The sequence below is a fragment of the Agrobacterium sp. 5Ca50 genome (assembly GCF_055381905.1).
The window spans coordinates 455865-513270 of the sequence record NZ_AP026440.1 but is presented as its reverse complement, the minus strand read 5'-3'; the positions used below and the strand labels follow the sequence as shown (position 1 = coordinate 513270).

The following is a 57406-nucleotide window of genomic DNA, read 5'->3' as shown; positions in this document are numbered from 1 at the left end:
GCGAACCCTATCGATGTGGATATGTTTGTTGATTTTGCAGTCGGCTAGGACTGCTCAAATGTCTTCGAGAAATCTTTCCAGATAGCCATTAAACTCTTCGCCGTTCTGGAGAAACGGGGCATGCCCGGCCCGCGGAATACGAAAGCACGTACCCTTCCATAGTTTTGAGTAAGGCACGCTATCAACGTAATCCAGGTTAACAATCGAATCGTCGGCGCCATTAACAATGGCTGTGGGAATGGTTGTAGAACTTACAATGGCGCGCTGATTGCTTTTTTCCGTAATTCGCGCAGCGGAGGACAGGATTGTCCGGAAACTCAAATCTGTTCTCATCGCCGCCTGTTCCAGTTCGTACGTTGCTTCATCGCCGAAAACCCTGTTCACGAACTGCATCGCCTCCAGTTCGGTGAACTTTCCCCGAGATGCCAGACCTTCCAGCAGACTGCCGCTGAACCCTTCCGATATATCTGGCCCTACCGGTGACGTACCTGTTAGAAACAGCCCGCGGAGTGGATACGAACGCGCTGCTACTTCGATTGCAACGTGTCCGCCCAAAGACCAGCCAACAAGGACGGGTCTTTTCAAATCCAGCTTTTCAAGAAGTTCAATGCACGCGTCTGCGAGGCCGGGTAACGGATATGTTCTCTCCTTGACCTCAGCGTCATCAGACTGACCGTGCCCGGGCAAATCTATGCAGATCAAACGGTGATCTCGGCCAAGGTGGGAATTTAACTGTCGGTGAAAAACCCTGCGGCAAGAGGAGTTGCCGTGGATCAGCACGACGTCCAAACCCTTGCCAAGTGTCATCTCGGCGACAAGATTGCCATGCGAGGTATCTACGTTCTGAATCACGGTATCAAACATGTCAGCCTGCTCTCATGCGTTGAATTGTTATGCGGGTAATCCGTCTTGGCTTCTTTTTCATTGGAGGAAGTTCTACGAGGACGGCTTGGCTTGGCTGTTTCGGATTCCGAAAATCGGGTTACAACTGAAAGCCATGGATCTCTTGAAATACGATAAGGCTCAGTGTGCTTACACCCGACCTGAAGGATGACATCCACGCGAGTTGACCCAAGGCGCGGACACGCATGTTCGGCACACTTGAGTTGCACTAAACTAAGCCGCCCAGGCACACATGTTGGTTTCACTTCGCATATCACCGCTGCTTTACTTTATCAGGAGGCGCCAACCGCAGCGTGTGAACAGGAACTGCCTCCGCGGGGCCAAATGGTCCCGGCACCCTGTTTTTCACCGGCTTGAGAGATTTCAGATACTCCACAAGCGCGAGAATATCGGGTTCTTGCAGTTGAGCTAAATCAGCCCACGGCATGACCGGCGACAGAAGTCGGCCATCGGGACGCTCCCCTGTTGTAAGGGCCAGTCTAATGTCCTGTGGGGTCCAGGTGCCGATTCCCGTCTCATCATCAGGTGTTATGTTAGGGCCGATCACGGTGCCGAGATTGGGGTCCCAGAAACCAACGTCGGACCCAGACAGTGTTTTGCTTTGATCACGTTTACCTAGAAAATGCCCGGGCGTATGACAGTGCTCGCAATTACCAAGCTGTGAGAGATAGTAACCACGGCTCACCAACTGCTGGTTTGGTTTGTCTGCCGCTTCAGCAATCCCCGAAAAACATGTCGTTAGCACGCACACGCTGGCACAAGAGCTGAAAAAGGTGAAGAAGCTGGGTAATTTCATCGGTTTGATATCTCTTGTAATATGGATCAAAGTGCTGGCTAAAAAACACAGCCAGTGAGGCATTGTGGCTGGCGGGCGCTAGCCGATTGGGATGGATAAAGGGGAAACCCGCCTATTCACGACCTTGGCGCCGCGAAATAGAGGGATTATCGCCAACCCGTTCACCTGCATCTCGCGCAGCGACCGAAATGGGATAAACAAGACAGGCCGCCGGACCAAAAAGGGAAAAGAAACGAAACCACAGCGACGGACGAGACACGTGAGCGGGGTGTAAATGCTGGTCACTATGACCTCCAGCACGCTCGTTAGTATGAAGCGACCCAACCAAGCCCGTCTCGTGGCCGACACCGGAGAAATCGTCTTCTGAAAAAGAGCGTCTCGCTTTATTTTGCCGTTCAACCAGCCAAGGGTGGTCAACACGCCTCATTTTCCCGACATCCTCTAAAGGCAGGCCGAGACAGCTAATTTCCTGACGGCTCATGCCCAGGTCGCGCAGGATATGGTCATCAAGTAACCGCAACTGCTCGATTTGACGGCGAATTTTGCGCTGGAAATTCCACCAAGACAGTGGTGCTGTAAGAGTGTGCGTCAGTCGTTTTGCACAGTGAGACCAAATAGATCTGCGGCCGTATAGTGGTTCGTTGCGAGAGTTCGTATTCATCAACAGGGCGCTCCAAGCGGTTTAGATCGCTTGACATTGCCCGTCTGTGTTTGTTGCAAGATTGCGATATCAGACAACTCGATTACAGACGTAATCGCATGTGCCGCCGAACAATTTGCGCTTGATTTGACGCAAGGCGCCGTCTCTTGAACGTGTAGTCTGGACGTCCTTGAAAACAGGACAGACGCACTTGCAGAAAATGCGCCTGTCTCAAGAGTGTTGATCTTGCTCAACTTTACCGCGATAAGCTTTAAGCGGGGCTGACAATCAATTCGTCAACGTTTCTGATGCCTGCATGTCCACTGACCCGCAACGACGCATCCCCTAAGCGCAACTCCTGCATGCAATCGAGTAAGGCACCCAATGCTTCTTCCAGTTCTATTTGCGCTAAGGCTTGTCCAAGGCAACGATGCTCGCCGTCACCATAAACAGGATGCCATCGTGGGCGATTGCGCTCGAGTGAAAACACATCGGGCTCAGGAAAGACGCAGGGATCACGCAGAGCTGACATGGTGGACAAGATAAGCATGCTTCCACGCGGTATTACATGGCTGGCAATTTCTATATCCTCCACTGCGAGCCGAGGGATCGATCCCACAGCGGGCTCCAATCGCAAGCACTCAGCGACAGCAGGTACAATGAGGCGGCGATCCTCCTTCAATCGCAGCCAAATGTCGGATTGTCCAAGCAACAATCCGGTTTGAATCACGATTGCCGCACGTGTGGTATCTGTTCCACCCAAGATCACGCTAGCGAGTTGCATGACTGCCTCAGAAGGTGAAAGCTCGCCCTCTCTATCCACGTTAGAAACGTATTCGGAAATAAAATCGTCGTTCGGCGACTTGCGCCGTTCCGCGATTAACTCTTCGCAATACGATATGAAAATGGCAGTTGCCGCTTCCATTTCCGGTACGTCCTGGTCAGTCCAAGACGTGGTCAGCACCTTGGACACCTGATAAACCAATGCGGTGAAATGCTGGACGTCCGACGCGGGGATCCCCAGTATCGCAGCAATTGTGATTGCCGGTATTTGAGCCGCGAATTCATCGCGCAATTTCAATCCATCTTCGCGCAGATGTCTGGATAGCAGGTTTCCTGCCAAAGCTCGTACTTTGGGCCGTAGGGCCTCCATCATTCGGAAAGAGAAACACTTGGTCATTGGCTGACGTCGTCGGCGATGTACGTCACCATTCGAAAACAACATGCTTTTCGACAGAAACTCCAGAATCGGTCCGCTGGTTATTCCACGAGCCCTCAAATATTCAGTTTCAATCTGTTTGGTGCGCGGGTCCTTGACGAAACGCTGAACATCTTCCCCGCGTAAAAGGAGATAGGCTCCATCCTCCCGCTTCAGGAACGGCATGTTTGCACGATATTCTGCAAAGATTTGGTGCGGTCGGGAGTTAAGTTCGGCGTAGGTAAGGACTGGCGGAGCTGGCATCATCGAATAATATGTCAAATGTAAATCCTTGGGTGAGAGGGGCCACCCTTCTGATCCGGCATTACTTTCTGATCATTACAAGGACGCCTGAATCTCATTGCATTTGACATGATTTCGTTAGGCTGAACTTGCCCGAGCTCTCAGCTTGCCGGTGGAAGATCACGCATCGTGGAGCGCGTCAGTCTGGAGAATGTTGCATTGGTGTTTTCAAGCGAGTGCATTTTTGCACTCGCTTGATGTTTCTGTTGTCAGTTTGCTTTGTTCTGGATTGTCTTGGCGGCCTCATCGATCGTGTCTGCGACCACCTTTGGCTGCGTCATGAACAGCGCATGGCTGGCTGAGACCTTGGTAATCTTCGCCTTGATCCGCTCAGCCATGTGAATGAGCATCGCCTGATCAAAGGCCTTGTCTTCCGTGGCAATGACAGCCCAGCTGGGCTTGGTGCGCCAGGCAGCATTTTTGAGCTTTGTGCCAAACACCTCCAGATTGATAGGAACCTGCGAGTCTCGCATGAAGGCAGCATCTTCATCACTGACATCATGGGCAAACCCGGCTTTGAATTTCTCGGGGCTGACAAAACCGAAGCCGTCATCAGCCTTGTCGATCACAAATTCGGAGGCTGGGGCAAAACCCTCATATTGCTGGCCGGTCGTTTCACCAGCATCTGGCGACAGGGCCGACACGTACACCAGGCCAGCGACATTGGCGTGAATGCCTGCTTCCGTGATGACGGTACCGCCCCAGGAGTGACCGACAAGAATGGTTGGGCCGTCCTGACGGTCGAGTGCGCGGTTTGTCGCGGCAACATCGTCGTCAAGAGATGTCAGGGGGTTCTGGACAATCGTGACCTTGTAGCCACGCTGGGTGAGCTGATCGTAAACGCCGCGCCACCCCGAACCGTCTGCGAATGCACCGTGGACGAGGACGACATTCTTGACGGGCTGGGCTGCTGATACTGAAGTTGACTGTCCTGCGGCGGCGATAGCGATAGCGGCGGCAGCTGTGAGGAATTTGTTGTCGGTCATCTGCATCACTCCGTGTTATGCGATAACTATTATCGCGATAACTATATAAAACCAGACATCAGCAGGACAGTCAACTCCTTTTTTTCGAGACGGGTTTATTGCCCCAGTTCGCCATCCAACAACCGGGTCCTACAACCTATTGAAGTCAATGACGGTATCGTCGCACATTTTTGAAGGACATCGGCTCTGTGGCCAAAACGATGGACAGTACTCTGAAGGACATCAAACAGGGTGTAACTGAGGCCTGGAACAGCATGTACACGGCCATGGTCTGATCCCACATGCGCGACAATCGGTTTCAATGGAAACGTTAAGGCTGAGTTTTGTAGCCGAAACGCAACGCCGATCCCTCACCCCCGGAATGAGCCTGACGCAGTGTCATGCAGTACTCGAAAGGAAAATCGAATGCATGCGTCGTTCAAAATGGTATCGAAATGCCCTGGCGATGATGGTGAATGGTGGGAGGTGACGCCCGGTGAACGATTTACAATCCGGACTTCTGTCGCGATGACCGGAGGCCTGTACACTATGATCGAAGTTACGGCGGAGTCACGCAACGGTATACCAGTTCATACTCACCCTGACGAGGAGGAGCACATCATTGTGTTAGAAGGCAGTATTCACCTCACAAATGGCGACCAGAACCTTGTATTGTCAGCGGGGAACTCTGCAACTGTAAAGCGTGGCGAACCACACGCGTGGTGCAATCTGTCAGATAATATTGCCAGGATGCTGATCGTTTTTTCGCAGGGACACAAAGACAAGGCATTTGGGCTCATCAGTTCAGCGGACGACAGCTATTTGCCGACCACCACTGAACCAGGAGAAAACGGTGGGTCCACGATTGTCAGCCCACCACCTTTCGACAACGTTTTTTCCGTTATGTCACCTCGTCCAAGCCGATGATCACTACAATAGGTGGAGTGGCTGAGATCGGTCCATTTCCAACGTTGCCTAAAGGGCATCTATTTAACAGGCTCAAAGCACCTGTTAACGCTGATCCGCTTGGCCGCAACTGGCATTCTCATGCACCCTCGCCCCATTTTGGTGGCAGCAGCGCATCGAAGACCGATGCGTTGGCGAAACGACTCTTACAGATAAAACAGGACGGTTACACTTGAAGCTACTAAACGTTTGCTTCAAGCGTCTCGCAAACGTAATTGAGCGCCAGGTGATCTGTATAGACATCCAGTGATCCTGTTCCCCTAGAGGTTATACCTCAAACCTAAGCCTGGGCAGCCAGGCTTTTTTTTCGCCTGGATAAAGCATGCAGGCTCATGGGCGTCTCTTGAAACCGTCACACTTTGGTTGGTCTTCGCCAAGCTTACTTAGGATTTGGCGGGCTCGGGTTACATTTGAAACCCAAAACATAAATTGGTAACATCGGCAAATTTGATAAATATGATACTTTAGGTATTATTCGTGATACCTCAGGATGAATTACATCACACATGGAGATATGATGCTGACCGTAGCGGAACTGAACGCAGACCCTCACAAAGCATTTGCCCGGTGGCGGCCAAATCAGCGCATCGTTGAATATGAAGCTGGCGGCTTCTTTGTGCTGCGCCACGCCGATGTTATTCGGTTGAGCAATGATCCGCGCCTCGTTTCAACAGAGATGGCTATTCCCGACTCCAGAGGGGTGTCTGAGGGAAGTCTGCACGAATTTTTTAGTTACGGTATGTTGACGGCGAATGGTGCACACCATGAAAGACGTCGCTCGCTCATATCGCGTTCATTGTCGATGTTTGTGGCAACGCAATTGCGAGCGCATGTCCGCCACGCGACTGAAAGTTTGATCGACGCAGTATATGAGGACGGACAGGTCGAGTTCGTCAGCCATTTCGCCGACCAAATTCCTATCCTTGCCTTGGCCGGCCTACTGGGAGTGTCTGACCAGGAACGCGGTTCTTTCATGGTCAACATTCGCGAACTCAGTCGTTTTTTCAGCCCTGCATCAAGCGAAGCGGACATCAAAAGATCGTCAGAGGCAATGGATTTCCTACGCGACTTCCTGGTGCAAAAAATCGCAGAACCATATGGGCCCGACGATCAAGCATTCATTGCCGCGTTCAAAGGTGCTTGTTTTGCCGAAGGCGTGCCACCGCTTGAAGCTGCCATCCAGATCATTCAACTGATCATAGGAGGAACGGAGTCTGTTCGAGCGGCAATTGTCGCTCAAACCTCCCTTCTCCTTTTAAATCGAAAGCAGTGGAATTCGGTGTGTGATGATCCAGACCTCATCCCCGCAGCAGTTGATGAAGCTATGCGTTACCAGCCGGGGATCGCCGGACTGGTGCGGCTGACTACGGAGAAAATTGAATTGCAGGGAGAAACACTTCCTGCGCAGGCCCTCGTAATACTCTCAACATTATCTGCATTGAGGGACGAGACAGTTTACCATCGCCCTGACATATTCGACATCAGACGTGGCGATTTCACTCGAGAGCATTTGGCCTTCGGAGCAGGCCCGCATCGATGCGTGGCAGATCATTTAGCACGCATCGAACTCGAAGAATGCCTTCATGTTTTTTCGCAGCGGCTGCCGAAGCTTCGGCTTGACGACATTCCTGTCTTCAATGGGCATGTTTTCATCCGGGTCCCAAGCTGTTTCTGTGTGAGCTGGCCAGTCTGAATGGACAAGGCTCCCTCTTATGAGCGCCGCTATTCCATTCCATGAACTCCCAAGTCCGGCGAGAGCCTCGTCGGACACATATATCGCCGTTCTCCAGCAACACGTCCCGTCGTGCCTAGTCACGAAGTTCTTGCGATTAAGGCATAAGGACTGCGGCCATGGCTGGTTGTACAGTTCCTGTCACTTTGGTCCGCGATTAACTGAGCGACGACACATCTGCTTAAAGAACAGTGCGAAAACGCGTGGGTTACAAGCGTAATCCGTTCAGTTGAATTCTGAAACGGTGCTGTTTTTTTTGAGGAGCAAAATGGTCCTCCCGACAATCTCGGTATTACAAATCATCACCGGAGCCACAATGAAGTTAACTGCTCTAACGGTCGTACTGACTACCATTACTGCTGCACCTACCTCGGCTTTCGAGCCTTTTCCCTTCAGTCTCACCTACCCGACACAGTCACGGGCAACGGCATCAAAACCCTCAGCGAACCAGCCGAAACCGTCATTTAAAACTATCTTCAAATACGACCGTGTGCATAGGGAAAAACCACCGGTCGCAAAAAAACGCCCGTCACAATGCCAGACAGGACGACCGTTGAAGGCAACAGTATCGAGCCTCATATCGAGATCGAACAGGAGCTGCACACTTGTTGCATATGGATGTCACGCCGGATGAGCAGCCGTTGATTTGACCCGGCTGCATGTCATTTAGACAGCTGCGGTGACAACGAGATATTCGGCGACCGGTCACGTCGTTGGTCATTCTCTGTGATCCAGAATTAGTATTCCGTTGAGGTGATCAATCTCGTGTTGAATTCCTCTCCCCAAATCGCCCTCTGCAATGATTTCGCGCTGCTCTCCGGTGAGGAGAGAATATCGGACCCTCACTCTACTCGGTCGCGTAACATTTATTATTACCCCAGGGATGGACAGGCAGGCTTCGCGCACGGTGACCATATCACCAGCGGTCTCAATGATCTCCGGGTTCACGAAGGGCTGAGATTGCCGCAGGCCACCGCCAGCTGGATCGACGATAATTACACGCTTGAGAATTCCGATCTGGACAGCAGACAATCCCGGTTATCCCGCAGCATACATTGTGTCACACATATTTCTGACGAGCCGGTCTATGCTGTCGTCGTCTCCTGACACAGGCAGAGAGACCTGGCGTAGAATGCTATCCAGTGACGATACAATTTTTTTACAGCCAGCTTCTGCTCCATCGCATCAGGACTAACGATAGCCAAGAAGCAGTTTTCTCTCTCCCCATTCCGGCGATGGGATTTTGAAAAACCTGGATATGACTACAGCTGAAACAGGGTGGCGCCACGCTGTCCGCAGTCATCCAGTGCGCATGAGATAAGATTATCCTGCTCCCTGGCCGCAGCGCAGGTGGCGTTACATCGGCTACAGCGTCACCAAAACACTTTTCAAATGCGAGGCTGTCACGGCAGTGTTTTCTTGATCATACAGGTGGCATGGCCCAAGTTCGCAGACCCGGAGTGTGACCTGCATTGTGCGATTTCCATGCTGGTGCCCTTCCTACAAATGCAATCAAATATACAGCTCGTGAAACGAGTGAGCAGAACGCCTCGCCTAAATATTGATCGTCTGGCGCAAATCATTTGTGCATTCAGATTATTTTTAATGCGCGGGAGAGCGTGATGAGATCTCAAAACTCGAAATTATTTTGGCCACTCGGGCAAATCATTGCTGGCGTCGAGCGCAGGTGGAGGTTGCGAAATGCGGCAAACCATCTTGAAGAACTCGATGACCATATGCTTCGCGACATTGGAGTAGGCCGTTGCGATATTGAATATATCGTGCGTCGTGGGCGTGATGGACACTAGTCGTATCTACACCGAACACCCTTTGCCACCACCCTGAGCTATCGCATGTCATGATATTGGAATTCACCTGGGATTATCCCGGATATTGCGATCCGGGATAATCTATTCATGCACCAGCCACGATCTTCGCATCGGCCGTTATGATCAACTCACCTACAAAGCTTGCGCAAATCGGCCTACCTATCCATCTTAGGCAGATCGATTTTGAAGGCAAAAAACTGGCTTTTCTGGCGCTTGGAGAAATTGTTGTCAGCCGCCAGGATCAGAACATCACTCCCATCCATCGCCTTACCAACAGCGATGCCCTCAATATTATCGGGCGTCAAACCGATTGCGCGCAGGTCAAGCACCTGGGATTTGCGAACGGGTACAACTCGCTCGGCGGTATGAGCAAGTGAAGTGATGTTTGACACATCAGTCGCCCCTTCAACATCGATCATGAACACCTTGATATTATTTCCAAAACCTTGAGAGAAATTGCGTTCGACGACCAGAAGATAACGATCATTGAGCGCTATCATGTCTGAGGCACCGTTGTCGTTTGCTCCGTCTGCACTGTCCGGCGCCTGAGGGATAGGCGATACCGGATAGATGTATTGGGCCTTGGGTGTGCCGGTTGAGCCATCGTATCTGATAATCCGCGCAAGGCTGCCCTTTGTCAGGCTTGCCACGTCACCATCCTGAAAAAGGGCAGCCTCAGTTCCAACAAATACATCTCCTGACGGGGCAACTGCCAAATTTTCGAACGAAAGATTTTCCCGCACTCCATGGGCTTTGTCGGCGGTCGGAAAAAACTGCGCAGGAAGCGAAAACTGCCGGATAAATTCCCCACTTCTTGAGGCAACCTGAACGGATGGAGGGTTCATTGGATTGGCACCTCCTTCGCTGGACCAGTAAATTCCATCCGGGCTGATCCGAATTGCCTCGGGATCCACCTCCGCTTTGGAAAAAGCGTTCCCTTCAGCGTTCAAAAACGCAACATGTTTGTTTACACGGACACCTTTCAAACCATCATGGCTGACGTCGATGTCAAGCTCATAGAAACGGGCCGGACCTTTTTCGGAACGATCATCACTTATGGCAATGTAACGGCCACTGGCCGCATCGAACTCAATGCCCGATATTCCCCCAAACTCAATTCCATATTCCATGCTGCCAGTGGGAATGAAGAAGTCGCCGAGATATGTAAATGAGATCGATGCTTGGCACTCACCAAACGGGCAAGGCGTGGAAATAACCGGGAAGTTTTCACCTGCGTGTAATGTTGAAGCGCCCAGCAGCAAGGCAACAAATGTAAAATGGACTAAGCGTTTATGCATGAGAGGTTCCGATCTGTTTCAGTTGATGATCCGCGCCACCAAAAGTTGCCTCCATGATCGAAAGCGGAACAAGCGCGTCCCGTGCTGAACAACACACTGGCTGACGAAACCGGCGTTCAATTCGCTGTAAAGGAACGGTTTGCTTAGCTTGCTGTGGGCGCGCATACGTGGTTGGTGGAACGACACGCCTACAGCGCGTGCCTTCTATGCCGCATACGTTGGCGACGTCGAAGCATCTCCAATCTTCAGACATGGTCGATTTCACAAAAGCCCGAGACGGGCTTCAAATGAAACGCGGCCTTGCATTCTGCGTTGTGCCCCACCTGGATTTAATGCCCGCGCGATGCGCCTTCATACCACATGATTTTATCTCCATGTCGCGGAGCAGCGCGAACGATGCTCGTCATGGAGCCTCAGGGTCGAGCGTTCTTGCCAAGAAAATTACGTCTGAAACCTTGATTGCTCGGCAAGAAATCTGCCTGAAGCAAATAATCATCACAAAGCACTCCTCAACAAAGGAGGTTCGCAATGACTAAGTTTAAACTCGAGTACATCTGGCTCGATGGTTACAAGCCGGTAGCAAACCTGCGTGGCAAAACGCAGGTCAAGGAATTCGACGAATTCCCGACACTCGAGCAGCTTCCGCTTTGGGGCTTTGACGGCTCCTCCACCCAGCAGGCCGAAGGCCACAGCTCGGATTGCGTTCTGAAGCCAGTTGCCATTTATCCTGATCCAGCCCGTACCAACGGCGCGCTCGTCATGTGCGAAGTCATGATGCCAGATGGCGTTACGCCACACGCATCCAACAGCCGCGCGACCATCCTCGACGACGAAGATGCATGGTTCGGCTTCGAGCAGGAATACTTCTTCTACGAAGACGGCCGCCCGCTCGGCTTCCCTGAGCAGGGCTACCCAGCTCCGCAGGGCCCATACTACACAGGCGTTGGCTACAAGAATGTCGGCTCCATCGCCCGCGAAATCGTTGAAGAGCACCTCGACCTCTGCCTCGAAGCAGGCATCAACCACGAAGGCATCAACGCCGAAGTGGCCAAGGGTCAGTGGGAATTCCAGGTCTTCGGCAAGGGCTCCAAGAAGGCCGCTGACCAGATCTGGATCGCTCGTTACCTGCTTCTGCGCCTTTGCGAAAAGTACGGCATCGACGTTGAATTCCATTGCAAGCCGCTCGGCGACACCGACTGGAATGGTTCGGGCATGCACTGCAACTTCTCCACCAAGTTCATGCGCGAAGTTGGCGGCAAGGAATATTTCGAAGCCCTCATGGCTGCGTTCTCCAAGAACTGGCAGGAGCATATCGACGTATACGGCCCAGACAACCACCTGCGTCTGACCGGCAAGCACGAAACAGCGCCATGGAACAAGTTCTCCTACGGTATTGCTGATCGTGGCGCGTCGATCCGCGTTCCACACTCCTTCGTCAACAACGGTTACCGTGGTTACCTGGAAGACCGCCGCCCGAACTCGCAGGGTTGCCCTTACCAGATCGCGTCTGTCGTTTTGAAGACAATCGCCACAGTTCCGGGCTGGACGAAATCCGCAGTGGCTTGAAAACATTGGCGAGGCACGGTCACAACCGGCCCCGCCATTTCTTCTTCCAAACTGGATAAAATGAAGGGATTATTTTTGCGTCTCATTTTGAGAGCGCCTTGTTTTCCCTGACGGGTTTAAACGAAATGGAGCATAGTCTTTTAGCGAATAAATCCGCCCAAAACATACCTATCGTTCCGCTCCAGTTGAAGGCGCTCCCAACCTGCCCGATCGCCTGCTGCTGACAAACAGCCACACACCGACAATAAAAGGAGCGTGGCGGCTGCAGAGGATCTTATGGATTGTGCGAGAGTTCCAGTTGCCCAGACCCACCATTCAGTGCTGCGACAGGTTGTGCAGCGGTGACTCTACCGTGCTGAACGTTGCGGAAACGCGCAACGTTGGAAATCGTCTGAACAACGGGCATCGAAATTCGCTCCAGGGCCGCCAACTCAAGAACGGCGTCGCAAATGCTTGATAATTCGAGACGTTGACCCCGTTCGTAGTCCTGCAACATCGACGTTTTTACATCGCCCATGCTTTTCCCCATCTCAAGTATGGCCTCCGGCTCGACCTCGAGTTTAGCTTCGTACGCGCTGACAACAGGGAGGACTTCATAGAGCATTTTGCGGCTGATGTCTGAAAGATAGGGATCTCCAAAATTTTCTCTTAACGTGGCACCAGTTATCGCGGTAAGTGGGTTGGAAATCAGATTTCTCGTCACTTTGGTCCAGACAGAATCTCGTATTCGCGGCGCGATATTCGTTGTAATTCCAGATTGCCGCAGGATCTCGGCGATAGCTTCCAGCCGCCAACTTCTCCGGTTGTTCAGCTCACCTATCGTCATCTGCAGTGGATTGAATGTGACCGCCGAGCCACGATCACTACGCTGAGCCGTCATGACCGTGGTGGTGCCAATAACTTGATGAGAAGGAATTATCTTCTTTAGGACGTTTTGCGGATCGACCGAAAATATGGTCTTTCCTTCGCGCGCACCATCTATCCCATCGAAATACCACCAGGGTATCCCATTGATGACGGGAACCACCGTCGTATCAGGCCCAATGAGATGAGCAATTGACTGCGCAAGGGCAGGTAGATCATGCGACTTTGAGCAAAGGAAAAGAAGGTCGGTTCTGTGAAAATCTGCCGCGACCCCTATATCTACCTCAAGTTCGTGACGCCCTTCAGTGTCGTCAAGGCGCAAACCATTCTCGCGAATGAAATCAACGCTTTCTTGTTTGGCGATCAGTCCAACTTTATGTCCACCAATTATCAATCTGGCCGCGAGCGTAATGCCAATAGCGCCAGCCCCAGCCACGCAGATGCGGGTTTTGTATCCGATAGATTTCATGAGCCAGTCCTTCCTTATCGTCGAGACTGGATGATCGGCTGCTCACATAGATTGTTTGTTTCGATATACAGGTAATACGCTACAGTCGAAATAGCGCGCCCTCTTGGATGGCGCTGTAGAGCATGGGTGGCAGCGGAACGTTTTTCACAGCTGACTGCAGAAATGGCGGCACTAAAACACCCGGTCGATGTCACCTCGGAAAGCAGGCATTGCCACTTGTACAGGAGGCTGATGCCCACCCTACGATCAGCATTTCGCTCTTAGCGACTGGTCCCTGCGTAAAACCTTGTTGAATAGGAAGGCTGTCAGAACTGTGCAACGGAAGAGTTGCCTAAAGCGTTGCTGGCGGACTGCGACCCGGGCCCAAGACACTGTTTCCGAGTTCCTGTAAAAGGCTGGTATGTGTTGTCCTCAACCCGATAGGAACTATATCGCTCCATACACCACTGGGCATTTGCGTCCAGATCTATTGTATTTTGAACACCTGCTAGGTGCTCAGGTGCCTGCATTTCGGCCGGAGGTACGCAGGTGCGGCGAGGTCCTCCCCCGTATGGCTGGTAGGTATTGCTGCCAGAATCGTAAGAGCGATAGCGCGAACTGCACCATCCTCCGGGATCTACATTCTGCGCTTTGACCGGCGGCGCACTCGATAACTCGCCTTCGTTTGCCAATTCTACAGGTATGGAAAAGCGATTGACAGCTTTTGCGTTGCCAGCAGGTTTTGCGTCGGCGATCATAGCAAAAGAAGAAAGGCGAGCTGGGAGTCGCTCATATGATTGGTCGCTGAGATCAACGCGCCTTACCTGCGATGTCCAAAGCGGTTCATCGTCAAGATTTGTAAAAGCATGCGGTTTCGAAAACTGCATTATATGAGATGACACCTTCATAGCGCCAGCAGTCATTGGAAGAAGGCAGGAGACAAGAAGCAAGCTTGTGAGAAGTTCACGCATGGTATCGACGGCCCGATTATCTTGCAGGCGCAAATGCCTTTGCGGAAAAATTGTTCCCGATTACAAACGCAGTTTGTCACGGCGTTCACTTTTCTTCGGCACAAACCGGAACGCCTACAACTTAGCCAGGGGTCACTCGTCCCTTCAGCGCAGATTCGCTGTGGATACCCCCCGCCAAAGCAATCCATGCGCGCAGCCGCGAATGCCAGACGTCCGACTGGGGTGGCATATTTACTTGTAAAGCACGCCGTCTTCTTATGCGATTGCGCTGACCCAAGCGCGAGTACCGTTGATCAAACTGCAGTTCTGTTGCGTGTCGCGCGAACTTTGGCTTCAAGTTGGCAAACTCTCGAGAGACGTCGTGCAGACGAGGTGCTGGTGCCAGTCGAGAGGTGGTTTGAGTGCGGGCTTGAAACAATTATGCCAAGCCCGCCCAAGTGATCAATTCGACGCTTTGATCGTTGTGACCTCTTCTGCGCTCAACTCTCCGACTGTCGTCACTTCGCCATTGGTGATTTTCCAAAGGCGGAACGGGCCTGTGATATCGCCATACTGGTCGAAGCTGACGGGACCGATAACCCCCTCATACTTTATCGGCTTGCCGTCCTTTATAAGCTGCAGCGCCTTGGCAAATTCCTCCTTGCCGGCATGAATCGGTGTCCCTCCATCGGCCACAACCTCCGCCACCGCAGCCTTGATGGCAGCGGCATCCGACTTTCCTGCCTTGGCAATAGCCAGCGCCACGATCGCCCCGGCATCATAGGAACGATCAGCGGCAGGAGCAGATGGGGATATACCGCCAGAGAAGGCTTCGTAATTGCTGTTGAAATACTCCGTCGATGCCGTAGGGCTTGTGCCAGAAGACGTGCCGTAGGCATTTTCGAGATATTGCGCGCCCACGCTTTCAACGAAGTCCTTGGAATTCATGCCGTCGTTTAAGAGAAAGGTCTGCTTGCCGCCACCGGAAATCCAGGCGCGTGCAATCGTTGCGCCATCAACCGGCGTGCTGACAAGATAAAGCGCATCCGGCTCGCCCGCCATCGCAGCACTGGCTTCAGAAGCATAGCTCGACTGCTTTTCGTTGTAAGGCGTCGTAGAGGTGATGGTGCCGCCGAGTTTCGTGTAGGCAGTGGTGAACTCTTTCACCATGTTGACGCCGAAATCGTTGTTGACGTTGATAATGGCGATCTTCTTCAGACCTTGATCCATCGCATACTTGGCAGCCGCAGTGCCCTGCAGCGCGTCAGAGGTGATTGTGCGGAAAAACACACCATTGGTCTTGCCTTGTCGGCCAAGCTCGGTGAGCGTCGGTGAGGACGAGGCAGGCGAAACCTGCACGACCTTGGCCGGAGCTGTGACCGAGGTCAAAATCGGGATCGACACCGACGAGATGATACCCCCGATGATCACCGGCACCTTCTTGATGTTGACAAGCTGCGTTGCCTGATCAACGGCGACGTTGCCCTGGCTCTGGCTGTCTCGCGTATCGGCCACCACCTTGCAGCCATCGACGCCACCGGCATCGTTGAAGTCACGGAAAGCCATCTCGACAGATTTCGCCCCTGCCTGACCGTATTCGCCAGCAGGCCCCGTCAACTCCATGACGAGGCCAACGGTGATATCGCAATCGGCTGCGAACGCTGGTGCCGTGGACGTCGCCAGTGCTGCAACAATGGCTGAAAGCAGAAATTTCGTTCCCATTTTTATTCCCCTTTATTGAGATTGTATTTCATGATGCTGCCGTGACGGCCCTCCCGGTCCCGCTCCAGCGTATAGACGTCACCCTCGAGCTCCTTGCCTTGACGCAGGATCAACTCGATCTCTGCCAGGTCGGTGTCGGTGAGTTTGACATTTGCGATGGCGAGATTGGACGGCAGGTGGTCGCGGTTGCGCGCACCAACAATCACAGCGGCCACGCCGGGCTTGGTCAGCATGGCTGCACTGGCGATGGTCGCGATATCCACATCATGCCGGTCAGCGATCTTGCGGAGTGTCGACAGCAGCGCCTGAAACAGCTCCCAGCCGCCGAAATCGTCGATAATCAGCTTGTATTTGGTGAGCGAACGGTTTTCGAGCGGATGTTCGGGCTCTGGCTGGCCCAGCCAACGATCACCTAGAAAGCCGCCGGCCACCGTGCCGTAGCAGAACAGCGAAAAGTCCTTATCGGCAGCGAGCTCCACCATTCGCTTTTCCGGGCGAAGATCGAGCAACGAATATTGCAGCTGAAGTGAAGTGAACGACACGCCAGATGCAACGATCGCCTCGATATGATCGGTATCGAAATTGGTAGCACTGACCTTGCCGATCTTGCCGGCCTGCTGCAGTTCCTTCAGCCAGCCAGCTGTCTCCTGCCAGCCTGGAATATCGTACGCCCACCAGTGGAACTGGACGAGATCAAGGCAATCAAGATTGAGGCGCTTGCGCGAAGTATCTATGACGCCCTCGACATATGCCTTTGTGATGGCGGGCAAGACTGCCAGATCAGGAACGAACTTGGTGTGCACCCGTATGCGCGACAGCGCCTCGCTACCGCGCTGGTTACCATAGGCCAGACGAAAGCGGCCAATCAGCTCTTCAACGCCAGTATAGATGTCGGCGCAATCAAAGGTGGTGATGCCTGCATCGGCAAAAGCGATCATGTCATCGATCGCACTTTCGGTGTCAACCGCGCCATGCCCGCCCGCCAACTGCCAGCCGCCACGGATGACGCGGGATATTTCATAACCGGGGGCGATGGTGATGCGTTGCATGTCTACTGGCCTATTCTGCTATCAAGGGAACCGCTGTCGTCGCGGCGTGGCTGAAACGGCGGAGACCCGTACGGGTGATCCTTAACCGGGTGGAACAATTCGGATCGGGGCAAGCGATTTCGGTATCCGTCGTCATCCAGTCGTTGCGATGGGTCGCACGCTGCTTTGCAGCCAGCAAGGGCAAAACGGATGCCAACGAGTAAATGGAGATACCCTGACCGGGCGGCAGGTGCAGCATCTCGCCATGCAGTTCGAAGTGATCACCGGGCTTTGCTCCACAATAGACGGCCCCGCCTTCGGGAAAGACCACATCGATGCGCAGGTCGAAAAGGTCAAAACCATCATCCAACGGATCAGCCATGGTTGTGCCCTTTCTCTACCTCGTCTTCCAGTCGCCCGCGGATCAGATCGAAAGATCGGCTGATGTCGTTGGTGAGCGATTGCGTCGCCCCTTCAACATCGCGTCTTTCCAGGGCATCGATCATGGACCAGTGGTGGTTGGTCGCCGCCAGTCCGCCCTGTTCATCATGGATATGCGCCGCCTTGCGGATGATCGCCCCCGACTGAAGCCAGAGGCTTTCAACGATCGGGATTAGCACCGGCGAGCGTGCGGCCTGATAGATGTGGAAGTGAAAGCGCTGGTTCAGCGCAGAGGTGACGTGGCCGATATCCTTGCCGTGCTGCTCGAAAGCCAGATCGCAGTCGACATTGATCTGCTTAAGGACGGCGAAGTCGTCGTCTGTCAAGTTTGGCAATGCGAGAGCGACCATTTGTCCCTCGATCAGAATGCGTGCCCGGGCAAGGTCATCGAGGCGACTGCGAGTGATAAGCGGTACGCGCACCGACCGGTTTGGCAAAGATTCAAGCGCCTGCTCGGACACGAGCCGACCCAGCGCCTCGCGCACTGGCATGGTGCTGGTCTGCAACCGTTCAGCAAGATCGACAATGCGCAAGATGTCGCCAGCATCGAACATGCCATTGATAAGCGAATTGCGCAGCTGCGTGTAGACGCGATCTTGCAGCGTCTCGCGACCAACCGGCGCAAGTGCATCACCGCGATCAAAGCTGCTGGCCTCAGAAACAATACTCATCTCGATTACCGTCCCATTTGCATCGCCTGAAACAACTTTTTGTGGGTTGATTTTCCTCATGAGGTAAAGTTTGATCAAACATCACCGATCAAATCAAGAGACTTCTTTCGTTCATGCACTCTTCCGCGTCATCAGCCCCCCTGACCAATGCTCCCGATCTGCGGGCCGTGATCGATGCACGCGACCTCGTGAAGCGTTTCGAAGGCCATACGGCCGTCGAGGGCATGTCGCTAAAACTCGCAGCTGGCGAAATGTTGGGACTGATCGGTCCAAATGGAGCCGGTAAGACAACGCTTTTCAATCTGATTGCTGGCAGTCTAAGACCGACATCGGGAGAAATCTGGATTGGCGGCCTCGACGTCTCCCAAGAGAGCCCTGAACAGCGCATCGGCCGCGGTGTCGGGCGCACCTTCCAGATCCCAAAGCCCTTTCTCGAAATGACTGTGATGGAAAACGTTATGACCGGCGCGCAAGCCCAGGATGGCGAGCGGCTTTTCGCGAATTTCCTGCGGTTCGGTCATGTCCGAAACCAGGAGAAGCTAGCGATCGAAAAAGCACGGGGCCTGCTGGAGTTTGTTACGCTGTCAGGGCTTGAGGCCCAACCGGCAAAAGTGCTCTCAGGTGGCCAGCGCAAGCTTTTGGAACTGGCACGCATCCTAATGGCCGACCCGCAAGCCATCCTGCTTGACGAACCTGCAGCGGGCGTCAACCCAGCCCTGCTCGAAACCATCATGGAGCGGGTCATCGATCTCAACAGGCAGGGCAAGTCCATACTGCTGATCGAGCACAACATGGACATGATTTCGCGGCTATGCTCTCGCGTTGTTGCCATGGCGCTCGGCAAACCTCTGGCCGAAGGCACGCCTGCCGAAGTGGCTGCCAATGCCGACGTGATCAATGCCTATCTCGGGATTGCAGCATGACGGCGCCCGCGCTTCGCACCCAAGCGCTCGTCGCAGGGTATGAACCAGACCTGCCGATCGTGCGTGGTGTCGACCTGTCAGTAGCGCCCGGGGAGCTGCTGGTGCTTCTCGGACCCAATGGGGCAGGCAAGTCGACATTCGTCAAGGCGATTGCCGGTGTCGTCCCCGTGCATTCCGGCAGCGTCTTCCTGGGGGAGAGCGACATTACGCGCGTTACTACCCACCGCAAGATCGGCAAGGGCCTCGCCTTCGTACCCCAAACGGAAAACATCTTCGCAACGCTTACCATTCACGAAAACCTCCAGCTTGCCGCCGCCGTCCTGCCAAAGCCCATCCGCGCTGAAAAAATCGCTGCTCTGTACCATCGCTTTCCCGATCTGATGACAAAACCATCGCGGCTGGCGGGAGCGCTTTCCGGCGGACAACGCCAGATGCTTGCGGTAGCCAGAGCGCTGATTGTCGATCCTCCAGTCCTCATTCTCGACGAACCATCGGCCGGTCTTTCGCCGAAGATCGTGGCGGAAGTCTTTGCGATGCTGCAGGAAATCAATTCCGACGGCGTCACCGTCATTCTGGTTGAGCAGAACGTCAAGGCTGCCCTTTCGATTGCCAACCGCGCTGTCATTCTCGTCGAAGGTAAAATCCGCCATGAAGGAGATGCATCAAGCCTACTTGGCGATCCTCTGATCGCCAAGCTCTATCTCGGCACATCGCAGCAACATGAGGTGCCGCAGCCATGAACCCACAATTCCTGATCGATGGGCTGATTGCCGGCGCGATGATTGGCCTGGGCGCCATCGGCGTCACGCTGACTTACTCGATTCTGCGCTTTGCCAATTTTGCCCATGGCGAGCTTCTCTCCTGGGGGGCCTATCTGGCACTCGCAGTGAGCGGTGGCCTGGGCCTGCTCTTCTCCACGCTGACAAAGCCTGTCGGGCCCTTCTCCTTCGGCTGGTCTCTGCCGCTTTCAACCGTGCTCGCAATCATCCTCACAGGTGCTTTGGCACTCGCCGTGGACGCGGTATTGTTCGGCCGCCTGAGGGCGCGCGGCAGCGCTGTTATCATTCTGGTGATGGCAAGTTTTGGCGCCTCGCTTGCCCTGCGCAGCCTGCTTGAGTTCATATTCACCTCGAAACCTGCCTATTACACCAAGGCGCTGCAAATCGCTGTTCCGATCATTGGCAAACTGCGGGCAACGCCCGATCAGCTTCTATCGCTCGGCGTCTCTTTCGTTGCCGTCATCGCCATCCACCTGCTGATGACCCGAACTGATATCGGCCGCTCGATGCGGGCTGTCAGCGAAAACCCGGCACTAGCGGGAATTGCCGGCGTAGATGTGCGCCGGGTAATTCGCTGGGTGTGGTTCGTTGGTGCAGCACTCGCCTGCATCGCGGGCGTCATGACCGGACTGCTGGTTCAGATACGGCCCTATCTGGGTCATGACCTGTTGCTACCATTGTTTGCCGCCGCGATCCTTGGCGGCATCGGTAGCGTGCCCGGCGCCATGATCGCAGGATTGATCGTCGGGCTTTCAGAGGCTGCGGCCGTTCAAATGATCGGCGCAGAATGGCGCGCTGCGGTCTCCTTCGTCATCCTGGTTGCGGTTCTTCTTCTGCGTCCACGCGGATTGTTCGGGAGGGCGACATGAGCCTGGATCTGATTGCCTATGCAGCCTTCTTCCTCACGATGGCACTGACCTATGCCATCATGTGCCTCGGTCTCAATGTGCAGTGGGGCCAGACGGGTTTGTTCAACGTCGGCATCGCCGCCTTTGTGGCCATCGGCGCCTATGTCTCGGCCCTGCTGACGACGCCTGATGCTGCCGGTCGTGTCGGCGGCTTCGACCTGCCAATCCCCATCGGCTGGATCGGAGGCGCGCTTTTCGCAGGCCTAGCCGCCTGGCTGGTCGGAGCGCTTACCATCCGGCTCCGGTCCGACTATCTGGCAATCGCCACTTTCGGTGTGGCCGTCACAGTCCAGCTTTGCGTGCTCAACCTGCAGCCGCTTACAGGCGGCGCTTTCGGTATCGGTTTCATTCCGCGTCCGTTTGGCGATCTGGCCGGCGATCCGCTTGCCTTTGGCCTTTCTAATCTTGCGCTGATGGCAGCCATCGTACTGGCGCTGTACCTTGCGCTCCAGCATCTAGCCAAAAGCCCATGGGGGCGCGTGCTAAGGGCTATCCGAGAGGATGAAGCTGCCGCGCAGGCGCTGGGCAAGCGCCCGATGCGCTTCCGGCTACAGGCCTTTACCATCGGCGGTGCCATCATGGGACTGGCGGGTGCCGCACAAGGGCATTTCATCGGCTTCATCGCACCCGACAACTATCTGCCGATTCTGACCTTCCAGGTCTGGGCAATGCTGATAGTCGGTGGCTCCGGCAACAATCGCGGCGCCATTCTCGGCGCGGTAATCGTTTGGGGCCTCTGGGCGCTGTCGGCCGCAACTGTTTCCGCTTTCGTCCCGCCGGAGCAGCAGGCGCGCGCTGCATCACTGCAGATTGTCATGATCGGGGTAGGTCTTTGCCTAATCCTGCTCCTGCGCCCTCGCGGCATTCTCGGCGCGTCGAACACAATCGCATCTCTCACGCGCAAGCGCGCGGCAAAATCTAAGGAATAGACCCATGGCAAAGCGGCCCGATCGCATCGCGATCACCAAGGACCTCTCAATCAGCCGTCTTGTCTGCGGGCTCTGGCAGGTTGCCGATATCGAAAAGAACGGCACGGTAATCGACCCGGACAAGGGCGCCGATGCACTTCAAGCCTACACGCGCGACGGCTTCGACACATTCGATATGGCAGATCATTATGGCTCGGCCGAAGTGATCACCGGACGTCTTTTGGCGCGTTATGACAGCAACGCCAGACCAGTCGCTTTTACCAAGTGGTGCCCTGAGCCCGGCCCGATGACTGCGGATGTCGTGCGTCGCGGCGTTGAGGAACGGCTGAGCCGACTAGGGGGCGACAGGATCGATCTGCTTCAGTTTCACTGGTGGAGTTTTGAGCACCCCGCATGGCTCGACGCCCTTCACGAAATGCAGCGCCTTCGCGAAGAGGGCCTGATCGGCGCGTTAGGACTGACCAATTTCGACGCCGGACATCTGGCGCTGGCCTTGGCCGATGGTATAGAGATCGCCACCAATCAGGTCTCGTTCTCTCTCGTTGATCGCCGGGCGGCCGGAGCGTTGTCCGATCTCTGCGCCAAAAGCGGTGTCAAGCTGCTGGCCTATGGCACACTGTGCGGCGGTTTTCTCTCCGAAAAATGGCTCGACCGGCCCGAGCCCGTCAACATCCCCGACTGGAGCCGCTCGAAGTATAAGCGCTTCATTGACACCGCCGGCGGGTGGGACGCGTTTCAAGGCATTTTGCGGGCGGCTTCCGGTATCGCGGTCAAGCACAGTGTCTCGATCTCCAATGTCGCCAGCCGGTGGGTCCTCGAACATAATGCTGTCGCCGCTGCTATCGTCGGCGCGCGGATCGGAGAAAACGAGCATCGTGATGATAATCTGAAGGTATTTTCCTTCGCGCTGGATGGTGAGGACCATGCGGCCCTTAACGCAGCTTTTGCAAAAACACATCCCATTCCTGGTGACTGCGGCGATGAATACCGCAAACCGCCGTTCCTGACGGCATCTGGCGATCTCAGTCACCATCTGGACGCCATCCCGTCTATCTATACCGCAGTCCCCGTCCCCGGCCGACCTGGTCGTTCGCGTGTATCGTCGGGCAGCATCTGGGAGCCGATCGCTGGATATAGCCGCGCGGTCCGGATTGGCAATCGCATCCTCGTCTCCGGCACAACAGCGACCCATGGCGCGGACCGATGTGTTGCGCCCAAAAATGCTGGCGCCCAGGCCACCTACATTCTTGATAAGATCGCAGCATCCATCTCAGCGCTGGGCGGCAGCATGGAGGATGTTGTACGAACCCGAATCTATTTGCGCGATGCTAATCAGTGGGAACCAGTTTCCCGGGCTCATGGCCGTGCCTTTTCATTGGTCCTGCCGACCAATACACTGATCGAGGCCGGCAATCTGATCGGGGATTACGAGGTTGAGATCGAGGTGGAAGCGATCTGCGACTGAAGCCGAGAATAATCCCTGTCACGCCTGGCAAAACCGTTGCACCGCGGACACCAGATGGCGCACCCAAGGGTTTTCTGGCTTCACACCCGCTGATGTCCTGGCTTGCCCATGCAGGAGCAAGGTTCAGGATTACAGTGGCTGCAACGAGCTGCAAGCAAGCGCCATCATGCCAGCATTGCCTGTCGTGACGCCTGTACATGTGCTCGTACTCGTCGAAACGGTCGTTACAGAACCATCCATAATGATGGCAACGAAGCCACGCGCGTCACGCTTCGCGACCATTCTGCCCACAGCGTAAAAATACGTAATGTCAGCCTGTTGGCCGGAAGACATCTTCGCACACCTGCTCGCTACCGCGCCTGGCCGATTTTTTGGAGAGCAGACCTTATATGCACGATCCCCACGGAACCGGGACGGGCCAATGCCGAATAGCGAATTATGGTTCGCCAGATAAATGCACCATATGGTCAAACACTGCGGCCGGATCGTCATGATCCGGGTCAAGCATATCGGCAACCCGTTCAAGCGACGCAACAAGTGTCATTTGCTCCCAATCTTTAAGCTGGGAAAAATGTTTCTGGAATTCGGCATGCACCGCATTTGGCGCTTTGGCCAAAATTTTCTGGCCGTGATCTGTGATCGACAAAAGAGCTTGTCTGCGATCTCGCTCGCCGCGGCGGCGATGGATCATTCCGATGGCTTCCAGCTTTTTCAGCAGAGCAGTCGCCGTTGCCTGAGTGATCCCCATGTGAGCAGCAACGTAACCCGCGGTCTGTTCACCCTGCCCGTCCAACACCTGCATGAAGATAAGTTGTGACGGCGTCAGGCCGGTTTCTAGCATAAGCTCTTTTGAATTAAGCTCAGACGCGCGCAAGATTTTTCGAATTGCTGTCAGTGCAAGCTTGGTACGATCTTCCATCGTTTTTCCCTGTCGGTTCACTGCGCTGTAACTCTAGAGGGAACCAAAGACAATAGGAATGCATTTACGTTCCCTCCACATCCTTAGAGATACTAAGTATTGTTGCGCACCTAATCAAAAAATAGAAACGATTTAAAATTATCTACGAGGATAAAAACTTAAATATTCAGGCATTTAGGCGTTATTTTAGAAAGTCGAAGCCTAATTTGCGGCTTTTTTGTGGTTGATATTTAGTTTGTTTAATCTAAATAAATGGCGTGTTATCGAAAGCGGAAATCTGCTTTTTTCAGATTTTACACATTGGAACAGCCTGTCGACTACGGGCACGCGCGCACCGCGCGGGATGGAAATGCGGCGACGAAATCAGCCTTGCCACTTGTCCATCCAGGCATGAAATCAGGAGACGTGTATGACCAAATTTTCACAGCAAGTTTTGACCCTTCTAACATTAGCCGCAACGACAGCATTTGCGGCTAATCCCGGCAACGCCGCCACCCTGGAAGAGATCAAAAAAAGCGGAACCGTGCGTATCGCAGTCGCAAATGAAATTCCTTATGGCTATGTCGACCCGTCAGGTGAAGCAAAAGGCGCCGGTCCAGATGTGGCAAAGGTCATCATGGAAAAGCTGGGCGTCGAAAAGATTGAATGGGTTGCCACCAACTTCTCGTCCCTTATTCCCGGTTTGCAGGCGAACCGGTTTGATATGGTCGCCGCAGAAATGGCAATCTTGCCAGACCGGTGCAACCAGGTCCTTTTTTCCGATCCGAACACGTCTTACGGCGAAGGTCTTTTGGTCGCCAGTGGCAATCCAAAGAACATTCATGCTTTCGAGGACTTTGCCAAAAACGGCGATCTGAAAGTGGCAATTATGGCTGGCGCTGACCAGCTTGAGATGATGCAGAAACTTGGCGTGGACGAAGCCAACCTTGTCACCATCTCGGCCAACGCAGACGCCATATCGACCGTATCCACAGGACGCGCCGACGCATATGCCGCGACAAGTCTTACGGTCGGCAACCTAGCTGAGCAGAATAACGGCGTCGAACTTGCAGAAAACTTTACTGACCCGGTCGTTGACGGAGAGGCCGTGCGCAGCTGGGGCGGGTTTACCTTTGCAAAAGACAACGTGACATTGCGTGATGCCGTCAATCAGGCGCTTGTTGACATCAAGAAGACTGAAGACTGGGCGGAGATCGTCACCTCCTATGGTTTCACTCAATCCGATCTGGATGGCTCACTCAAACGCAGCACACAGGAACTCTGCTCTGTGTCAAATTAATCCTGTTAAAGCGCCTCGGAAGCTCAACTTCCGGGGCCAAAAAATCTTAGTCTAAGGATCATTCGATGCATTGGACCGAATATTTCGGACCGCTTCTCGAGGGAGCCTGGGTTACAATTCAGTTGACAGTTTATTCCACCGTGCTGGGTGCAATCCTCGCATTTCTGGCGGGAATCGGAAAACTGAGCAGGTTTGTGACCGTCAGGGTTTTATCTCTTGCCTATATCGAGATATTTCGCGGCACCTCGCTCTTGGTGCAATTGTTCTGGCTATATTTCGCGCTGCCGCTTGCAGGTATGGCAATCGGAATTGATTTGCGCCTGCCCCCGATACTCGCTGGTGTTCTGGCGCTCGGTTTGAACATAGGCGCCTACGGCGCCGAAGTCGTGCGTGGTGCTATCGTGGCCGTGCACCGGGATCAGCGTGAAGCTGCGCGAGCGCTCAATTTTACGCCGCGCCAGACATTGTTGACAGTCATTATACCCCAGGCGCTGCCGGAAATGATGCCTTCCTTCGGAAATCTCGCAGTGCAAAACCTAAAAGACACAGCACTGGTTTCGCTGATAAGCCTCGGCGACTTGGCTTTTCGCGCCGAACAGATCCGTAATTTCACTCAGGACAGCACGACGATCTACACAATGCTTTTGTTTGCCTATTTCGGGATGGCCCTGGTCCTCACGGCGATCATGCGCAGTGTGGAACTCTATGTGAGCCGCTGGCGCACAGGAAGGAGCTGATCGATGCTCTTCGGTTATGAATGGGACCTGTCCAGTCCCTCTGCGTTTGCGGCTTCGATCCTGCCGATCTTGCTCAATGGCCTTGTGGTCACAATCCAGGCAGCTGTGTTAGGTTTTGTCGTAGCACTGGTGCTTGGTCTGGTGTGGGCAGTTCTCAAGAATGCACCGTCGCGTTTCATCTCGTGGCCCGCCAAGGCGGTTACCGAGTTCATACGCGACACGCCATTGCTCGTGCAGTTGTTCTTTCTCTACTATGTGCTGCCGGAACACGGAATTGTTCTGCCGGCATTCATGACCGGTGCCCTGGCCCTTGGCATTCAGTACAGTGCCTATACGGCCGAGGTCTATCGCGCTGGTCTGGAAGCTGTTGGCAGGGACCAGCGCGAAGCGGCGCGTGCGCTTAATCTGAGTTCCCGACGCACGTTCAGCCACATCGTATTGCCGCAAGCGGTGCCGCGCATCATTCCGGCCATGGGAAACTATCTCGTTTCCATCATGAAGGACGTTCCCGTCCTCTCGGTAGTAACCGTTCTGGAAATGTTGAACGTCGCCAAAATAGTTGGAGATCGCACGTTCGACTACCTTATCCCACTGTCGATGGTCGGCCTCATTTATCTCATCATGACCATCATTGCGTCTGCCGGGGTTCGCCTTGTCGACGCCTCGCTACCCACTCGAGGAATTCCCCTGAAATGACTGATACAATCGTAAAGTTCGACAAGGTGGTAAAACGCTTCGGTGACCTCACCGTCCTCAACAAATTGGACTTTAACGTCCGCAAGGGTGAGAAAGTCTCCATCATCGGCCCTTCGGGCTCGGGCAAATCCACTGTCCTGCGAATTCTCATGACATTGGAAGGTATCAATGAGGGAAGCGTCACCGTGGATGGCGAACCTCTGTGGCACGAACGAAATGCCAGTGGCGAACTGATCACGGCAAGCGAGGCGCACCTTCGCAAAATGCGCAGCAAACTTGGTATGGTGTTTCAGCACTTTAATCTGTTTCCCCACATGACGGTGCTGCGGAACATAACGGAGGCCCCAGTCCAGGTTCTCGGATTATCAAAAGCTGACGCCCGGTTGCGCGCAGAGGAATTGCTGGAACTTGTAGGCCTTTCTGATCAATCCAACAAATACCCCAGCCAGCTTTCGGGAGGACAAAAGCAGCGCGTGGGAATTGCCCGCGCGCTCGCCATGCGGCCCAGCATATTACTGTTTGACGAACCAACGTCAGCGCTCGACCCGGAACTTGTCGGTGAAGTTTTAAATGTAATTGGCAAGCTTGCCGATGAACATGATCTCACAATGCTGCTGGTAACTCACGAAATGCGCTTTGCGCGGGAAATCTCCGACCGCGTGTGTTTTTTCGACCGCGGGAGAATTCGAGAAGAAGGTGCACCTGAAGATATCTTCACCGATCCAACCGAAGAGCGGACAAGAGAGTTTCTCCAGGCTGTGTTGAACTAGGTTCGGCAACCCTGCCCGGCACGACACTCATCTTGTCAGCAGCGGCAGTCATGCTGTCCGGTCCGCGGCCAGCGACAATTCGAACCTTTTTATTTCAGCCCAGACTTCGAAAGCCAGCATGCGTGCATGTAATATCGTTGCCAGTTTCATTCTCTTTCTATCGATGATCCTGCTATCCGCCCCATCATTCGCCCAAAACGGACGCGAAGCCGTTTCAAAGCAGGCCAGCAGTGTCGATGACCTGATCCGTATCCTCGAGAACGAAGAAGCGCGTCACGCACTGTTGAGCCGCCTGAAAAGTGAAGCTGCAGCCCAAGCCTCGACCACATCAGATCCCGGTGAGACCACGATTGCTCGCCAGATTGCAGAACAAACAAAAGCGGCGGCAGAGCATATCGTCGCTGGAGGAGAGGCCGTTTGGGATGGTGTCTCCAGCATAGCGACAATTATCTCCGAACCAGACAGCATGAATTATCGCGCTCTTCAGGCGTTTGTTCTCAACGTCCTTCTGGTCGGGGCAGCGCTGTTTGCGTCTTATCTCGTGTTGCGCATGACAACTCATTTTCTACAGCACCGTTTTGCAAGCCGAGCCGATGGCAGACACTGGTCTTTGCGCGTGCTTTTCACGGCAGTATCAACGCTCATCGACATTATGGCTATCGCTTTGTCTTGGGGTGCAGGCTACATTATTGCCCTTCAGGTGGTTGGCGGCGGCACGGGCCGAATGGACATCAACCAGACACTGCTTCTCAATGCATTTCTCATGGTAGAACTGCTGAAGGTCGCCATGCGGACGATGCTGCAGCCGCGGTTTCCAGCTCTTCGCCTGCCTCCTGTATGCGATACGACTGCAGCCTATTGGTATTTCTGGCTGGCGCGAATAATCTCGCTCGTTGGCTATACGTTCTTGTTCGTGGCACCCGTTATCGCCTCGCTTGCCTCTGACACGGCAGCGCAAGTGGTTCGCGTCGTGGTAATGCTCACAGTTTTGCTCATCGCTGTGATCATTATTTTACAAAACCGTGACCGGGTGAAACAAACACTCTCTGCGAGAGCGGCAAGCGGTCGGGTCGACTTCATCAGTCGTAGCGGAGCTTTTTTGGCCGGCATATGGCACCTTCTTGCAATCGCTTATGTCGTCTCGGCTCTTATCGTTTGGCTCGTCAATCCGGCAATCGCGCTGCCCTTCATGGTGGCAGCAACGGTTAAATCGATCCTTGCATTCATTTTTGGGGGCTTGGTGATCGCGTTCGTGGCGCGCTTTGCAAATGCTGGCCTTCGACTGCCGGACGACGTACGGCTTCGTCTGCCAATGCTTCAGGCGAGGCTACAAGCCTTCGTTCCGCTGATGATGCAGATCGTCCGCTCTCTGGTGTCGGCCGGGGTTCTGATCGCGGTGGCTCAGTCCTGGGGATTGATCGATTTTCTAGGCTGGTTGGCATCGGAGACCGGCCAACGCTTCACAACATCAACCATTGCAGCACTGGTCATCCTTTTGCTTGGCTTTCTAGCCTATTTGGCTATGTCATCATGGATCGAATACCGGCTCAATCCCGAATTTGGTTCGATACCGACAAGTCGCGAGAAGACGCTACTTTCCCTGTTTCGTAACGCCTTCAACATTGCACTTGTGATCCTGGTGACAATGCTTGCACTGGCACAAATTGGTGTGAACATCGCACCACTCTTGGCGGGCGCTGGCGTACTTGGTCTTGCGATTGGTTTCGGTGCACAGAAGCTCGTGCAGGACATAATTACTGGCGTCTTCATTCAACTTGAAAATGTCATGAACGAGGGCGATATCGTCAGCCTTGGTAACGTGACCGGCGCCGTGGAGAAGCTTACCATTCGCTCCGTTTCCATACGTTCACTGGATGGCACACTTCACCTCATTCCATTTTCCTCGGTCGACACTGTCTCCAATCTCATGAAGGATTTTGGCTATCATGTTGCGGAAATCCGTGTGGGGCTCAGGGAAGACATTGGCGCCGTCAAAAGTGCCATGCAGGAGGCCTTTGATTTGCTGATGCAGACGGAGTGGAAAGACAAGGTGATTGACGACCTGGAAATGCACGGCATCACCGCTTTCGGCGACAGCTTCATAACGGTCAGAGCACGCATCAAGACGTTGGCTGGCAGTCATTGGGGAACTGGGCGAGCCTACAACGAAATCATCAAGCAGGTTTTCGATCAGCGCGGCATCAACATCCCGTTCCCTCACATTTCCCTCGCCGTTGACGCCAGCGGTTCGGGCTACCTACCAAGTACCAACATTTTATAAGACTTCTATCACGGTCAGGACCTGGCACGACCAGGCCGGGTCGTCTGCGTCGGCAGCACTTGTTAGGGACAACACAACTTCGTTGCGCCCAGTAAGTCACGCCCACGTGTTGTCCGTTCTTTGCGAGCAGTCAGAGACCAGCTCAGCCTTTGGACGTAATGGCGGCGTTTCACCTGCCATTTATTCGTCGCCATTCAGCAAACAGGGCCAGGCTGCTTTCATCCGTTGCCGGATAAAGACCGATAATTGTGTGGCCTGCCTTGACCCGTTCCGTGACGAAATCCTCATAGGCCGTCATCTCGACGGCCTCATCAGCAATTTCATCGGCGATCTCCTTGGGGATGACGATAACGCTGTCGTCATCACCCACCATGATATCCCCTGGAAAAACGGCCACGTCACCGCAGCCGATCGGCACGTTGATATCAATTGCCTCATGCAGCGTCAGATTGGTCGGGCTGGATGGCCGGTTGTGATAGGCCGGGATGTCCAGTTCCCCAATCGTCATTGCATCGCGAAAGCCGCCATCTGTAACCACACCTGCCCCGCCGCGCACCATCAACCTTGTAATCAGAATATCACCAGCCGAAGCCGCCCGCGGGTCTTTGCGGCTGTCCATGACCAGTACTGAGCCTTCCGGGCAGGTCTCGATGGCATGGCGTTGTGGATGTTTCGGGTCGCGAAACACGGACATCGGATTACGATCTTCACGCGCTGGCATATAGCGAAGCGTAAATGCCGGGCCGACCATGTTGCGGCCCTTCGGTCGCACCGGCCGCACATCCTGGATAGTCTGGTTTTTCAGACCGCGCTTGTAAAGCGCCGAGCAAAGCGTTGCAACGGATACGCCCATCAGTTTCTCACGGGTATCGGGGTTCATATTATCCTCGTTCCTAATACGTGTTGCTCAATTGATGGCGGGCTCGGACACTTTCGCGCCGAACTCGGTTTTCAGAAAATCGAAATCACAACCCTTGTCTGCCTGCTCGATGTGCTTGGTGAACATAAAGCCGTAACCGCGTTCATACCGTGGCTCAGGCGCGGCCCACGCGGCGCGGCGCGCCTCAAGCTCCGCTTCTGGGACGAGCATGTTGAGACTGCGAGCGGGAATGTCGAGTTCGACCATGTCGCCGCTTTTCAACAGCGCCAGAGGACCGCCAACAAATGCTTCAGGTGAGGCATGCAACACGCAGGCGCCAAAACTCGTGCCGGACATGCGGGCATCCGAAATGCGTACCATGTCTCTCAGACCGAGTTTCAGCAGCGCCTTAGGCATGGGTATCATTCCCCATTCCGGCATTCCCGGGCCACCCTGCGGTCCGGCATTGCGCAATACCAGCACAGTCTCAGGCGTCAACGGATAATCAGGATCATCGATGATAGCCTTCAGTTCGGGGTAGCTGTCGGCGACAAGTGCCGGCCCTTTGTGCCTGTGAAATTTAGGATCACAGGCGGCCGGCTTGATGACTGCACCATCCGGGCACAGATTGCCTTTTAACACGGCAAGCGAACCCTCATGATAAACAGGATTTGACAGCGGCCGGATGACATCCTCATTCCAGACTTTTACCGTATCCAGCCCTTCCACCATAGGCTTGCCCGTCACGCAGATGGCGCTCGGGTCTAGCTTGTCACCGAGTTGTTTCATCAGCGCGCGAAGGCCTCCAGCATAAAAAAAGTCTTCCATCAGATAGGTCGTACCGGATGGGCGGATGTTGGCGATGACAGGCGTTGTGCGACCGATACGATCAAGATCATCCAGTTCCAGCGGAACGCCGGCACGCCTGGCCATTGCAATCAGATGAATGATCGCATTTGTCGAACAGCCTGTTGCCATGGCGACCGTCACTGAGTTTTTCACGGCCGCTGGCGTAATTATTTTGTCCGGAGTGAGGTCTTCCCACACCATGTCGACAATGCGCCGTCCGCACGCGGCAGACATGCGTTGGTGGTTGGCGTCAGCAGCTGGAATAGACGAGGCTCCGGGAAGCGTAAGTCCCATAGCCTCGGCAATCGCGGTCATCGTTGATGCCGTGCCCATTGTCATGCAGTGGCCATAGCTTCGGGCAATACCACCTTCAATGCCCTGCCATTCCTCTTGGGAAATTGTTCCGGCGCGCCGCTCATCCCAATATTTGAAACCGTCCGTGCCAGAACCCAGTGCCTTGCCTGCATAGTTACCACGCAGCATCGGTCCTGCAGGCAGATAGATAAACGGAATGCCCATCGATACGGCGCCCATGACGAGACCTGGCGTGGTCTTGTCACAACCGCCCATCAACACGGCGCCGTCGACCGGATGTGAACGCAGCAATTCCTCTGTCTCCATCGCAAGCATGTTGCGATAAAGCATTGTCGTCGGTTTCACGAAATTCTCCGACAATGAGAGCGCTGGCAACTCCATCGGAAAACCTCCGGATTGCAGTACGCCGCGCTTGACCCAGTCAACGCGCTCGCGGAAATGCATGTGACAGGGCTGCGCATCCGACCACGTGTTGATGATCGCGATGATTGGTCGACCTTCCCAATCTTGCGGCGCGTAACCCATCTGCATGGTGCGCGATCGGTGTCCGAACGACCGTTGGTCGTCCGGTATCATCCAGCGCGCTGAGCGCAACTCATTGTAGGTTTTCCGGTCTGCCATTTCATACTCCCGTGCCACAGGGCACCCAAGCTGGATCGATAATATCCGTTATTCAGTGAATGCCTCATCCCGCTTGCGACTGATGCTCGGCGACAATACGAGAGCCAGTACGACAACGGCAAAGACCAGCAATGACAGACTAAGAGGGCTGCGTACGAAGATGGTCGGATCACCCTGGCTGATCAGCATGGCTCGCCGCAGATTTTCTTCCAGCATCGGCCCGAGGATAAAACCCAGAAGCAACGGTGCCGGTTCAAAGCGCATCTTGCTGAGTGCAAGACCGATAACGCTGAAGGCAGCCATGACAAAGACATCAAACACACTGTTGTTGATGCTGTAGGCGCCGATACAGCAGAAACCGATAATCGCCGGAAACAGCAAGTGATACGGCACCGTCAACATGCGCACCCAAAGCCCGATTAGCGGCAGGTTCAGGATGACGAGCATGAGATTGCCCGACCACATTGAGACAATCATGCCCCAGAACAGCGCCGGTTCATCCGAGATCACATTCGGTCCGGGTGTGATACCCTGAATGATCATCGCACCAACCATCAGCGCCATAACAGGGTTTCCGGGAATGCCAAGGGTAAGCATCGGAATAAACGATGTCTGCGCACCGGCATTATTTGCAGATTCAGGGGCAGCAACGCCTTCGATTGCGCCTTTGCCGAATTCGGCTTTGTTGGGAGAAATCCGTTTCTCCACCGCATAGGAAGCAAAGGACGCAAGCATCGCGCCACCACCTGGAAGAACGCCTAGAAAAGACCCCAGTGCGGTGCCGCGCAGAACCGGCGCGCAAATCCGCCGAAAATCATCCTTCGACAGCATCAGTCCTGTGACCCGTTTGACGCCGACCGAACGCTCCTGCTCATTTTCCAGATTGCGCAGGATCTCACAGATTCCAAAAATTCCCATGCTGACGGCCACGAAATTCAAGCCGTCATAAAGCTCCGGAACATTAAACACGTAGCGTGGCGTACCGCTTTCCACGTCAGTGCCGATGGTGCCGAGGACGAGACCAAACACGATCATGGCAAAGGCCTTCAGCAGTGAGCCGCTGGCAAGTGCAACAGAGGCGACAAGCCCCAGCACCATTAGCGAGAAATATTCTGCAGGCCCAAATTTGAGCGCAACGGATGCCAGTGGCGGCGCGGCTACAGCAAGCAGAATGGTCGCAACCGAACCGGCAAAAAATGAACCAAGGGCTGCGGTTGCCAACGCGGCTCCCGCACGGCCATTTCGTGCCATCTGATACCCGTCAATGGCGGTAACGACGGACGAACTTTCACCTGGAAGATTGATCAGAATTGCGGTTGTCGATCCGCCATATTGCGCGCCGTAAAATATGCCCGCCAACATGATAAGCGCAGATTCCGGCGGTAACCCGAAGGTAATCGGCAACAGCATTGCAATTGTGGCGGTCGGACCAAGGCCCGGCAGTACGCCGATCGCAGTCCCGAGAAGACAGCCGATAAAACCGTAAAACAAGTTCATCGGCATGAAGGCCGTTGAGGCACCGAGCCAGAGGTTAGAGAAGATGTCCATGTGTAATCCAATCCGGTTGCGCGGCTGGCTGGCAAACCTTAGAAAAAGTCACCGATGAAAGGAATCCAAGGCCCGAAGGCACTGACGGGAAGCGACAAGAGCTTCGTAAAAAGCAGAACAGAACAGGCAGAGAGAAACAAACCAAGTAAGATGGCATGACGCCAGTTCGCATAACGACTTGCCGTGGCAACCCCGACGATGAGCAGGAACATTGTGGCGGCAAGACCCAGTCTGGCCAATAGAAGTCCGAAGCCGATGGGCGCGAGAATGACCAGAAAATAGGCCATCCAGTTCCACGCTTCAGGCCCATCATCTTCCACCTCAACTATCAGTGACTGCACAATGATCAGAGTTCCAAGGGCCATCAGCAGCAGGCTCAGCATGGTTGGGAAATAGCCAGGCCCCATCTGGAAAGAGTTGCCTACCTGTAGATCCCGCCCGAACCAAATGAACAGGAGACCGGTACAAATCATCGTTACGCCGCCGACGAAGTCGCGGCCGTTTTTTATCTTCAGCATGGCATGATACTCGCGTGTGTAAAATGTACCGGCCGGAAATGCATTCAACTCCGGCCGGCAGATAACATCACTGCAGCGGCACGTTGGCAGCCTTGATAACCTCGGCCCATTTGGCCGTTTCACTGTCAATGAAGGCCTGGAATTCAGCCGACGTATTGCCGACAGGCGTTACGCCCATGGCTTTAAGTTTCTCCTGCATCGCCGGATCTGCAATGATCGCCTGAACTTCCTTACTCAGTTTTTCAACAATCTCAGGCGGAGTACCGGCGGGCGCAAACAGACCGTGCCATGAAGTTGCTTCAAATCCCGGAATAACGCTTGCCATTGTTGGCACATCTGGCAACAGGCTGGCTTTTTCCAGGCTTGTTACGGCGAGCGCTTTGACTTTTCCGGCCTTCACCTGCTGGGCGGCGGTCGGGATATTGTCAAACATCATGTCCACGTGACCGGCCACGACATCGAGAATGGCCTGGCTGCTGCCCTTGTATGGCACATGGGTGATTTTAAGATCGGCCTTGGTTGCCAGAAGCTCGCCAGCCAAGTGGATGGATGTACCAACCCCGGACGATGCATATGTATGCTTTCCCGGCTCGGATTTCAGGAAAGTGATCAATTCTTCAACGGAGTTGGCTTTGATCTTGTCTGGATTGACAACCAGAACGTTGGGCAGGCTCGCAATCAGCGAAATTGGCGCAAAGCCTTTTTCCTTGTCATAAGGCAAAGTTTTGTAGAGCGTCTGATTGATGGCGTTGGAGCTGACCGTGCCCATGCCAATCGTGTAGCCATCCGGCTTCGAACGGGCCAGATCACCAAGACCGATATTGCCACCGGCACCGGGCTTGTTTTCAACGATAAAACGTTGCCCCAGCCTCTTGTCCAGTTGCTCGGCAACCAGACGGCCAAAGGTATCTGTATTTCCGCCAGCTGCAAATGGAACGACAACCGTGACAGTCTTGGATGGATAGTCATCAGCTCGGCTCGACTGTGAGCTCGCTACAGCCAATATGGCGGTAGCGGCCGCCAACGTCATGAAACGTTTGAGGTTCATCATAAATTCCTCCTCTTTTCTGGCCTCCCGCCAGCGTTACCTAGCCACCCTTCGAAACCCTCCGACGAAGAAATGGAAGCGCTTTCATTATAAAATCAAAATCCTGAACTTCAACCAGCGAGCGTATTTTTTAAAGTATTTTGAATCAATGGATTAACACGCCAACTAGGAGATTTTTTATATTGTCACTTGATTATACATAAAATGAAAGCGTAAATCATTTTAATGGGGACTATTGCGATGACCGAACACGACAAGACCAAAAACAATGTTACAAATGGTCCAGTGACACTTGCCGACATCGCCAAGCTGGCAGGTGTGTCGCCAGTGACAGTTTCACGGGCTATCAACACGCCTAGCCTCGTTAAACCCCGGACGCTGGAAGCCATTGAGCGAGTGATCGCCAAGACCGGTTATGTGCCAAATCTTCTGGCCGGCGGTTTGGCATCCAGGCGGACCCGGCTGATCGCTGCCATTGTTCCCTCGGTTGCGAGTACAATCTTTGCCGAAACCATCGAAGGTCTGAATGCGGAACTCGTCTCCGCCGGCTATCAGCTGCTTCTTGGTCTTTCCGGTTATGATGCCAGCCGGGAACTGGAACTAACCCGTGCGATCCTGGCACGACGCCCCGACGGCATCATTCTGACCGGCATCACTCACCTTAAAGAGACCCGAGCCATGCTGACGGGGGCAGGCCTGCCCATTGTCGAAATCTGGGATTCCACGCCCTCGCCACTCGATACAGCGGTTGGTTTTTCTCATGCCGCGGTCGGCGTTCTGGTGGCTGAACATTTGCTGATCAAGGGGTATGACCGTTACGCACAGGTAGGCGCCAATGATCCTCGCGCTGTCCAGCGCCGTGACGGTTTTGTTGGACGCCTGAAGGGTATTGCTGATGTCGAATTGCCCGAACTCGAAATGAACTCGCCGTCCACTTTCCGTGATGGAAGAATGGCGATGGCTCAGCTTTTGGATCGTGGAGAAGGTACGCTCGGCGTGTTCTGCTCTTCAGATGTGGTCGCTCACGGCGCGTTGGCGGAAGCCCACGCGCGCGGATGCAGCATGCCGGACAAACTTGGAATAGTCGGCTTTGGTGATTTCGATTTCGCTCCCCACACACACCCGCCACTAACCACTGTTCGCATTGATCGCCGAGAGATCGGCACCAAGGCTGCCCGCTCAATCCTCAGAAAGATCGAAGGCGACAAAGACGTGGAAGCCATGATCAATGTAGACTTCCACATCGTTGCCCGAGGAACGGCCTGACGCATCTTGGTTACGGACGTTTGCCAAATTCAGCCGTTCCGCGCGTCCAATGCCCGGACTGCTCTGAAAGAGTAATGCCCAACCCCGGTCGGGTTGGAACGAGCATACGCCCCTGTTTAATCTCCAGCCGCTCATTAAATAGCGGATCAAGCCAATCGAAATGCTCTACCCAAGGTTCCAGCTCGTAGGCTGCTGCCAGATGCAAGTGAATTTCCATAGCGAAGTGCGGAGCAAGCTGCAGTTTCTTGGCTTCCGCCAGCGCGCAAATTTTCAGGAACTGGGTGATACCACCGACACGGGGTGCGTCCGGCTGGATAAAATCCACAGCGTTGTTTTGGATAAGCGCGATGTGCTCGAGAACGCTTGCCAGCATCTCGCCTGTTGCAATGGGCGTATCGAGCTGTGCTGCGAGGGCGGCATGGCCTTCCACGTCATAGGCATCGAGCGGCTCTTCGATCCAGGTTAGGAGATAGGGCTCCATAAGGCGGCCAAAACGCATCGCGCTTGGGCGATCCCATTGTTGGTTTGCATCAACCATCATCGCTGCCCGCCCACCAATGTGCTCATGCACTGCAGCAACGCGCTTCAGATCAGCACTCATATCGGGCTGACCAACCTTGATCTTGATGCCGCCGATACCTGACGCAATTGACATTTCAACGTTGTCAATAACCTCTTCGATCGGCGACGAAAGGAAGCCGCCTGACGTATTATAGCACTGCACGGAATCACGGTGCGCTCCCAGCAACTTCGCCAGAGGCAGTCCCGCACGTTTGGCTTTGAGATCCCACAAGGCCACATCAAAGGCCGCGATGGCTTGTACGGCAAGTCCGCTTCGGCCGACTGAGGCGCCTGCCCAGCAAAGCTTGTTCCACAATTTGCCAATATCATTGGGGTCCTCGCCGATCAGGACATGAGCGATTTCCTTGGCGTGCTCATATTGCCCAGGTCCGCCAGCTCGCTTTGAATAGCTGAAACCGATCCCGCTATAGCCTTGCTTCGTTTCGATTTCCGCAAACAGGAATGCTACTTCCGTCAGCGGCTTTTGTCTGCCTGTTAAAACCTTCGCGTCACTAAACGGTGTTTTCAACGGCAGGAAGATCGACGACAGCTTTATCCAGGCAATACTGTCCCCGGCCGACTGAAATCCTTGCTGACCTGTCTTTAAAGCATGCATATCCATCTAGCCGCCTCCCGATTTCGAGCTTCTGTAGAGCTGTCATGCTTGACTGATAACGCCCCAATCCATTTAAGTCCAAGTTGATTATTGTTGAATATCTATACCGGATTTGAATAGATGCTTGATTTAGGACAGGTCCGTTCATTCGTTATGGTGGCCTCTGAACTTAACTTCAGCCGTGCCGCCCGACGTCTGAACATCACACAGCCCCCGCTCAGTCGGCAGATCAAGTTGCTGGAGCAAACACTGGATGTTACACTTTTTGAAAGGAATAGCAGGCGTGTCGTCCTGACACCTGCAGGCCTGACATTTCTAGTCGAGGCCCAGAAACTCCTGGAAATCGGCAATGCCGCTGTCACGGTGACCAGAAGGGCTGCTCGCGGCAGCGCCGGATCTGTCAAGGTCGCATTTGTTGGTGCCGCCACTTACAGCTTCTTGCCGGGCTTCATCAGTCAGGCCCGCGCTCTTGCTCCCCAAATTGAACTCGAACTGGTGCAGATGGAAACCGCCGAACAGCTTCAGGCTATCAATGGCGGAGAAATTGATCTTGGCTTGTCTCGTCCACTAACCGGCTCGCACCACCTTGAAAGTCTTTGTGTCGCGCGCGAAACCATGATGCTGGCCATTCCCCGCACCCATCCACTAGCGGCCAATCGCCGCTCGCCACTGGATGCCCTCAACGGCGAGCCCTTCATCATGTTTTCGTCTGCAGCACGTTATCTGCACGACAAACTCGCTCGGCTAATGGCGGAAAACGGCGTCACACCGCGTATCGTGCAGAATATGACACATTCGCAGGCAATATTGTCACTGGTCAGCGCAGGTATCGGTCTGGCAATCGTACCCGTCGGCACCCAAAATGCTTGCTTCGATAATGTCGTTTTTCGTGCACTGGATCTGAAGCACGAGTGTATTGCCGAGCTTCATGCCATATGGAGCCCGGGCAATCGAAACGCACTGACGTGGGACATACGCGAGATTGCCAGCACGAGCACCGAATTGCGGTGACAAACAGTTGCTGAGACCTAGTGCCTCGAGTTGATGACAAGGCTACCACGCGACCTTGCAACAACTCCGCCAAGCCCTGTTTTACGACCAAAGGCATCGGGCTTGCGCGGCGCAATAGCTCTCAGACCTCTGTTCACAGAACGTCGAAACCTCGAATGACCACCCGCTCCCTATAACTGTCGTCGCCTTATGCGGACGAGAATCGTTCCCGCCTCGTCTTCCGCATGCCGCCGTCGATAGCTAAATGATCTCGGGCTGACTATTGCACTGTTGCCCAGGGCCTCGCGAGGCAGCGCAGTGCGCGCGAACGCAATTACGTCACACAAGCCGTCACGGTACGAGTGACGCTCCGATCCTTAGAACAATATCGCCTCTGGTGGTGAGCCTACAAGCGCCGTTCAACAGTTCGCCATCGGTCTTAGTGAACAAGTCAACCGACCCAGATCACTGTCCTCCTTGGTCAACGCGCGGTAGCATGTTCCGGCCAGTAATCCGACCATTCTGACACACGTTCTTTTTCTGGTTCCTAAACTGCACAGAAGGGCTCTCTTGCTTCGTGACTGGAACACCTCAAACGCGGGTCTGGGAATTGCCAGAGCCGTAGTTGCCCCATGCGCCCATCAGCATTTCCAGAAATCTTTCCGCCGCAGGCGATAGTCTTGCGCCGCGACGTCGGACCACGCCGATCATGCGCGAGATTTCAGGGTTGCCGATGGGACGAGTTACCAGGAATGGATGTTCACCTTGAGGCGTCGCCATTTGCGGCAGTACCGAAATTCCAAGTCCAGCTTCAACCAGTCCTAGCGATGTGGAAAGATGAGTGACTTCGTAAAACCAGCGCAACTTGATGTTTGATTTGGCAAGTGCCGCATCAAGTAGTGTTCTATTGCCACTTGAGCGATGCACAGTAATGAGCGGGTATGGCTCAAGTTCTGCCCAGCCAACCTGGCTCCTTTCCGCAAGGGGATGATCTTTGCGTGCTGCAAGGACAAAAGGATCTTCCGCAAGCCGATCAAACGTCAGATCCGGATCTGATGTGCCCATGATGTTTATGCCGAATTCGACCTCGCCACGGGAAACAGCCTGTAGGCCCTCCGTTGCAGGCAGGTCCAGAATGCGGAAACGTATGTTCGGATACTCCTGATTGAACTGTTTGATAACAGTCGGGAGGAAATAAAACGCGGCGGTCGGAAGGCAGGCGATCGTTACCAACCCACCGCGGTTAACCCCAACATCGCGGACAACGAACAGGGATCCGTCGAACTCCTCCAGCATTCTGCGCACCAGCGGAATGAGTTCTGCCCCCAACGCAGTGAGACTTACGTGCCGAGTGGTGCGCTCAAGCAAAGGCGCGCCAATTGCCATTTCCAATTTTTGTATTCGCCTGCTTAGCGCAGGCTGAGAAAGATTTAGCGTCTCGGCAGCACGATGAAAACTCTCCAGTTCGATAACACTCAGGAATGCCCTGAGATCAAGTATTTCACAATTAATGCTCATGGCGCATCAATACTCCGAATCTTCGCATTTCACATATCAATCAAATTACCACAAAGTGCAATAAATCCATTGATTGATACTCATTACACATGAGTGGAGGCGAAAGCACAAGCATGAATGATTTGATCTCTATCCCCTGTGTGTTGATGCGCGGCGGAACGTCGAAAGGTCCATTCTTTCTGGCTTCCGATCTTCCAGCTGACAAGAATGAACGCGATCAGATCTTGCTGTCCGTTATGGGATCAGGCCACCCGCTACAGATAGACGGCATTGGTGGCGGCAATCCCGTGACCAGCAAAGTGGCAATCATTGGCCCGTCCAGCATTCCGGGTGCAGATATAGACTATTTGTTTGCCCAGGTTCGCATCGATCAGCAAATGGTGGATACAGCGCCAAATTGCGGCAATATGCTCGCCGCTGTCGGGCCATTCGCTATCGAAGCCGGTTTGATGAAGCCCCAGGGTGCTACGACGGTTGTCCGTATTCATAACGTCAATACCGGAAAGCTCATTGAGGCAGAAGTTCCAACCCCCAATGACGAGGTATCCTATCTTGGTGATGCCAGCATTGATGGCGTACCTGGAAAGGCTGCCCCTATCGCCCTGACGTTTATGGATGCTGCGGGAGCGAGAACGGGCAAATTGTTCCCCACTGGCAAATCCCATGAGACGATTGAAGACGTCGCCGTAACCTGTATCGACTGTGCCATGCCAATGGTTTTGATGGAGGCTGAAGCTCTTGGCGTCAGCGGTTATGAAAGCGCTGCAGAGCTTAACAGTAACACTCCCCTGCTTGCCCGGCTGGAAGCTTTAAGACTGGAAGCAGGTAGGCGTATGGGCATGGGTGACGTCACCAATCAGGTCACCCCAAAACCTGTCCTGATTAGCAAGGCGGCAAAAGGCGGTGATCTCAATGTGCGGTATTTTATGCCACACGAGTGCCATCCGTCGCTCGCGACAACCGGCGCTGTTGGCATAGCCACGGCCAGCATCACCCCCGATACGATCGTCTCGAACCTGGTTGGCCTTCGCACACCAACCGTCGTTTTGTCGATTGAGCACCCAGATGGCCACCTCGATGTCAAGCTTCAGGAGCGCGACGGAAAGGTGACCGCTGGAATCCTTCGAACGGCACGCAGGCTCTTCGAAGGGCACGTCTTTGCAAAGCCTATCAAACAACTTGTTTGCGCGGCATAATTCTCGTGGTTGCCGGGAGGGCGCCACGTAAACCGGAGGAAAATCAATGCGTAAATTCATGCTCGCCCTAGCTGCAACTGTAGCGTTTGCCGGAACAGCCTTGGCTGAGCCGGTCCGCATCAGCGTAGGATCTTACAATCTTAACAATCTGCCATTTCCCGTAGCGCAGGGCTTGGGCCTTTACGAGAAGGAAGGGCTTGACGTTACCGTTGAAAACTTTGCGTCTGGTGGTTCCAAAACCCTGCAGGCTCTCGTGGCCGGTTCGACAGATATCGCTGTCGGCTTCTATGATCATACAATCCAAATGCAGTCACAGAACAAGGCAGTTGTCGGCTTTGTTGTGCTGGCCCGCAACTCCGGCCTCGTTCTGGCAGGTGGAAACAATTCGACATTCGACCCTGCAAAGCCTGAGACCATCAAAGGAGCGAAAGTCGGCATCACCTCACCGGGCTCCTCGTCGGATTTCTTCGTGAGATACTATTTGCAGCGCCACAATCTGTCGGCAAATGACGTTGCATTGATCGGCGTTGGCTCGGGATCCGCTGCCGTTGCCGCACTTGAGCAGGGTAAAATTGATCTCCTGGTCAACTATGACCCGGCTGCGACATTTATCGAAGCCAAAGGTGTTGGAAAAATCCTGATCGATGCGCGAAGCGACGATGGCGCCAAGGAAATTTATGGCGGCATTTATCCGACATCGGTCTTGTATGCCACGCAGGATTACATCGATGGCAATCCCGAGACCATTCAAAAAGTGACCAACGCCACTATCGCCGCACTGGAATGGATGAACGCGCATTCGGCTGAGGAAATCGTCGAAAAACTGCCTAAGGAATTCATCTCCGGCGACCGCGAGACCTACATCAAGGCTGTCCAGAACGCCAAGGCAATTTTCTCGACAGACGGAAAGTTCAACGAAGAGGATATCAAGACGCCACTCGCTGTACTGAAAAGCTTCAACGAGAAAGTGGCATCAACCGAAATAGACCTTTCGAAGACCTATACAAACAGCTTCGTCGGCAAAGCGCCGCACGCTGCTGCTAACTGACAGGAGGAGGCAATGTCATTGGCCGTAGTCAAACCCACGCCCCAGGATGGTGCAACAGACAGCAGGAAGGCGATGGTGTCTATTGACGCCGTCACCATGTCATTCGGCTCGTTCGTGGCTGTAGAAAATGTCAATCTGACGGTCGCGGATGGCGAGTTTCTTGCCATCGTTGGCCCAACCGGCTGTGGAAAGAGCACCATTCTCAATGCTATCGCCGGGCTTTTGAAGCCCTCGCATGGTGCCGTTTCAATCGATGGCAAGGCGGTCAACGGAGTGAACGATGACATCGGCTATCTGTTTCAGCAGGACGCTCTGCTGCCGTGGAAAACTGCGCTCGAAAACGTAGAGCTTGGCCCGATGTTCAAGGGCGTCTCAGCAGCGGAGCGCCGTACAAGCGCTCTTGCCTGGCTGGCGAAGGTTGGCCTCAAGGGTTTCGAGCATCGCTATCCGCATCAGCTTTCCGGCGGACAGCGTAAACGTGTCCAGATGGCGCAGGCCCTGATTACCGGTCCGAAAGTTATCCTGATGGATGAACCGTTTTCTGCGCTGGATATCCATACACGCCATCTCATGCAAAACGAGCTGTTGCGGCTCTGGCAGGAAGAGCGCCGTGCTGTCGTGATGATCACTCACGATCTTGAAGAGGCCATCGCGCTCGGCGACCGCGTTGTCGTGTTGGCGGCAGGCCCTCGCAGCCGTGTGATCGACAGCTTCCCTGTTGATCTGGACCGCCCGAGAGATGTGGCGGAAATCAAGCTCGATCCACGCTTCATGGATCTGTATCGCAACATTTGGGCGTCGCTGCGCGGCGAAGTGGAGAAAAGCTATGAACGCCACGACTGAACGTCTCATTCAGGTTGGACTGCTCGTTTTCATTCTCGGCGGCTGGCAGCTCGGCACCTCCCTGGGTTTCATCGATGTGTTCTTTTTCCCGGCTCCGGTTGACATACTCAACCAGGTTATAACGTGGATTACCGACACTGGCTTTTATCGCCATGTCACCATTACCCTTACCGAAACCGTACTCGGTTATCTGATCGGCACAGGCCTCGGAGTTGCCGCGGGTGTATGGCTCGGTCTGAGCCGCAGCGCATCACGCATTCTTGATCCATTCATCAAGGGCCTGAACGCTATTCCGCGTGTAGTGCTGGCGCCGATCTTCGTTCTTTGGTTGGGTCTTGGCCTTTGGTCGAAAGTCGCACTTGCCGTCACGCTGGTGTTCTTCGTCACCTTCTTCAACGCCATGCAAGGTGTTCGTGAAGTCAATCCGGTGGTGCTTTCCAACGCTCGTATTCTTGGCGCAAAGCGCTCGGACCTGCTGCGCCATGTATATTTCCCGGCTGCCGCCAGCTGGATCTTGTCCTCGCTGCGTACGTCGGTTGGTTTTGCCGTTGTTGGCGCAATCATCGGCGAATATCTTGGCTCCTCCGCTGGCCTTGGCTACCTCATTGCACAGGCAGAAGGCAATTTCGACGCAGTCGGTGTATTCGCAGGCATTCTGATCCTCGCCATCTTCGTGTTGATTATCGACAGCATCCTTGATGTCGTTGAGAAGCGCCTGATAAAATGGCGTCCAGGCGGGAACGAGCGGACAGCCTGAACATTTATCAACCACGATCAACAATCGGACGCGTTGTCAAAGAGACAGCGGGTCCGATTTTCCGCTACTATCGATCCGTTTACGCCCATCGACCTAAAGGCTGCAATACATGTCCAAATCTCTTGACAGTTTCCAATGTCGTTCCGTTCTTACCGTCGATGGTAAGGACTATGTTTATTACAGCCTGCCGAAAGCTGAAGCCAATGGCTTGAAGGGCGTTTCCAAGCTGCCTTATTCCATGAAGGTTCTTCTGGAGAATCTGCTGCGTTTCGAAGATGGTCGCTCGGTGACCAAGGCCGATATCGAAGCCGTTGCTGCATGGCTCGACAACAAGGGCGTCAAGGAAGCAGAAATTGCCTACCGCCCGGCCCGCGTGCTGATGCAGGACTTTACCGGTGTTCCAGCCGTGGTTGACCTTGCTGCAATGCGTGATGGTCTGAAGGCTCTGGGTGGTGATCCTGAAAAGATCAACCCGCTGGTTCCTGTCGACCTGGTTATCGATCACTCTGTTATTGTTGATGAATTCGGTACGCCGCAGGCTTTCGCCCGCAACGTGGATCTGGAATACCAGCGTAACGGTGAGCGTTACCGCTTCCTCAAATGGGGCCAGCAGGCGTTCAAGAACTTCCGTGTCGTTCCTCCGGGCACCGGCATCTGTCACCAAGTGAACCTCGAATATCTCGGTCAGACAGTCTGGACGAAGGAAGAAGACGGCGAAACCATTGCCTATCCTGATACCTGCGTTGGTACCGACAGTCACACGACCATGATCAACGGTCTTGGCGTTCTGGGTTGGGGCGTCGGTGGCATTGAAGCTGAAGCTGCAATGCTCGGTCAGCCAGTGTCCATGCTGTTGCCTGAGGTTATCGGCTTCAAGCTGACCGGCAAGGTAAAGGAAGGCGTGACAGCCACCGACCTCGTACTGACCGTTGTGCAGATGCTGCGTAAAAAGGGTGTTGTTTCCAAGTTCGTTGAGTTCTTCGGCCCCGGCCTTGACTCGATGACGCTGGCTGACCGTGCGACGATTGGTAACATGGGTCCGGAGTATGGCGCGACCTGTGGTTTCTTCCCTGTCGATAGTGAAACCGTCAATTACCTCAACATGTCCGGCCGTACGAAGGATCGTATTGCGCTGGTCGAAGCCTATTCCAAGGTGCAGGGCATGTGGCGCGACAATGATGGTTCGCAGCTTGTCTTCACCGACACGCTGGAACTGGATCTTGGTGACGTTGTGCCATCGATGGCTGGCCCAAAGCGTCCGGAAGGTCGTCTGCCACTGGAAACCATTGCGCCGAACTTCGCGACAGCTCTGGAAAACGACTACAAGAAACCCGGCCAGATTGACGCACGTTATGCGGTCGAAGGCACGGATTTCGATCTGGGTCATGGTGATGTGGCGATTGCCGCCATCACATCCTGCACCAACACATCCAACCCGTCGGTTCTGATCGCCGCCGGCCTTCTGGCTCGCAACGCCGTTGCCAAGGGCCTGAAGTCCAAGCCATGGGTCAAGACATCCCTGGCACCGGGATCGCAGGTGGTGGGTGAATATCTCGCCAAGTCCGGCTTGCAGAAGGAACTGGATGCGCTCGGCTTCAACCTGGTTGGTTTTGGTTGCACGACCTGCATCGGTAACTCCGGCCCGTTACCAGCGCCGATCTCCAAGACCATCAACGACAAGGGTCTGATTACCGCTGGCGTTCTGTCGGGCAACCGTAACTTCGAAGGCCGTATTTCTCCTGACGTGCAGGCCAACTACCTGGCTTCGCCGCCACTGGTTGTCGCTTACGCGCTGGCCGGTACGGTTCAGAAGGACCTGACCAAGGAGCCACTTGGAGAAGATCAGGACGGTAAGCCGGTTTACCTCAAAGATATCTGGCCAACCTCGGCAGAGGTGCAGCAGTTCATCCATAAGTATGTGACCAGAGAACTGTACGAAACCAAATATGCTGACGTGTTCAAGGGTGACGAAAACTGGCAGGCCGTTCAGGTTCCTGAAGGTCAAACCTATGCTTGGGACGACAAGTCCACCTATGTTCAGAACCCGCCATATTTCGTTGGTATGGGGAAAAAGGGCACGGGCGTCAAAAACATCAAGGGTGCTCGCGTTCTCGGCCTGTTCGGCGACAAGATCACCACCGACCATATTTCTCCGGCCGGTTCGATCAAGGCTGCTTCGCCAGCTGGCGCTTACCTGACTGAAAATGGCGTCGGTGTTGCCGACTTCAACCAGTACGGCACGCGCCGTGGCAACCATGAAGTGATGATGCGCGGCACGTTTGCCAACATCCGCATTCGCAACCACATGCTTGGACCGAACGGCAAGGAAGGTGGTTACACCATTCACTATCCATCCAAGGAAGAGATGTCGATTTACGATGCGGCCATGATGTACAAGGATGAAGGCGTTCCGCTGGTTATCTTTGCAGGCGTAGAATACGGCAACGGTTCGTCCCGTGACTGGGCCGCTAAGGGTACCAACCTTCTTGGTGTGAAGGCTGTGATTGCGCAGTCGTTCGAGCGTATTCACCGCTCCAATCTGGTTGGCATGGGCGTTGTTCCATTCACCTTCCAGGAAGGCACCACATGGGCAAGCCTTGGCCTCAAGGGTGATGAAATCGTCGAGATCGATGGTCTCGAAGGCGAGATCAAGCCACGTGAAACCAAGATCGCCAAGATCACTTACGGCGACGGCACGGTGAAGGAAATTCCTCTGCTTTGCCGCATCGATACGCTGGATGAAGTCACTTACATGGACAATGGCGGTATTCTCCAGACCGTTCTTCGCGATCTGGCTGCCTGATAATACTCAGGGCAACAAGAAACGCCGGGAGAAATCCCGGCGTTTTGTGCGTTGGGGGCAATTGTCAAATGTGGTTCGCTCACTTACAAATTTTGACAAGCATGAAATGTGATCGACGTTTGAATTCTCACTGTCGTCATAACAATGTTCTCCAACTTCTGTTCAATACATCCAAGTGTTGACAGCTAAACCCCTAATTTCCTCAGTTTTCTCGACAAAATTTACGAGGCGGGCAGCCTGACATATCGTAAACGCGATTCCACAGAACCGGCCCTTCGGTACCATATTCCCACAGGTGTCTAATCAGGCTCGAGATGACCTGGCTGTAGACGTTTCAAGTGCGAACTTCGGAGTTCATGCGCCGAACGCAACAATAGGTCTATTATTTGCATTTCACGAAACCACCTTTTTTCCGCTAAGTCTGATGCAAGAGGAGTGCTGTCGGCAATTGGAGTTGCCGGGCGGCTTGGAGGAAATTATGACATCCTTGTTTGGAGCAACATCACGCGTTGTGATGACGATCTCGCTTGCCTATTCCACAGCACCCGCGGCTTTCGCTGCAACGCCAGATGCATCCGGCCCGTGTTCGGCGATCGCCGCACTGTCAATTCCAGCGGACAGGATAAGCCTGCCAACCAGTGGTGCCACAATCCAGTCGGCCACACTCGTTACGACGTCCGAAACATCCAACCAAAACGGTGAATACTGCAAAGTGATCGGGCAGATCAAACCTGTTGATCCAAAGGCCCCCGACATTGTCTGGCAGGTTAATCTTCCATCTGCATGGAATGGCAAATTGCTGCAATATGGTGGAGGTGGCTACAATGGAAGCCTGCCGCCCACCACGGATAAAACGACTTTAGGTCTGGACGTCGTTCCAACGCCTCTGGCGCAGGGTTTTGTCACCTTCGGCAGCGATTCCGGTCATCAGGCTGCAAATGCGGATGATGCCTCCTTCGCCAGAAATGACGAGGCGATGTTAAACTACGGCTATATGCACATCAGAAAAGTGCTCGATGTAGCAAAGGTTCTGGTAGAAAAACGTTACGAGAAACCGGTCAAGCGCGTTTATTTCCAGGGCGGGTCCACCGGGGGGCGCGAAGGGCTCACGGCAGCGTCACGCTGGCCACAATCGTATGACGGCATACTGACGAATTATCCAACGGCTAATTTTGTTGGGCTCAGGCTGTGGGGAGCTGGTCTGGCACGGGCAGTTTACGATGATAAATCTGCTGGCTGGATACCACCCGCACTCGTAGAGCACATTGCAAAGACGTCGTTGAAGTCATGCGATGGGCTGGATGGCGCCGACGATGGTTTGGTCAGCAATTTTCAAGGCTGTCGTGCTCAGGCGGCAGCTTTAATCCAGAGCCTCTCCTGCAAGGCGGATGTCACTGGAAATCCCAGAGATTGCCTGACGAAAGCCCAGATAGATAGAACACTGAAAATCTATCATGAGGGCTATTCACTGCCATATCAGTTGGCAAACGGCATAGACCAGTATCCCGGCTATAACAGCCTGGAAGGCATCGTGATGCAGTTAGGATCGGAGCCAAGCCTTCGCATCCCTCCGGTCTCGGGACCAAACGCGCATCACGCAAGTCGGTCTTTTGAATTTTTGCAGAATTTTGTTCAGCGAGATCAGCCGCTTGACCTGCTGTCTTTTGACATTCGGGAGCCCGGAAAACTCAAAGATCGGATCGTGGAACTGTCCAACGTGATTGGTGCGACAACAACGGACTGGTCAGCCTTCAGCGATCGTGGAGGCAAAATCATATGGCTTCAGGGCAATGATGACCCAAGCGTTAGTCCACTGGGCAATGCAAAACTATTTGAAGCTATCGTGACAAAGATGGGCAAGGAGAAGGTCAGAGACTTTATGCGCTTCTATCTCGTTCCCGGTCTGGCGCATGGTGGCGGCCGCTTTTCGCCAACGTGGGACAATTTAACGGCACTCGATAATTGGGTGGAACACGGCGTGCCCCCTTCCAATCCGGTTGTCGTTGACGCAACGAAATCATCCACCACGGGCCGTAGCAGACCCCTTTGCGAATATCCAAGCTGGCCGAAATACAAAGGCGATGGCGACATGGAATTAGCGACTAGCTTTGTCTGCTCTGAGAAATAACTCCATCTGCCCTTCAGTACGCTACTCAATAATTAACGGGAGGATCACAATGGCCACAGGCCCTAACCTGTCAAGACGTTGCCTACTTGCAGCATCCGCAGCGTCAACCTTCGCCGCGATCGGCCTTGGCGGCCAGACAGCCAGCGCAACCAATACCACTCCAAACACCGATGCTGGTAGGCCATGGAAAACTGTAGGCGATGTCAGGGCCGTCGGGTGGTCACCAGCGAAACTCGCAGACGTGGAAGCAAAGCTCTATTCGATGCCAACAACGTCCATGATGGTGGTCCAAGGCGGAGATATTGTCTATCGATACGGCAATCTGTCGGATGTCAGCTATCTTGCATCTGCTCGAAAAAGTATATTGTCGATGCTTTTTGGCCGATATGTCGCCGAAGGAAAGATCGATCTCGACATGACGATTGGCGAGATCGGCATTGATGAAGATGACGGTCTTTTGCCCAGGGAAAAGACGGCCAGCGTCAAAGACCTTCTGACATCAAGTTCAGGTGTCTATCACGCCGCCGGGAGCCCTGGGGGCAACGCAAAAACACCGGAGCGTGGCCAAACGGAACCGGGGTCGGTCTTTCTCTACAACAATTGGGACTTTAACGTTCTGGGCGCAATTTTCGAAAAGCGCACTGGTAAGAGCGTGTTTCAAGCACTGAAAGACGATCTTGCCGAGCCGCTGGGCTTTGAGGACTTCGATTTCGATCGCCAGCGCATGATGGGTTACGAAAATCAATCGCGCTATCTCGCCTATCATCTGTTCCTGTCCGCTCGCGATATGGCGCGCCTCGGACAATTGATGCTCCAAGGCGGGAAGTGGAACGGTAAGGTAATCGTGCCGGAAAACTGGATCGCTCAGAGCACGAAAATTCGGTTTACGGCGGAGCAGACCAAGAGCAAAGAAGGGCTTGGATATGGTTATCTCTGGTGGGTACCGACATCAGATGATCCGGCGTTCAAAGGGTCCTTTCTGATGAACGGCAACTTCGGACAATTCGTTTTATGCCTACCCGCGATCGATACTGTCATCGTCCATCGTCGCGCAGTCACGGATGAGTTTGCGTTGGCCCGAAATCTGGGAAAGACCACCTACGAACCCACCAAGGTGTCGGCTGGCGAATTTCTAGCGATCGCAGAAGCAGTCGTGGCAGCAAGAGCCTGACACTGTTTTCGCAGCCGTGGTTAAAACGGCCGTCATTTCTATGTTGCCCATGAGAAACAGCACGTGCTCGATTGCTATCGAGCACGTGTGCTTTTACGGTTAGAAACAGGACACGTGGCGATATGATCACGGTGGAGTGTCGCGGAAACGTCAGGGTTTGCCATGCAGCGGTTTCAATTGGGATCGGTCGATCTCAATCTCTTGAAAGTCATCTATGCGCTGGTCGTAAAAGGCAACATGACGGCCGCCGGAGAGTATATTGGCCTGTCCCAACCCGCTATGAGCCATGCCTTGAAACGGGTCCGCGCCATCACCGGCGACGAACTTTTCAAGAAGACATCGGGCGGGTTTGTGATGACCCGATTTTGCACCGAGATTTTTCCGACGGTGCGACGGATCATCGAAGACACCGAATCCGTTATGCTCCAGCAACTCGCATTCGAGCCGGCGACATCCCACCGTGCGTTCAGAATTGGGATGAACGATTATTTCTCTGTCGTGCTGATGCCACGCCTTGTGGAGCGCATCCGCTCTGAGGCTGAACATTGTGTTCTGGAAGTCATCCACATGCCACGCACTGGCGTGAACAACAACAGAAATTTTCTTCCGGTGGTTCAGGAGCACCTCGATGAAGGAACCATCGATGTCGCGGTCATGACCGCCGACAATTTTCCAACGCGATATCGCTGCGCCTCACTGTTCACCGAGAGACGCGTCTGCATCATGTCAGCAAACAATCCCGCTGCGAAAAACCCGCTGACGCTCGACGCATTGTTGTCGCTTGGCCACGTCAAGGTAACGTCTGCACCGAGCCGTCGCGGCTGGGTTGACGAACGTCTCGATGCGATGGGATTAGAGCGCCGCGTCGTCGCGGTGGTACCGCATTTTTCCGCAGCCGTCGCCATTGTGTCCCGCAGCAATCTTGTCGCCATGATGCCGGAAAGCGTCGCGAAGCTGTTTGAGAGATCACAAGAATTATTGCTGCTGGAATCACCTTTTGCGGAAGAAAAACAATCCACCAGCATGATCTGGCTTGCCGAAAAGGAACGCGATCCGGCAAGCCTCTGGCTACGTGACCAAATCTCCGCTTGTTTTACGGACGATCGTCACTAGCGAAGTATTGCTGTATTGCTTATCTGGTGCCCAACTTTGCCGTAATGAATTGGTCGGCAACGCTCAGGAACTGCTCCATGGTAACGGCAGGTAGTTCTTCCTTGAAGCTTCCGTCATTGCGGGCAATTGCTAGATCATCGGGAATAGCGCGTCTGTTGACGAACACCATGTCGAGTGTTGGCATGGCCAGGATGAACTGTCCGAAATGTCCCGCTGCGACGAAGGCACCCTCCCATTCAGGAGTATTGTTTGGCACGACTGGAATCCACCAGAGGTAGCTGTAGCCGGCAATTCGGGATTTTTCGCTTTCATTCATCTTGTCGGCGGGAACGCGAATGCACGTGCTTTCCGCGACCCATTCTGCCGGTATGATTTGCTCGTCTTTCCACCGGCCGTTGCGCACCATCGACAGAGCCAGTCGGGCCATATCCCTTCCCGACAGGAAGAAGTGATAGGCCAGATAACGGGAAGCGCCCTCATATCCCATCATCCGCTGCCGCGAAGGATCGAAGTCCTGGAGCCCCATTGGGCCCGCGAAGTCCTCTTCAAAAGCTTTGAAGACACTGCGGCCTGTCAGCTGCTCGAACGCCGCCCCCAAAACGTTGAAGTCCCAGTTATTATAGTGGAAATAGTCACCTGGTTTTTTTGAGCCGCGTTCTGGAATGTTTTTTGTATTGCTGCCCGGGCTGCCTGGGCGGTGATAAACCCCTGAACTGCTGATCAGCAGATCGCGAAGCGTCGCCGTCTTCTCGATGGGAAGAAGACCATGATCTTCGTCGATATTCAAATCGGCCATCGTGAGATCTAGATCGATCTTCCCTTCTTCAACGGCTTTACCAAACAGCATAGATAGGATGCTCTTTCGGGTGGAAGCGAGATAGCTGACCTCCGATACATCGCCATAGGTATAGAGCACTTCTCCACCAGCAACCGCCATGAAAGAGGTGCTTGGCAACCCATCGAGCATGGTGTCAACTTTCTCGCGAACATCGGCAGAAAGACCGTGTTCTTCTGGCGAATTTACACTCGCCCATTCCTGCCCGGGAAATTCCTGGCTGACCACTTTTGGCTGGCGTTCCGAAGGTGCGGAAACTGACATTTTCAATCCTTTTAACATTCAGTTTTGTCGATTGCGGGATGTTCAATCGTTAAGATGACAGGCACTCTTGTGCCCTAAACCGATGGTCCGAAGCTCCGGTCTTTCCATCCGGCACCGCGCCATCGCGAAAGGACAACGCGGATGGAAATGGCACCCCGAAGGCGGTGACAGCGGGCTTGGAATTTCGCCTTCAATGGCCGAAAAGCGCCGTTGAACAGGATCAAGACTTGGTCGCTCCTGAAGAAGCGCACGCGTATAGGGGTGATTGGGGTGCGAAAACAATTCGGCGACGGGCGCCTCTTCTACGACGCGTCCAAGATACATTACCACAACACGGTCTGAGATATGCTCGACCACGGAAAGGTCGTGGCTTATGAAAAGGTAAGTCAGATCCAGCTGTTCTCGAAGATCAAGGAAGAGATTGAGGATCTGTGCCTGAATGGAAACATCGAGCGCGGCAACGGATTCGTCGCAGATCAGCATGTCCGGCTGAACCGCCAGCGCGCGCGCAATGCCGATGCGCTGGCGTTGACCGCCACTAAACTGGTGTGGAAAACGGCTTGCCATGGATGGATCAAGTCCTGATCGCTCCATCTGCTGGCTGACATAGTCATCGAGCTCGCGTCCCGTTGCCATTCCGTGGTGCAAGGGTGCTGCTCCAATAATCTCACGCACACGCTGGCGCGGATTAAGTGATGACGACGGGTCCTGAAAGATCATCTGGACTTTCAGCCGCGCCTCTTCGGCGTGTTTGCTCGTCATCTCTGTCAGCTGCTTGCCTCGGAACAGCACCGTACCTTCCGACGCTTGCAACAATCCTGCCACGACGCGGCCAAGCGTGGATTTCCCGCAGCCCGACTCACCGACGATGCCAACAACTTCACGCTCTGTTACGGTGAGACTGACATCATCCAGCGCCCGCACGACTGGATTGGGCGCTTTCAACCCCACCAGTTCCGCACCACGTTCCACAACACCCGATTTACGACTGAAGCGCTTGCTGACGTTGCGAACCTCCAAACGATTGTTCACGATGGCGCTCCTTCCATGACCGGGTGAAAACAGCGGAGTAGACGTCCCCCGACCGGCTCGAGCGCTGGGGCGGTGAGACAGATTTCAGTGGCAAACGAGCAACGCGGACGAAACGCACACCCCTTGGGCATGTTGGCAACGGACGGTGTTGTGCCGGATATCTGTTTCAGCCTTTCACCGCGCTTGTTATGAGCAGGCAGGCTTGCGATCAGGCCATTTGTATAGGGGTGCAACGGTCGTCTGAGCAAATCGGCAGTCATGCCTTGCTCGACGATACGGCCCGCATACATGACCGACAGTTTTTCAGCCAGTCCGGCGACCACGGACAGGTCATGGGTTACCCATATAAGAGCTGTGCCCTTTTCTCGGGCAAGCCTCTGTACGATTGAGAGGATCTGCGCCTGGATCGTTACGTCGAGTGCAGTTGTCGGTTCATCCGCAATGATCAGATCCGGTGACATGAGAAGGGCGATGGCAATCGCCACACGCTGCCGCATACCTCCTGAAAACTGATGAGGGTAAGCGCTAAGGCGCTGTTCGGGGCTTGGAATGCCGACCATGCCTAAGGCGTCGCGTGCACGCTCGCGTGCCACCTGTTTACTGACGGCTTCGTGCGCATGCACGACTTCCATCATCTGCGTATCAATGCGAAGCACAGGATTGAGCGTTGACATCGGATCCTGAAAGATCATCGCAATCCGGTTACCGCGAATGGACCGGAGTTCTTTCTGCGAGACCGTTCGCAAGTCCCGCCCCTTGAACAGAATTTGCCCTCCGGTTACGTCTACGGGCTTTTCGAGCAGACCCATGATCGAAAGACCTGTTACGGATTTTCCGGAACCGGATTCTCCAACGAGCCCCATGACTTCGCCTGCAGCGAGGCTGAGGTTGATGTCTTCGATAAGGGTGACGTTGCCCTGCTCCGTCACAACCTCGGTTTTCAGACCTTTGATTTCAAGCATGGCACTCATCTCCGTGCAGCCTTCGGATCCAGCAACTGGCGCAGGCGATCTCCGACGAGATTGATGGCGAAGATCGTGACCAGGAGTGCGATGCCGGGAAAAAGCGCGATCCAGTATGTGCCGGACAGCATGAATTCGTATCCGCTCGAGATCAGAAGTCCGAGTGACGGTTCCGTCACCGGCACACCAAGCCCCAAAAAGCTGAGCGTTGCCTCAAGCGTGATGGCGCGTGCCACCTGCATGGTGAGAAGCACGACAAGGGGTGACAGACAGTTGGGCAGCAACTGGCGAAAAAGGATGTTCCGATGTGGCAGCCGCAAAGACCGGGCGGCCTCCACATACTCCCGGCGTAGTTCCGTCAAGGCGGCCCCGCGGGCCGTACGCGCATAGGTCGCCCACTCTACCAGGACAATGGCAAACACAACATTGCCGACGCTCTTGCCAAGAAGTGAGAGGATCAACAGCGCAGACAGGATCGTTGGGAAGGAAAGCTGAAGATCCACGAGCCGCATCATCGCAGTTTCAACCCGTCCACCGACATAGGCCGCCGTTAAGCCGAATGCAGTGCCGACGATGAATGCGAGTGCCGCAGAGCCAATGCCCACAATAAGACTTATCCGCAATCCATAGAAAATGGCCGACAGCATGTCGCGACCCTGATCATCGGAACCGAACAGAAATGTAAAGCCTGCCGACGATTGCCCGCCAGGAGCCATACGCCCGTCCATGATGTCCAGTTGCATCAGGTCGTATGGGTTTTGTGGCGACAGATAGGGCGCAAACACGGCCAGAAAGACGACCAAGATGAACAGCACAAGTCCCAGCACTGCCAGGGGCGAGCGTGCGAACTGCCGCATGAATTGCAGGCCTGTCCGAAATTTCGAGGAATTCATAACCGCTTGCACGTCACTCTCCCTGAAGCCGAATGCGTGGATCGAGTAGCCTGTAGGTGACATCCACGACGAGGTTGATGATGACGAACATGATGACCACCAACATCAGGTAGGCGACGATGACTGGGCGATCGAGCGCGGCAATGCTGTCAATGATGATCTTGCCGACACCTGGCCATGCAAAAATTGTTTCGGTCACAACCGAGAACGCTATCGTCTGCCCGATATCCAGACCGACGACAGTGACGACGGGGATCATTACGTTCTTGAGCACATGGACACCGAGGATGCGTCTTGGTGATAGTCCCTTTGCTCGGGCAAACCGCACATATTCGCTCGACATTGCCTCGCGCACGCCAGCCTCAGTCAAACGGGTCACCATCGAAATATTGAAAAGAGAGAGACTGACGGCTGGCAACAGCATGTGCCGCAGACCATCAAGAGTGACAAAAGACCACGGTATTCCAAAGATGATTTCGGTTGCACCTCGCCCCGAACTTGGGAGCCAGCCGAGCTGGACGCTGAAGATCATGATAAGCAGGATAGCGATCCAGAAAATCGGCAGACTGAAGCCGAAGATCGAACCAATCATGATGAAGCGCGCAAAGGGGCTTTCGGGCTTCCAGCCAGCGGCAAGGCCAAGTGGCACACCGACGATGATCGATAAAAGAACGGCAGCGAAGGCGAGCTCCAGCGTTGCAGGCAAGCGCGACAAGATGAGCTCGACCGCAGGCTCCTTGTAAACGTAGCTGACACCGAGATTACCCTGTAACAACCCTTTCAGAAACAGGAAGAACTGTTCATAAAGAGGTCGATCAAGCCCAAGATCGGCGATCAGACGCAAACGGTCATCGTGGGTAGCCTCCGGCGGAAGCAAGGTCTCAATCGGGCTGCCGATCAGATGAAGTCCGACAAATACAATCAGGGCCATGGCGAGAGCGACCAGGATCGCTTGCATCAGGCGCTGGATAATCCACAGGGTCATGATACCCTCTTGTTATAGGTAAGATACTGACCATCCGTTCGTGAATGGTTTGCAATGTTATAGCCGACATCTGAGCCGATAGCTTCGCCACCAAATTGCCGGAAGCAGGCTGGTGCTTTGACACCAGCCTGCTATTTCCAGATTATTCGGAAATGTCCTTGGCAAGCGTACGCTCGTCGATGCGCGGCGCATAAGACAGTCCCTTGCGCATCACCCAGGCATTGCTCTGCTGGTAAAGCGGGATGATGGCTCCGTCCGTGACGGCAACCTTGACAGCCTCGATGAGCGCCGTTTCACGGGCCTTGTCGTCGTAGATCGTCATTGCCTTGGATACGAGGTCATCAAGCGCCGGATTGGAATAACCGCTATCATTTGCAGCACCCAGCCCGCGTTTTTGATCCACTGTGCCAAGCACGTTGACCAGCATTGAGCTTGCGTCATAGGTCGCGTTGCCAAGACCCAGAAGCTTCATCGCAAATTCCGACTTGCGCGATGAGAAGGTCGTCCAGGGAAGAGCCTCCACATTCGTCTTCACGCCAATTCTTGTCCACATCTGAGCAACAGCCTGAACAACGGCAGGCGCATTGGGGTAGCGATCATTCGGCACGTGAACCGTCAACTGGAAGCCGTCCGGATAACCGGCTTCGGCCAGCAACTTCTT

52 protein-coding genes (1 of these 52 running past the window's edge) are annotated in these 57406 nt (G+C 54.3%); 24 read left to right on the top strand and 28 right to left on the bottom strand.

Going from position 1 to position 57406, the window contains the following annotated elements; translation table 11 throughout:
- Positions 1 to 54: 54 nt before the first annotated feature.
- From ACZ5FM_RS24575 to ACZ5FM_RS24555, 5 genes are all read right to left on the bottom strand, one after another.
- The gene (locus ACZ5FM_RS24575) at positions 55 to 864 is read right to left on the bottom strand and encodes an alpha/beta fold hydrolase (protein ID WP_464041082.1); all 810 of its coding nucleotides are present in this window, start codon (positions 862 to 864) and stop codon (positions 55 to 57) included.
- 292 nt (positions 865 to 1156) lie between these two features.
- Positions 1157 to 1699: a cytochrome c gene (locus tag ACZ5FM_RS24570; RefSeq protein ID WP_464041081.1), complete on the bottom strand. Its 543-nt coding sequence runs from the start codon at positions 1697 to 1699 to the stop codon at positions 1157 to 1159.
- 112 nt (positions 1700 to 1811) lie between these two features.
- Complete coding sequence (locus ACZ5FM_RS24565; RefSeq protein WP_464041080.1) at positions 1812 to 2360, bottom strand: DUF1127 domain-containing protein; 549 nt, start codon at positions 2358 to 2360, stop codon at positions 1812 to 1814.
- A 250-nt stretch (positions 2361 to 2610) separates the two neighbouring features.
- A complete protein-coding gene (locus ACZ5FM_RS24560) occupies positions 2611 to 3819 on the bottom strand; it encodes a cytochrome P450 (protein ID WP_464041079.1) in 1209 nt (402 codons plus the stop codon).
- 230 nt (positions 3820 to 4049) lie between these two features.
- Positions 4050 to 4826 carry an alpha/beta fold hydrolase gene (locus ACZ5FM_RS24555; protein WP_275643504.1) on the bottom strand — a complete coding sequence of 259 codons (777 nt, stop codon included), beginning with the start codon at positions 4824 to 4826 and terminating at the stop codon, positions 4050 to 4052.
- 405 nt (positions 4827 to 5231) lie between these two features.
- On the opposite strand from ACZ5FM_RS24555, the gene ACZ5FM_RS24550 reads away from it, so the two are divergent.
- Positions 5232 to 5732, top strand: a complete 501-nt coding sequence (locus ACZ5FM_RS24550) for a cupin domain-containing protein (RefSeq protein WP_464041078.1) — start codon at positions 5232 to 5234, stop codon at positions 5730 to 5732.
- 529 nt (positions 5733 to 6261) lie between these two features.
- A complete protein-coding gene (locus ACZ5FM_RS24545) occupies positions 6262 to 7464 on the top strand; it encodes a cytochrome P450 (RefSeq protein WP_464041077.1) in 1203 nt (400 codons plus the stop codon).
- A 756-nt stretch (positions 7465 to 8220) separates the two neighbouring features.
- On the opposite strand, the gene ACZ5FM_RS24540 is transcribed toward ACZ5FM_RS24545, so the two are convergent.
- Positions 8221 to 8535: a peptide deformylase gene (locus ACZ5FM_RS24540; RefSeq protein ID WP_409515624.1), complete on the bottom strand. Its 315-nt coding sequence runs from the start codon at positions 8533 to 8535 to the stop codon at positions 8221 to 8223.
- 590 nt (positions 8536 to 9125) lie between these two features.
- Between ACZ5FM_RS24540 and ACZ5FM_RS24535 the strand changes: the two genes are divergently transcribed.
- Positions 9126 to 9311, top strand: a complete 186-nt coding sequence (locus ACZ5FM_RS24535; RefSeq protein ID WP_368077704.1) for a DUF1127 domain-containing protein — start codon at positions 9126 to 9128, stop codon at positions 9309 to 9311.
- Between the two features lie 176 nt (positions 9312 to 9487).
- On the opposite strand, the gene ACZ5FM_RS24530 is transcribed toward ACZ5FM_RS24535, so the two are convergent.
- Complete coding sequence (locus ACZ5FM_RS24530) at positions 9488 to 10630, bottom strand: esterase-like activity of phytase family protein (RefSeq protein WP_464041076.1); 1143 nt, start codon at positions 10628 to 10630, stop codon at positions 9488 to 9490.
- Between the two features lie 528 nt (positions 10631 to 11158).
- Between ACZ5FM_RS24530 and ACZ5FM_RS24525 the strand changes: the two genes are divergently transcribed.
- Positions 11159 to 12196: a glutamine synthetase beta-grasp domain-containing protein gene (locus ACZ5FM_RS24525; RefSeq protein ID WP_192490150.1), complete on the top strand. Its 1038-nt coding sequence runs from the start codon at positions 11159 to 11161 to the stop codon at positions 12194 to 12196.
- Between the two features lie 274 nt (positions 12197 to 12470).
- Here ACZ5FM_RS24525 and ACZ5FM_RS24520 read toward each other — a convergent pair whose 3' ends face one another.
- From ACZ5FM_RS24520 to ACZ5FM_RS24495, 6 genes are all read right to left on the bottom strand, one after another.
- Positions 12471 to 13529 carry a ketopantoate reductase family protein gene (locus tag ACZ5FM_RS24520; protein ID WP_464041075.1) on the bottom strand — a complete coding sequence of 353 codons (1059 nt, stop codon included), beginning with the start codon at positions 13527 to 13529 and terminating at the stop codon, positions 12471 to 12473.
- A gap of 305 nt (positions 13530 to 13834) precedes the next feature.
- A complete protein-coding gene (locus ACZ5FM_RS24515; RefSeq protein WP_464041550.1) occupies positions 13835 to 14266 on the bottom strand; it encodes a BA14K family protein in 432 nt (143 codons plus the stop codon).
- Positions 14267 to 14920: 654 nt separating this feature from the next.
- Positions 14921 to 16180, bottom strand: a complete 1260-nt coding sequence (locus ACZ5FM_RS24510) for an ABC transporter substrate-binding protein (RefSeq protein WP_464041074.1) — start codon at positions 16178 to 16180, stop codon at positions 14921 to 14923.
- 2 nt (positions 16181 to 16182) lie between these two features.
- Positions 16183 to 17229 (bottom strand): aldo/keto reductase, encoded by a 1047-nt coding sequence (locus ACZ5FM_RS24505; RefSeq protein WP_275643497.1) that lies wholly within the window; start codon positions 17227 to 17229, stop codon positions 16183 to 16185.
- Positions 17230 to 17239: 10 nt separating this feature from the next.
- A complete protein-coding gene (locus ACZ5FM_RS24500) occupies positions 17240 to 17590 on the bottom strand; it encodes a TIGR04076 family protein (protein WP_250984659.1) in 351 nt (116 codons plus the stop codon).
- Positions 17583 to 18320 (bottom strand): GntR family transcriptional regulator, encoded by a 738-nt coding sequence (locus tag ACZ5FM_RS24495; RefSeq protein ID WP_464041073.1) that lies wholly within the window; start codon positions 18318 to 18320, stop codon positions 17583 to 17585. The genes ACZ5FM_RS24500 and ACZ5FM_RS24495 overlap by 8 nt, the downstream gene beginning before the upstream one ends.
- A 113-nt stretch (positions 18321 to 18433) precedes the next feature.
- On the opposite strand from ACZ5FM_RS24495, the gene ACZ5FM_RS24490 reads away from it, so the two are divergent.
- Genes ACZ5FM_RS24490 through ACZ5FM_RS24470 form a run of 5 tightly spaced genes read left to right on the top strand, consistent with a single transcriptional unit; the run spans position 18434 to position 23324 of the window.
- Positions 18434 to 19243, top strand: a complete 810-nt coding sequence (locus ACZ5FM_RS24490) for an ABC transporter ATP-binding protein (RefSeq protein ID WP_464041072.1) — start codon at positions 18434 to 18436, stop codon at positions 19241 to 19243.
- The gene (locus ACZ5FM_RS24485; protein WP_312950658.1) at positions 19240 to 19983 is read left to right on the top strand and encodes an ABC transporter ATP-binding protein; all 744 of its coding nucleotides are present in this window, start codon (positions 19240 to 19242) and stop codon (positions 19981 to 19983) included. Before ACZ5FM_RS24490 ends, ACZ5FM_RS24485 begins: the two co-directional genes overlap by 4 nt.
- Complete coding sequence (locus ACZ5FM_RS24480; protein ID WP_312950655.1) at positions 19980 to 20891, top strand: branched-chain amino acid ABC transporter permease; 912 nt, start codon at positions 19980 to 19982, stop codon at positions 20889 to 20891. The genes ACZ5FM_RS24485 and ACZ5FM_RS24480 overlap by 4 nt, the downstream gene beginning before the upstream one ends.
- Positions 20888 to 21859, top strand: a complete 972-nt coding sequence (locus tag ACZ5FM_RS24475) for a branched-chain amino acid ABC transporter permease (RefSeq protein WP_464041534.1) — start codon at positions 20888 to 20890, stop codon at positions 21857 to 21859. The genes ACZ5FM_RS24480 and ACZ5FM_RS24475 overlap by 4 nt, the downstream gene beginning before the upstream one ends.
- A 4-nt stretch (positions 21860 to 21863) precedes the next feature.
- Positions 21864 to 23324 carry an aldo/keto reductase gene (locus ACZ5FM_RS24470; protein WP_464041533.1) on the top strand — a complete coding sequence of 487 codons (1461 nt, stop codon included), beginning with the start codon at positions 21864 to 21866 and terminating at the stop codon, positions 23322 to 23324.
- Between the two features lie 129 nt (positions 23325 to 23453).
- Here the strand turns inward: ACZ5FM_RS24470 and ACZ5FM_RS24465 are convergent, their stop codons facing one another.
- Both ACZ5FM_RS24465 and ACZ5FM_RS24460 read right to left on the bottom strand, forming a co-directional pair.
- Positions 23454 to 23657, bottom strand: coding sequence for a hypothetical protein (locus tag ACZ5FM_RS24465; RefSeq protein WP_464041532.1), 204 nt, complete (start codon positions 23655 to 23657; stop codon positions 23454 to 23456).
- 103 nt (positions 23658 to 23760) lie between these two features.
- Entirely contained in the window at positions 23761 to 24243 is a 483-nt protein-coding gene (locus ACZ5FM_RS24460) for a MarR family winged helix-turn-helix transcriptional regulator (protein ID WP_275643489.1), read from the bottom strand.
- 409 nt (positions 24244 to 24652) lie between these two features.
- Between ACZ5FM_RS24460 and ehuB the strand changes: the two genes are divergently transcribed.
- The 5 genes from ehuB (at position 24653) to ACZ5FM_RS24435 (ending at position 30006) form a co-directional block, all read left to right on the top strand.
- The gene (gene ehuB, locus ACZ5FM_RS24455) at positions 24653 to 25522 is read left to right on the top strand and encodes an ectoine/hydroxyectoine ABC transporter substrate-binding protein EhuB (RefSeq protein ID WP_464041531.1); all 870 of its coding nucleotides are present in this window, start codon (positions 24653 to 24655) and stop codon (positions 25520 to 25522) included.
- Between the two features lie 65 nt (positions 25523 to 25587).
- Positions 25588 to 26259, top strand: a complete 672-nt coding sequence (ehuC, locus tag ACZ5FM_RS24450; protein ID WP_464041530.1) for an ectoine/hydroxyectoine ABC transporter permease subunit EhuC — start codon at positions 25588 to 25590, stop codon at positions 26257 to 26259.
- A gap of 3 nt (positions 26260 to 26262) precedes the next feature.
- On the top strand, positions 26263 to 26955 hold the full coding sequence (ehuD, locus tag ACZ5FM_RS24445; RefSeq protein ID WP_192490135.1) for an ectoine/hydroxyectoine ABC transporter permease subunit EhuD: 693 nt from the start codon (positions 26263 to 26265) through the stop codon (positions 26953 to 26955).
- A complete protein-coding gene (gene ehuA / locus ACZ5FM_RS24440) occupies positions 26952 to 27725 on the top strand; it encodes an ectoine/hydroxyectoine ABC transporter ATP-binding protein EhuA (protein WP_464041529.1) in 774 nt (257 codons plus the stop codon). The genes ehuD and ehuA overlap by 4 nt, the downstream gene beginning before the upstream one ends.
- Positions 27726 to 27843: 118 nt before the next feature.
- A complete protein-coding gene (locus ACZ5FM_RS24435; RefSeq protein WP_464041528.1) occupies positions 27844 to 30006 on the top strand; it encodes a mechanosensitive ion channel domain-containing protein in 2163 nt (720 codons plus the stop codon).
- 169 nt (positions 30007 to 30175) lie between these two features.
- Here the strand turns inward: ACZ5FM_RS24435 and ACZ5FM_RS24430 are convergent, their stop codons facing one another.
- The 5 genes from ACZ5FM_RS24430 to ACZ5FM_RS24410 all read right to left on the bottom strand — a co-directional run bounded on the left by ACZ5FM_RS24430 (position 30176) and on the right by ACZ5FM_RS24410 (position 35767).
- Positions 30176 to 30886 carry a ribonuclease activity regulator RraA gene (locus ACZ5FM_RS24430; protein WP_464041527.1) on the bottom strand — a complete coding sequence of 237 codons (711 nt, stop codon included), beginning with the start codon at positions 30884 to 30886 and terminating at the stop codon, positions 30176 to 30178.
- Positions 30887 to 30913: 27 nt separating this feature from the next.
- The gene (araD, locus tag ACZ5FM_RS24425) at positions 30914 to 32650 is read right to left on the bottom strand and encodes an L-arabinonate dehydratase (RefSeq protein ID WP_464041526.1); all 1737 of its coding nucleotides are present in this window, start codon (positions 32648 to 32650) and stop codon (positions 30914 to 30916) included.
- 48 nt (positions 32651 to 32698) lie between these two features.
- Entirely contained in the window at positions 32699 to 34198 is a 1500-nt protein-coding gene (locus ACZ5FM_RS24420; RefSeq protein ID WP_192490131.1) for a tripartite tricarboxylate transporter permease, read from the bottom strand.
- Between the two features lie 38 nt (positions 34199 to 34236).
- A complete protein-coding gene (locus tag ACZ5FM_RS24415; RefSeq protein WP_250984672.1) occupies positions 34237 to 34716 on the bottom strand; it encodes a tripartite tricarboxylate transporter TctB family protein in 480 nt (159 codons plus the stop codon).
- A 67-nt stretch (positions 34717 to 34783) separates the two neighbouring features.
- Positions 34784 to 35767, bottom strand: coding sequence for a Bug family tripartite tricarboxylate transporter substrate binding protein (locus tag ACZ5FM_RS24410; RefSeq protein WP_464041525.1), 984 nt, complete (start codon positions 35765 to 35767; stop codon positions 34784 to 34786).
- 237 nt (positions 35768 to 36004) lie between these two features.
- Between ACZ5FM_RS24410 and ACZ5FM_RS24405 the strand changes: the two genes are divergently transcribed.
- Positions 36005 to 37030 (top strand): LacI family DNA-binding transcriptional regulator, encoded by a 1026-nt coding sequence (locus ACZ5FM_RS24405; protein ID WP_275643480.1) that lies wholly within the window; start codon positions 36005 to 36007, stop codon positions 37028 to 37030.
- Between the two features lie 10 nt (positions 37031 to 37040).
- Here ACZ5FM_RS24405 and ACZ5FM_RS24400 read toward each other — a convergent pair whose 3' ends face one another.
- On the bottom strand, positions 37041 to 38213 hold the full coding sequence (locus ACZ5FM_RS24400; protein ID WP_275643479.1) for an L-talarate/galactarate dehydratase: 1173 nt from the start codon (positions 38211 to 38213) through the stop codon (positions 37041 to 37043).
- Between the two features lie 114 nt (positions 38214 to 38327).
- On the opposite strand from ACZ5FM_RS24400, the gene ACZ5FM_RS24395 reads away from it, so the two are divergent.
- The gene (locus ACZ5FM_RS24395; protein ID WP_464041524.1) at positions 38328 to 39218 is read left to right on the top strand and encodes a LysR family transcriptional regulator; all 891 of its coding nucleotides are present in this window, start codon (positions 38328 to 38330) and stop codon (positions 39216 to 39218) included.
- 570 nt (positions 39219 to 39788) lie between these two features.
- Here the strand turns inward: ACZ5FM_RS24395 and ACZ5FM_RS24390 are convergent.
- Positions 39789 to 40715 carry a LysR family transcriptional regulator gene (locus tag ACZ5FM_RS24390; RefSeq protein WP_259149099.1) on the bottom strand — a complete coding sequence of 309 codons (927 nt, stop codon included), beginning with the start codon at positions 40713 to 40715 and terminating at the stop codon, positions 39789 to 39791.
- A 113-nt stretch (positions 40716 to 40828) separates the two neighbouring features.
- Between ACZ5FM_RS24390 and ACZ5FM_RS24385 the strand changes: the two genes are divergently transcribed.
- The 8 genes from ACZ5FM_RS24385 to ACZ5FM_RS24350 all read left to right on the top strand — a co-directional run bounded on the left by ACZ5FM_RS24385 (position 40829) and on the right by ACZ5FM_RS24350 (position 51774).
- On the top strand, positions 40829 to 41911 hold the full coding sequence (locus tag ACZ5FM_RS24385; RefSeq protein ID WP_259149098.1) for a 4-oxalomesaconate tautomerase: 1083 nt from the start codon (positions 40829 to 40831) through the stop codon (positions 41909 to 41911).
- A gap of 46 nt (positions 41912 to 41957) precedes the next feature.
- Positions 41958 to 42959 carry an ABC transporter substrate-binding protein gene (locus ACZ5FM_RS24380; protein ID WP_464041523.1) on the top strand — a complete coding sequence of 334 codons (1002 nt, stop codon included), beginning with the start codon at positions 41958 to 41960 and terminating at the stop codon, positions 42957 to 42959.
- A gap of 12 nt (positions 42960 to 42971) precedes the next feature.
- On the top strand, positions 42972 to 43802 hold the full coding sequence (locus tag ACZ5FM_RS24375) for an ABC transporter ATP-binding protein (RefSeq protein WP_464041522.1): 831 nt from the start codon (positions 42972 to 42974) through the stop codon (positions 43800 to 43802).
- Complete coding sequence (locus ACZ5FM_RS24370; RefSeq protein ID WP_464041521.1) at positions 43786 to 44559, top strand: ABC transporter permease; 774 nt, start codon at positions 43786 to 43788, stop codon at positions 44557 to 44559. Before ACZ5FM_RS24375 ends, ACZ5FM_RS24370 begins: the two co-directional genes overlap by 17 nt.
- A 109-nt stretch (positions 44560 to 44668) precedes the next feature.
- Positions 44669 to 47362, top strand: coding sequence for an aconitate hydratase AcnA (gene acnA / locus ACZ5FM_RS24365; protein WP_464041520.1), 2694 nt, complete (start codon positions 44669 to 44671; stop codon positions 47360 to 47362).
- Positions 47363 to 47840: 478 nt separating this feature from the next.
- Complete coding sequence (locus ACZ5FM_RS24360) at positions 47841 to 49490, top strand: tannase/feruloyl esterase family alpha/beta hydrolase (protein ID WP_464041519.1); 1650 nt, start codon at positions 47841 to 47843, stop codon at positions 49488 to 49490.
- A 49-nt stretch (positions 49491 to 49539) separates the two neighbouring features.
- Positions 49540 to 50661, top strand: a complete 1122-nt coding sequence (locus ACZ5FM_RS24355; RefSeq protein WP_464041518.1) for a serine hydrolase domain-containing protein — start codon at positions 49540 to 49542, stop codon at positions 50659 to 50661.
- A gap of 162 nt (positions 50662 to 50823) precedes the next feature.
- A complete protein-coding gene (locus ACZ5FM_RS24350; RefSeq protein WP_259149734.1) occupies positions 50824 to 51774 on the top strand; it encodes a LysR family transcriptional regulator in 951 nt (316 codons plus the stop codon).
- Between the two features lie 19 nt (positions 51775 to 51793).
- On the opposite strand, the gene ACZ5FM_RS24345 is transcribed toward ACZ5FM_RS24350, so the two are convergent.
- The 6 genes from ACZ5FM_RS24345 to ACZ5FM_RS24320 form a co-directional block, all read right to left on the bottom strand.
- The gene (locus ACZ5FM_RS24345; RefSeq protein WP_464041517.1) at positions 51794 to 52873 is read right to left on the bottom strand and encodes a serine hydrolase domain-containing protein; all 1080 of its coding nucleotides are present in this window, start codon (positions 52871 to 52873) and stop codon (positions 51794 to 51796) included.
- 42 nt (positions 52874 to 52915) lie between these two features.
- Positions 52916 to 53905, bottom strand: coding sequence for an ABC transporter ATP-binding protein (locus tag ACZ5FM_RS24340; RefSeq protein WP_464041516.1), 990 nt, complete (start codon positions 53903 to 53905; stop codon positions 52916 to 52918).
- Positions 53902 to 54876 carry an ABC transporter ATP-binding protein gene (locus ACZ5FM_RS24335; protein WP_464041515.1) on the bottom strand — a complete coding sequence of 325 codons (975 nt, stop codon included), beginning with the start codon at positions 54874 to 54876 and terminating at the stop codon, positions 53902 to 53904. The genes ACZ5FM_RS24340 and ACZ5FM_RS24335 overlap by 4 nt, the downstream gene beginning before the upstream one ends.
- On the bottom strand, positions 54873 to 55760 hold the full coding sequence (locus ACZ5FM_RS24330; RefSeq protein WP_464041549.1) for an ABC transporter permease: 888 nt from the start codon (positions 55758 to 55760) through the stop codon (positions 54873 to 54875). The genes ACZ5FM_RS24335 and ACZ5FM_RS24330 overlap by 4 nt, the downstream gene beginning before the upstream one ends.
- Before the next feature lie 13 nt (positions 55761 to 55773).
- Entirely contained in the window at positions 55774 to 56745 is a 972-nt protein-coding gene (locus ACZ5FM_RS24325; protein WP_259149729.1) for an ABC transporter permease, read from the bottom strand.
- Positions 56746 to 56887: 142 nt separating this feature from the next.
- Positions 56888 to 57406, bottom strand: partial view of an ABC transporter substrate-binding protein gene (locus ACZ5FM_RS24320; RefSeq protein ID WP_464041514.1) — the 3' end only. It continues 1038 nt past the right edge of the window; the window shows 519 of its 1557 coding nt (coding positions 1039–1557); its start codon lies off the right edge, out of view; its stop codon occupies positions 56888 to 56890.

Coding starts and splice junctions, on each gene's coding strand:
- ACZ5FM_RS24490 (WP_464041072.1), top strand. CDS start 18,434: ATGCACTCTTCCGCGTCATCAGCCCCCCTGACCAATGCTCCCGATCTG.
- ACZ5FM_RS24495 (WP_464041073.1), bottom strand. CDS start 18,320: ATGAGTATTGTTTCTGAGGCCAGCAGCTTTGATCGCGGTGATGCACTT.
- ACZ5FM_RS24385 (WP_259149098.1), top strand. CDS start 40,829: ATGAATGATTTGATCTCTATCCCCTGTGTGTTGATGCGCGGCGGAACG.
- ACZ5FM_RS24360 (WP_464041519.1), top strand. CDS start 47,841: ATGACATCCTTGTTTGGAGCAACATCACGCGTTGTGATGACGATCTCG.
- ACZ5FM_RS24355 (WP_464041518.1), top strand. CDS start 49,540: ATGGCCACAGGCCCTAACCTGTCAAGACGTTGCCTACTTGCAGCATCC.
- ACZ5FM_RS24415 (WP_250984672.1), bottom strand. CDS start 34,716: ATGCTGAAGATAAAAAACGGCCGCGACTTCGTCGGCGGCGTAACGATG.
- ACZ5FM_RS24515 (WP_464041550.1), bottom strand. CDS start 14,266: ATGATCGCCGACGCAAAACCTGCTGGCAACGCAAAAGCTGTCAATCGC.
- ACZ5FM_RS24335 (WP_464041515.1), bottom strand. CDS start 54,876: ATGAGTGCCATGCTTGAAATCAAAGGTCTGAAAACCGAGGTTGTGACG.
- ACZ5FM_RS24380 (WP_464041523.1), top strand. CDS start 41,958: ATGCGTAAATTCATGCTCGCCCTAGCTGCAACTGTAGCGTTTGCCGGA.
- ACZ5FM_RS24375 (WP_464041522.1), top strand. CDS start 42,972: ATGTCATTGGCCGTAGTCAAACCCACGCCCCAGGATGGTGCAACAGAC.
- ACZ5FM_RS24535 (WP_368077704.1), top strand. CDS start 9,126: ATGAGATCTCAAAACTCGAAATTATTTTGGCCACTCGGGCAAATCATT.
- ACZ5FM_RS24465 (WP_464041532.1), bottom strand. CDS start 23,657: ATGTCTTCCGGCCAACAGGCTGACATTACGTATTTTTACGCTGTGGGC.
- ACZ5FM_RS24435 (WP_464041528.1), top strand. CDS start 27,844: ATGCGTGCATGTAATATCGTTGCCAGTTTCATTCTCTTTCTATCGATG.
- ACZ5FM_RS24400 (WP_275643479.1), bottom strand. CDS start 38,213: ATGGATATGCATGCTTTAAAGACAGGTCAGCAAGGATTTCAGTCGGCC.
- ACZ5FM_RS24520 (WP_464041075.1), bottom strand. CDS start 13,529: ATGAAATCTATCGGATACAAAACCCGCATCTGCGTGGCTGGGGCTGGC.
- ACZ5FM_RS24505 (WP_275643497.1), bottom strand. CDS start 17,229: ATGCAACGCATCACCATCGCCCCCGGTTATGAAATATCCCGCGTCATC.
- ACZ5FM_RS24530 (WP_464041076.1), bottom strand. CDS start 10,630: ATGCATAAACGCTTAGTCCATTTTACATTTGTTGCCTTGCTGCTGGGC.
- ACZ5FM_RS24390 (WP_259149099.1), bottom strand. CDS start 40,715: ATGAGCATTAATTGTGAAATACTTGATCTCAGGGCATTCCTGAGTGTT.
- ACZ5FM_RS24475 (WP_464041534.1), top strand. CDS start 20,888: ATGAGCCTGGATCTGATTGCCTATGCAGCCTTCTTCCTCACGATGGCA.
- ACZ5FM_RS24420 (WP_192490131.1), bottom strand. CDS start 34,198: ATGGACATCTTCTCTAACCTCTGGCTCGGTGCCTCAACGGCCTTCATG.
- ACZ5FM_RS24510 (WP_464041074.1), bottom strand. CDS start 16,180: ATGGGAACGAAATTTCTGCTTTCAGCCATTGTTGCAGCACTGGCGACG.
- ACZ5FM_RS24470 (WP_464041533.1), top strand. CDS start 21,864: ATGGCAAAGCGGCCCGATCGCATCGCGATCACCAAGGACCTCTCAATC.
- ACZ5FM_RS24555 (WP_275643504.1), bottom strand. CDS start 4,826: ATGACCGACAACAAATTCCTCACAGCTGCCGCCGCTATCGCTATCGCC.
- ACZ5FM_RS24550 (WP_464041078.1), top strand. CDS start 5,232: ATGCATGCGTCGTTCAAAATGGTATCGAAATGCCCTGGCGATGATGGT.
- ehuB (WP_464041531.1), top strand. CDS start 24,653: ATGACCAAATTTTCACAGCAAGTTTTGACCCTTCTAACATTAGCCGCA.
- ACZ5FM_RS24570 (WP_464041081.1), bottom strand. CDS start 1,699: ATGAAATTACCCAGCTTCTTCACCTTTTTCAGCTCTTGTGCCAGCGTG.
- ACZ5FM_RS24485 (WP_312950658.1), top strand. CDS start 19,240: ATGACGGCGCCCGCGCTTCGCACCCAAGCGCTCGTCGCAGGGTATGAA.
- ACZ5FM_RS24395 (WP_464041524.1), top strand. CDS start 38,328: ATGCTTGATTTAGGACAGGTCCGTTCATTCGTTATGGTGGCCTCTGAA.
- acnA (WP_464041520.1), top strand. CDS start 44,669: ATGTCCAAATCTCTTGACAGTTTCCAATGTCGTTCCGTTCTTACCGTC.
- ehuA (WP_464041529.1), top strand. CDS start 26,952: ATGACTGATACAATCGTAAAGTTCGACAAGGTGGTAAAACGCTTCGGT.
- ACZ5FM_RS24345 (WP_464041517.1), bottom strand. CDS start 52,873: ATGTCAGTTTCCGCACCTTCGGAACGCCAGCCAAAAGTGGTCAGCCAG.
- ACZ5FM_RS24525 (WP_192490150.1), top strand. CDS start 11,159: ATGACTAAGTTTAAACTCGAGTACATCTGGCTCGATGGTTACAAGCCG.
- ACZ5FM_RS24500 (WP_250984659.1), bottom strand. CDS start 17,590: ATGGCTGATCCGTTGGATGATGGTTTTGACCTTTTCGACCTGCGCATC.
- ACZ5FM_RS24370 (WP_464041521.1), top strand. CDS start 43,786: ATGAACGCCACGACTGAACGTCTCATTCAGGTTGGACTGCTCGTTTTC.
- ehuC (WP_464041530.1), top strand. CDS start 25,588: ATGCATTGGACCGAATATTTCGGACCGCTTCTCGAGGGAGCCTGGGTT.
- ACZ5FM_RS24545 (WP_464041077.1), top strand. CDS start 6,262: ATGAATTACATCACACATGGAGATATGATGCTGACCGTAGCGGAACTG.
- araD (WP_464041526.1), bottom strand. CDS start 32,650: ATGGCAGACCGGAAAACCTACAATGAGTTGCGCTCAGCGCGCTGGATG.
- ACZ5FM_RS24460 (WP_275643489.1), bottom strand. CDS start 24,243: ATGGAAGATCGTACCAAGCTTGCACTGACAGCAATTCGAAAAATCTTG.
- ACZ5FM_RS24565 (WP_464041080.1), bottom strand. CDS start 2,360: ATGAATACGAACTCTCGCAACGAACCACTATACGGCCGCAGATCTATT.
- ACZ5FM_RS24405 (WP_275643480.1), top strand. CDS start 36,005: ATGACCGAACACGACAAGACCAAAAACAATGTTACAAATGGTCCAGTG.
- ACZ5FM_RS24430 (WP_464041527.1), bottom strand. CDS start 30,886: ATGAACCCCGATACCCGTGAGAAACTGATGGGCGTATCCGTTGCAACG.
- ACZ5FM_RS24480 (WP_312950655.1), top strand. CDS start 19,980: ATGAACCCACAATTCCTGATCGATGGGCTGATTGCCGGCGCGATGATT.
- ACZ5FM_RS24575 (WP_464041082.1), bottom strand. CDS start 864: ATGTTTGATACCGTGATTCAGAACGTAGATACCTCGCATGGCAATCTT.
- ehuD (WP_192490135.1), top strand. CDS start 26,263: ATGCTCTTCGGTTATGAATGGGACCTGTCCAGTCCCTCTGCGTTTGCG.
- ACZ5FM_RS24410 (WP_464041525.1), bottom strand. CDS start 35,767: ATGATGAACCTCAAACGTTTCATGACGTTGGCGGCCGCTACCGCCATA.
- ACZ5FM_RS24325 (WP_259149729.1), bottom strand. CDS start 56,745: ATGACCCTGTGGATTATCCAGCGCCTGATGCAAGCGATCCTGGTCGCT.
- ACZ5FM_RS24350 (WP_259149734.1), top strand. CDS start 50,824: ATGCAGCGGTTTCAATTGGGATCGGTCGATCTCAATCTCTTGAAAGTC.
- ACZ5FM_RS24330 (WP_464041549.1), bottom strand. CDS start 55,760: ATGAATTCCTCGAAATTTCGGACAGGCCTGCAATTCATGCGGCAGTTC.